This is a genomic window from Marinobacter sp. KM021 (assembly GCF_050707965.1).
GTDB classification, from domain to species: domain Bacteria; phylum Pseudomonadota; class Gammaproteobacteria; order Pseudomonadales; family Oleiphilaceae; genus Marinobacter; species Marinobacter shengliensis.
On the sequence record NZ_CP136129.1, the window covers coordinates 3,036,894 to 3,093,228 of the forward strand.

A 56,335-nucleotide genomic window follows, 5' to 3' on the forward strand; every position below is an offset into this window, starting at 1 on the left:
CGGCAGCTCACTACGGGGGCGCCAGTCGATTTCCGCCGCACTGGGAGCCTGCTCCTGGGCGTTTGCTACTCCGGAAACAGGCAAAAGCGCCATTGCCAACAGGAGCCTGGCGAACCGGTGCTGGGGCCACGACAGGTAACGGTAACGGCTGGGCACGGTAGCGAAGTTCCTGTTCCGGGTGAATGGGGCTTGAAGAAAAACAGCTGCCTAGTTTACACGCGCCCCACGGGCTTGTTAACGGAAACACCGCTGCAAATCCGTTTTACGCTCTTTATACTGCTCTGCTAACGTTTGCACTCAGTCATTGAACTCAGGAAGCGCAGCATCATCATGGATATCCGCCTGCAACGGCTGACCGAATGGGTCAGGCACATACCCGGTTTTGAAACTGCCAGCCCCGAGCCGGTTTCCGGTGACGCCAGCTTCCGCCGGTACTTCCGGGTTTGGCAAAGCACCACTGGCAAAACCCCGGTGCCGTTTATCGTTATGGATGCCCCTCCCGAGCACGAAGACTGCCGGCCGTTTGTGGCCATCGCCCGACACTGGCGCCAGCAGGACATTATGGTCCCCGCCATTGCCGCTGAAGACCTGGCCCTGGGCTTCCTGCTGCTGGAAGACTTTGGCGACCAGCTGATGCTGCCGGCCCTGGCCCAGGCCAACGCCGAGACACTGTACCGGCAGGCACTGGATGAGCTGGTCAAGATCGGTCAGGTGTCCTCGCCGGGCGATTACCCGCTGCCACCTTACGATGAAGCGCTGCTGGACAGGGAGATGGCGCTGTTCCCCGACTGGCTGCTGGAGCAACACCTGCAACTGACACTGAGCAACCAGGAACGGGCACTGCTGGACACCACCTTTGCGCTCCTGAAGGAGAGCGCCCTGGCGCAACCCGAGGTCACGGTGCACCGGGACTACCATTCCCGGAACCTGCTGGTACTGGCTGGCAGCAAGCGCCCAGGGGTGATTGATTTCCAGGACGCGGTGCGCGGACCGGTCACCTACGATGTCGTTTCCCTGCTGAAAGACTGCTACGTGCGCTGGCCCGAACACCAGATCGCCGACTGGCTCGAATATTTCCGCACAGCCGGCCTCGCGGCCGGCCTGCATCGCGCAGACCCGGATACCTTTCGGCAATGGTTTGAGCTGATGGGCATGCAACGGCACCTGAAGGCCGCCGGTATCTTTGCCCGCCTGGCAATCCGGGATGGTAAAACCGGATACCTGGACGACATCCCCCGCACCGTTTCTTACCTGCGAGATGCCAGCGCCCGGCAACCGGCGCTCCGACACTTCCATGAATGGCTGTGCGACCGCGTACTGCCCGCCATTGAACAGCGCATTGGCCCCGTTCCCAGGCAGGAGAGCAGCCAGCTGTGAAAGCCATGATCCTGGCCGCCGGCAAGGGCGAACGCATGCGCCCGCTGACCCTGACCACCCCGAAACCACTCCTGGTCGCCGGCGGCAAGCCGCTGATCGTTCATCACCTGGAACACCTGCGTGACGCGGGCTTCCGCGACGTCGTCATCAACCACGCCTGGCTGGGTGAGCAGATAGAGCAGCAATTGGGCAATGGCAAGCAGTTTGGCCTGAGCATTCGCTACTCGGCCGAGGGCGAGCCACTGGAAACCGCCGGCGGCATCGTCCGGGCGCTGCCGTTGCTTACCGACCGGGGAGACGACTGGTTTCTGGTGATCAATGGCGACATCTGGAGCGATGTCTCGTTATCGGACCTGCAGCCTCCGGAACAGGATAACTGCCTTGCCGTTCTGGTGATGACGGATAACCCCGAGCACCACCCGGAGGGGGATTTTCACCTTGAAGCCGATGGCGCCCTGATCACAAGCGGCGGCAGCAAACTCACATTCACCGGTATCAGCCTGCTGCATCGAAAGCTGTTCGATGGCCTGGATGACACATCCGGCAAGCTGGGCCCGGTGCTTCGCAAGGCCATGGCAAGCCATCAGGTTCGGGGCCTCTATCATGGTGGCCGCTGGGTGGATGTTGGTACCCCGGCCAGACTGGCCAAGCTGGACAGGCAACTCGCCGACGGCAGGCACCAGGCATGAGCAAACCCAGCACGCCACCGTTACCCGCGAGACTGGAGTCGGTGTTCTCCGACCTGCTCAAAGAGCTGTCCAGTTGCGGGCACCAGGCCAGCACCCTGATGGAGAGAGCAAGGCTGCCGCGCTGGTGCCGCAAACCCCTGTTCTTTTTCCTCGGCTACATTGCCAAGGCCGACGGCCGGGTGATGGAAGCAGACATCCGTTACGCCGAGGCCCTGATGAAAGCCCTTGGCCTTTCCAACCGCCAACGCAAGAAGGCGATTGATCAGTTCCAGCGGGGCAAGGCCGCCAGCCAGCTACCCCTGAGGCAGGGCCTGCTGTTCCGTTTGCTGGCAGCGATATGGCCCGGACCAGCCCTGAAGACGGCCATCTGCCTGTGCCACGGTGCCCAGGTACTGGGCCAGCCCGGCAAAGCCCGGCGCTACCGCTGCGAAGATGCCATCGACCACATCGGCCTGCCCGTGGCGGTCAGCGACGACATCTTTGAAAGCTACGCCAGCAAAGTCTGGATCCGTAACGCCGGCCCTGCAGCCAAACCGGATACCTATGAACAGGCCTGCCAGATCCTCGGTGTGACCCGACGGGACGACCTGGAATCCATCAAACGGACCTACAGAAAGAAGGTGTCCGAATGTCATCCAGACAAACTCGCCCAGCAGAAACTGACACCATCAGAACTGGCCATGGCCAAGGATCGACTGCTTCGCTACCAGCAGGCCTGGGAACTGATCAAGCAGCGCCACCGGCCGCTTTAATCAGATGTTGCGCCGCCGATGCTGTCCCGGTCATCGATTCATCCAGGCCTGAATCCGGCTGGCCACCCGCTCCGCATCGGCCCGTTGTGGTGGGTTTGACAATGCCATGGGTTGGCGCCGATAACCACTGACCTGCTCCCGCGCCAGGGCAGCCGCCCGCGCAACCGCCGGATGCCGGCCGGCGTCATCCATGGCGTGCAGGTCGAGAACCCGCCACGGCCTGTCTGCCGACAACATAGCGGGCAATTCCGGCAACCTTTCACCGGAGAAACGTGGCGCCAGCCAGATCACCCCGGACAACGCCCCCTGGCCCAGTGCCCAGGCCGTCACATAATCGGCCGACCAGCCAATACCCGACACCGCCGGGCGCTCGTATCCGCGCCGCTGCAGCTCGCCAGCGGCGGCATCCAGCAGCTCGCGGATAGAGTTGCGGTAGTCTGACATCACCTCCTCCAGGGCTTCTTCCTCAGCCACGTCAATCATCACCGAGGATTGCAGCTGGTCATCCTCTGGCGGAGCTGGCTCCTGAGGTTCTGGCACCAGCCGTTGTTGTCGGCGCCGAACCACACTTTCCGGAGGCGGCCGAAGCCCCAGCGTCATCACTGCCACGCCACGCTCCGCCAGGGTATCAAGAAGCCCGCCTGCCAGACCTTCAGCCGCGGTCTGCCCTTCGTTTGCCAGCACAATCAGCGCGCCACGTGCCGGTGTTTTCAGCTCTGGCTGGAACAGCGCCAGTGCCCGGCTATCGTCATCCAGATCCAGCCACACCGCCCGCTCAGGAAACATCCGGGCCAACGACCACTCGCCCAGGCCGGTCACCGCCGTCGCCCTGCTTTCCATAGCCTGTTGTGTGCCCTGACCCGGTTCCGGCTCGCTCTCCTGGGCCGATACCGTCAATGCCAGCCCGGCCAACAGCAACCAGAGAACCCCAATACCTGCTCGACCTGTGATCAAAACCGCTTACCTCGCGCTGCGAAAATGCCTGGCAAACTGATAGACTAGCAGGGTTCCTGTGCCGCCGATAACTCACCTGATCAAGAGAGCCTTTGATGAACCCTTACCTGATTGCCCCATCCATTCTCTCCGCTGATTTCGCCCGCCTGGGCGAGGAAGTCGACAACGTACTGGCCGCTGGTGCCGACGTGGTTCACTTTGATGTGATGGACAATCACTATGTCCCCAACCTGACCATCGGCCCCATGGTGTGCGAGGCCCTGCGCAAGCACGGTGTGACTGCACCCATCGATGTGCACCTGATGGTCTCCCCGGTGGATGACCTGATCCGCATGTTCATTGACGCCGGTGCCAGCTACATTACTTTCCATCCGGAAGCCAGCAACCACGTAGACCGCTCCCTGCAACTGATCCGCGACGGCGGCTGCAAGGCCGGGCTGGTGTTCAACCCCGCCACGTCCCTGAGCCACATGGATTACGTGATGGACAAGCTCGACATGGTGTTGCTGATGTCGGTAAACCCGGGCTTCGGTGGCCAGAAGTTCATCCCCGGCACCCTCGACAAGCTCAAGGAAGCCCGCAAGAAGATTGATGCCAGCAACTACAACATTCGCCTGGAAATCGACGGCGGCGTGAAAACCGACAATATCCGGGAAATCGCCGAAGCCGGCGCCGACACCTTCGTGGCCGGCTCTGCCATATTCAACACCCCGGATTACAAGGCCACCATCGACGCCATGCGCGAGGAACTGGAGCAGGCCCGCAAGGTGATTGGCGGATGAGCCTGAAAGGTCTGTTCAACGCCCGCTGGCCGGGCGTGGCCCTGTTTGATCTGGACGGCACCCTGGTGGACAGCGCCCCCGACCTGGCCGCTGCGGTAGACCAGATGCTGGAACACCTCGGCAGGAGCCCGGCCGGGCTTGAGAAAGTACGCAACTGGGTTGGCAATGGCGCCCCGGTACTGGTGCGCCGTGCCCTTGCCGGGAAAACCGACTGGGAACCCGCCGCGCCCAAAGATGACGCACTGTTCAAAGACGCGCTGGCGATCTTCTACCACGCCTACGGACAACTGAACGGCCGCCATGCGGTGGTGTTTGACGGCGTCAACGAATGCCTTGAGCACCTGAAAGGCCTGGGCTGCCGGATGGCCGTGGTGACCAACAAGCCGGACCAGTTCGTTCAGCCACTGCTGGAGAAAACCGACCTGGACCGGTGGTTTGAGCTGTCGGTTGGCGGCGACACCCTGCCAGTGAAGAAACCAGACCCAGCGCCGCTGCTGCACGCCATGGAACAACTGGGCGGCACCCGTGGTACCACGGTGATGGTCGGTGACTCCAAAGCCGACGTAAAAGCTGCCCTGGCGGCGGGCATCCCATGCGTAGCCGTGAGGTATGGCTACAATTTTGGCGGGCCGGTAGACAGCCTCGGCGCAGACGCTGTTGTTGATTCGCTGGCCCAGCTTTTGTAATCTCGCAAGGACGTTTTACTTTGAACACATCCATTCGGGAGATTCCTGCCGTGCAGGGACTGAATCTGACTGCAGCGCGAGGCATCCTGACAACCCGCGCAACACGATGGTGGCGATGGCGCACCGGCTGAGCAAGCCACAGGGCCCATGGCGCATGCCTGCTTGCCCGCACCACCGGTCACAGCGGTGTAACACCGTTCTGACAAAACGCAGATCAGATTTCAGGAAACCGAACCATGACACCCGAGCAATTCCACGAGCTCGCTGAAGCCGGCTACAACCGTATCCCCGTATACCGCGAAGTACTGGCGGACCTGGACACGCCCCTCAGCACCTATCTGAAACTGGCCAGTGGGCCCTACTCCTACCTGTTCGAGTCGGTACAGGGCGGAGAGAAATGGGGCCGTTATTCCATTATTGGCCTGCCGAGCCGGGAAGTGCTGAAAGTTTTTGACCACCGCATTGAGGTCAGCCGCAACGGCGAGGTGGTTGAACAGGCCGAAGTGGACGACCCCCTGGTTTTCGTGGACGACTACCAGCAACGGTTCAACGCCCCGGACCTGCCGGAACTGCCCCGTTTCAATGGTGGCCTGGTGGGTTACTTCGGTTATGACACCGTGCGCTACATCGAGAAACGCCTGCGCCACAGCTGCCCGCCCGACAAAATCGGCACCCCGGACATCCTGCTGATGGTGTCCGATGAAATCGTGGTGTTCGACAACCTGCGAGGCAAGCTGCACCTGATCGTGCACGCCGACCCATCACTTAACGGTGCCTACCAAACGGCACAGGCCCGCATCGACGAATTGGAAAACCGGCTACACCGCCAGACTGCCAACGCCCCGCGCACCCCGGAACATCTGCGCGGCAAGGTGGTGGACGAAAGCGATTTCATCTCCGGCTTCAGCCAGGACAAATTCGAAGCGGCGGTGGACAAGATCAAGGGCTACGTACTGGACGGCGACGTGATGCAGACCGTTATCTCCCAGCGCATGTCGATCCCGTTCGAGGCACCGCCGCTAAACCTGTACCGTTCGCTGCGCGTGCTCAACCCATCGCCGTACATGTACTTCCTGGATCTGGAAAACTTCCACATTGTCGGCTCGTCTCCGGAAATCCTGGCCCGGGTGGAAGACGAGGAAGTCACCGTTCGTCCTATTGCCGGCACCCGCAAACGCGGCGCCACCGATGCCGAAGACAAGGCCCTCGAAAAAGAACTGCTGGCCGACCCGAAAGAGATCGCCGAGCACCTGATGCTGATCGATCTGGGCCGCAACGACGCCGGCAGGGTATCGGAAACCGGCACCGTGAAGCTGACCGACAAGATGATCGTGGAGCGCTATTCCCACGTCATGCACATTGTTTCCAATGTCACCGGCCGCCTGAAACAGGGCACCAGTTGCCTGGACGTGCTGCGCGCCACCCTGCCAGCGGGCACCCTGAGTGGCGCCCCGAAAATCCGCGCCATGGAAATCATCGACGAACTGGAACCGGTGAAGCGTGGCGTCTACGGCGGCGCCGTGGGCTACCTGTCGTTCAACGGCAACATGGACACCGCCATCGCTATCCGCACTGCGGTGATCAAGGACAACACCCTGCACATCCAGGCCGGCGCCGGCGTGGTGGCAGACTCCATTCCCCGCCTCGAATGGAAAGAAACCATGAACAAGGGCCGCGCGATTTTCCGTGCCGTGGCCATGACCTACAACGACTACGACCATTGAGGCGGAGGAACAGATTATGTTGCTGATGATCGATAACTACGATTCCTTCACCTACAACGTGGTGCAGTACCTGGCGGAGCTGGGTGCCGATGTGCAGGTATACCGGAACGACGAAATCACCATTGAGCAGATTGAAGTCCTGAAACCGGAGCGACTGGTGATTTCCCCGGGCCCCTGTACACCGAACGAGGCGGGCATCTCCATGGACGCCATTCGCCACTTCGCCGGCAAACTGCCAATCCTGGGCATCTGCCTCGGCCACCAGGCCATTGGCCAGGTGTACGGCGGCGACATCATCCGCGCGGGCAAGGTGATGCATGGCAAGGTGTCGGCGGTGTACCACAATGACGTGGGCGTGTTCCGGGGCCTGAACAACCCCCTGCAGGCCACCCGTTACCACAGCCTGGTGATCGACAAGAACACCCTGCCGGATTGCCTGGAAGTCACCGCCTGGACCCGCAACGACGATGGTTCCGTTGAAGAAATCATGGGCGTGCGCCATAAGACCCTGCCCATTGAAGGCGTGCAGTTCCACCCAGAGTCGATCATGACCGAACAGGGCCACGAACTGCTGCGCAACTTCCTGAGAACATAACAAGAGGCCCACCCCATGGACATGAAACAAGCCCTGAACCGCATTGCCTCCAATCTGGACCTGTCCCGGGAAGAGATGAAAGATGTGATGCGCATCGTGATGAACGGCGAGGCCACAGACGCCCAGATCGGCGCCTTTCTGATGGGCCTGCGCCTGAAAAGCGAAACCATCGATGAAATCACCGGCGCCACCGAAGTGATGCGCGAGCTGGCCACCAAGGTCGCCGTCAACGCCAGCCCGCTGGTGGATATCGTCGGCACCGGCGGCGACGGCGCTAACCTGTTCAACGTGTCCTCTGCCGCGTCGTTTGTAGTGGCCGCCGCTGGCGGGTATGTGGCCAAGCACGGCAACCGGGGCGTGTCATCGAAGAGTGGCAGCGCCGACCTGATTGAAAAAGCCGGCATCAACCTGAACATGAAACCGGAGGAAGTGGCCCGCTGCGTAGAGCAGATCGGCGTCGGCTTCATGTTTGCCCCGGCCCACCACGGCGCCATGAAACACGCCATTGGCCCACGCCGGGAACTGGGTTGCCGGACTATCTTCAATATTCTTGGCCCGATGACCAACCCGGCGGGCGTGACTCGTCAGCTGATTGGCGTATTCTCTCGGGAACTGTGCCGGCCCATGGCGGAAGTGCTGCAGCGCCTGGGTGCAGAGCACATTATGGTGGTGCATTCCAAAGATGGCCTGGATGAAATCAGCCTGGCGTCGTCCACCCATGTGGCGGAGCTGAAAAGCGGCGAAATCACCGAGTACGATCTGACCCCGGAAGACCTTGGCATCAAGAGCCAGTCGTTGGTGGGTCTGTCTGTGGATGGTGCCGATGCATCTCTGAAACTCATTCGCGCCGCTTTCGGCCGCAGCCACGACGAAACCACCGAAAAAGCCCGAGACATGATCGCCCTGAATGCCGGCGCAGCCATTTATGTCGCCGGCTTGGCCAGGACCGCCAAAGAGGGCGTCGACATGGCACTGGACGCGATGGGTTCCGGCCTGGCTGCCGGCAAGATGTCGGAGCTGGCGGATTTTTCACAGTGCTTTTGATCACGCGCCTTTAACTTTGCTGCTGGGCGACCGGCTGCGGGGAGGCTTTCCAAAACACGCCCACAAGTACGTCCCTGTAGGGCTTCGCTGTAGCCATCCCTGGCTACAGAGAGTTTTGGAAAGCCTCCCCGCAGCCGGCCTCGCATACCATATACGGGCCTGCTATGACTGACAGACATTTGGACAAAACTCCTACTATTCTTCGGAAAATCGTTGACCGGAAATGGGAGGAAATAGACGAACGAAAACCGAAGGTTTCGATTAGCGATCTGAAAGCCATGGCCGGTGATCAGGCGCCCGCCCGAGGTTTCGCCAATGCCCTTCGGAAACGGATCGACGCACAACGGCCTGCCGTGATCGCTGAAATCAAGAAGGCATCTCCCAGCAAAGGCATCCTGCGCGACCCTTTTGAACCGGAACGCATTGCCGAAAGCTACGAAAAAGGCGGCGCAGCCTGCTTGTCCGTGCTTACTGACAAAGATTTCTTCCAGGGCCACGAGGACTACCTTAAAGCCGCCCGCGCGGCTTGCAGCTTGCCAGTGATCCGCAAGGACTTCATGGTGGACCCGTATCAGGTCTACGAGAGCCGCGCCATTGGTGCTGACTGCATCCTGCTGATCGCCGCCTGCCTGACCAAAGCGCAGATGCAGGAACTCGAAGGCATTGCCCACGAGATTGGGCTGGATGTTCTGGTGGAAGTGCACGACGGCAAGGAGCTGGACGATGCCCTGACCCTGAGCACGCCGCTGGTAGGCATCAATAACCGCAACCTGCACAACTTCGAGGTGTCGCTGAACACCACGTTTGACCTGCACCAGCGCATTGGCCACGACCGGCTGACCATCACCGAGAGCGGCATCATGACCCGCGCCGACGTGGACGCCATGACCAGCCGGGGCATCTACGGGTTCCTGGTGGGCGAGTCGTTCATGCGCGCGCCAGATCCAGGTGAGAAACTGCAGGAGCTGTTTGGCTGATTCACTGAGGTAACGGGCAAGCGAACGATGGACGCAGATACCGGTAAGGAATCCGACAACCCTATACTGACTGGCCCCTTCTGGCCGGTGTTTTTCCGCTATGCCCTGCCCTCGGTGGCGGGGCTGTTGGCGCTGACCACCGCCAACATTGTTGATGGCATTTTTATTGGCAACTTTGCCGGGGCCGAGGCGCTGGCGGCGCTGAACCTGCTGATTCCCTGGTTTACCTTTCTGTTTGGCATGGCACTGGCCCTCGCCATTGGTGGTACGGTTCGGGCTGGCCGGTATCTGGGCGAAGGCAGAACGGAAGCCGCGTCTGCGATCTTCAGCAAGTGCCTGATGGCCACGCTGGCCCTCGCCATAACCGGGGCCCTGGCGGGGTTGTTGTTCCACGATGCGATCTATCGAGTGCTGGGGGCCTCCCCGGACATCTACCCGCTGATGTCCGAGTATTTTCTGGTGATCATCTGGGTGCTGGTGGCTCAGCTTGTCACCATGGTGTTGTATTACTTCGTGCGGGTGGACGGTTTCCCCGGGCTGGCAACCACGGCCCTGGTAACGGGGGCCGCCGCCAATATCCTGCTCGACGCCCTGTTGGTGGGCTATCTGGATTACGGTTTGCGTGGCGCCGCCATCGCAACTGGCCTGGCCCAGGTGCTGCAGTTCGGCGTTCTGGCCCGTTATTTTCTCAAGCCGGAGCGCAAGCTGCGCTTCGGGCTTTATCAAAAACACTGGCGGGAAGTGCCCCAGGCATTTGCCAATGGCGTTTCGGAGTGGATCAACGAGCTCTCGGTGGGGCTGGTCATGCTGCTGATCAACTGGCTGCTGATGACCACTCAGGGTGTGGCCGGGGTAGCCGCCTTCACCGTCGTGAACTATCTGATTTTCCTGAGCCTGATGGTGTTCTACGGCATTTCAGATGCCATGCATGTGCTGATCAGCCACAACCTGGGGGCCGGCAACGCCGAGCGTATCCGGCGCTTTATGGGCTGTGGGGCAACCGTCATCCTGAGCCTGGCACTGGCGCTGGTGGCCACGGTCTGGCTGTTCGGAAACCAGGTCGTCCGGCTGTTTCTCGACACCGCCGCAGACCCCGCCACCGCCGAACTGGCCGACCGGTTCCTGACCATCCTCTGGCCGTTATTCCTGGTCAACGGTATTAACGTACTGTTGTCGGTTTACCTGACCGCCATGCACAAACCCATCCCCTCCGCCCTGGTGGCCTTTTCCCGAAGCCTGATTCTTCCTGCGCTGTTACTGATAGGCATTGCCCAGTTCGCGCCACAGTGGCCGCTACTGGTGGCACTGCCCCTTGCCGAATGGCTCACGTTCGGGCTGGCCGTGGCGCTGTTTTTGCGTTTCCGTCCTCAGAGGGTGATCAACGCACCAAACCAAATGTAAAAAATGTAAAAATATTTCACCTGCACTCGATTCTCATTTAGATTTACTCCAAATTCTGGAATCGGAGTGTCGACATGGGACCGTCTGCCCGGGCGATTGCCGAACAGGCAAGTTTTCAGGCCTTCCTGCATGGCTATCTTCAGGAAATTGATCCCGGCCACTGGCTGGCCGCCAGCCAACGCCTTCATGACCCCGGCAGCTGTTTCTCCGGCTCATGGGTGTGCGAACTGCCCCTGAACACCCAGCGGGCCCGGCTTGCTGTCGATATCCTTTACCGTTCCCCCGTCGGCCGGCACCGCTATGGCAAGGTGCGCCAGTGGCTAAACGGTCGTCATTGCTGGTCAGACATCGAACCGTTCCAGGCCATGTGTCTTCTGGTACGCGAGCTCTATGCACTTTCCGGCGGTATGGTTCCGGAACTTCGTAAACTCCGGGAACTGGAGTTCCTGCACCGACTAACAGACAGCTACGGGGTGATGACCCGTTACCTGGAACAGCGCCGCCACGACCCCCGGCTTTTGACCAACCGATTCATCGATTCAGAACAGTCGTTGTTGTTTGGCCACGCCACTCACCCCACCCCCAAAAGCCGCCAGGGCATGTCGGAATGGCAGCAAACGGCTTATGCGCCCGAGCTAAGCGGGCGATTCCGGCTTCATTATTTTCTGGTCCATCAAGACTACGTGGAGCAAGACTCGGACGGTCCATTGCCCGCCAGCACCATGGCGGAAACCCTGTTGAACAGTGGCCATGCCTCCCTGAACCTGCCAGACAATCATACTCTGGTTCCGGCACACCCACTTCAAGCGCAGTGGTTACTTGCACAGCCGTCGGTGCTGGTCGCCATCGAGCAGGGGCTGATTCATCCGCTCGGCGCTCTGGGGCCGGAGTTCTCTGCCACGTCTTCCGTGCGCACGGTTTACAGTGAACAGGCAGAATGGATGTTGAAGTTTTCCATTCCGGTGAAAGTGACCAACTCGCTCCGGGTCAACAAGGCTCACGAGCTGAAAGCGGGTGTGGTGATGTCCAGACTGATCCGGCAGACCGGGTTCGCGGAGTCTGAACCCGGCTTCCGCATCCTGCAGGACCCGGCCTATCTGACGGTTTCCCTACCCGGGCAGGCCGAGAGCGGCTTTGAAGTCATTTTCCGGAACAATCCCTTCACTGCAGGCCAGGACCAGGGTGTGATCAGCATGGCCGCGTTGACCCAGGATCCAATGCCCGGCCGTAATTCCCGGTTAATGGATCTGATCGAGGGCCTGGCTTTGAACGAGAGTCGAAGCATGGCCGCGGTCACTCTGGACTGGTTCCAGCACTATCTTGCCTGCGCCATTGGCCCGGCGCTCCGGCTTTATGACGACCACGGTATTGCCCTGGAGGCACACCAGCAGAACAGCCTGCTGGATATTGGTGGTGGCTATCCTCGCTGCTATTACTACCGGGACAATCAGGGTTACTACCTTTCGGAAACGTTTCGCAAACAACTGACAGAGCAGTGCCCGGACCTGTCGGAAACCCCGGAACTGTTCTACCGGGATGCCATGATCCGGGACCGCTTCTGCTACTACCTGATCGTCAACCAGGTGTTCTCCGTGATCGCCCGGTTCGGCCTGGACGGCCTGATTCCGGAATCGGTGTTGATCCGGCAGTTTCGGCAGTTTCTCCGCTCCGAACACACCCGGCTCCATGGCCCGGCCCGGGCACTGGTCAATCTCCTGCTCGAGGACAGTCGCCTGCCGTACAAGGGCAACCTGCTGACTCGAGTACACGATGTTGATGAGCTGAATGCCGAGCTGGAAATGGCGGTGTACACCAGTATTGCCAATCCTCTTCGCGGTCTGGCGCACGCAGCGCCGCAGCCAAGTTTTCCTGTTCAGGCTGTTGGGGCAGATCATGGCGCTGCGTGAGCAAACACCGTCACCGATGACAGGGCTAAGCCCGGTCATCTCCCTGACCGAGTCGCCAACACAGCGCGTGCTCCGGCAACTGCTGGAAGCCCTGCTGTTTGAGCGTTTGATCCCCTACCGCCCATGCAATGACAACCGCTCCGGCTGGCAATGGCTGTCGTTCCGGATCGGCAGCCTGCCCGGGCGCTGCCGCGCTCGGGTTCGTGGCTTTGGCCGGTTGCGGCTGGATATGAGCACCCTGACCCTGGGGCAGGAACAACCATCAACCTCAACGTCGCTGGCCAGGCTGGTCGGCCAGTTGCCGGCCGCGAGCACGCAGCAGCAAGCGCTGTTAAAAGAACTTGTCGCCACCATCGGAAACACCGAAAGACTCGACGCCCTGTATCGGGCCCGTGGCCCGCGGGAACGGCGGGCCCTGCACGGCGAAGCGCTGGACTGTGCATTGCACGAGGGTCACCCCTACCACCCCTGTTACAAGAGCCGACTGGGATTCCAGGGCGATGACCTGGTGCGCTATAGCCCGGAAACCAGCATCGGGTTCCGTCTCCATTGGGTGGCGGTTCCCCGACGCTATCTGGATTCGCAGTTGCTGGCTCCGGACCTTGCGTTCTGGCAGTCGGAACTCGGTCGGGAACAGGCCTATCTGCTGCGGGCCGCATTCCACCGGGCGGGCGTTGACTGGCAACACTGCGGTGCCTTGCCAACCCACCCCTGGCAATGGCAGCAACTCTGCCAGGGGCCCCAGGCCTCCCGGCTTTCCGCACTGGGCATCAGAAGCCTGGGGCCCCTGGGAGACCGTTACCGGCCGGGGCAGTCACTGCGGTCCCTGTTCAACGTCAGCCGGCCGGCGAACGCCTGCATCAAACTGCCACTGGGCATCCATAACACCTCGTCCCGCAGGCACCTGGAACCCCACTCGGTGCCTTCAGCGCCGGCCATCAGCCGCTGGCTTGAAGCGATTTTGGCCGCTGACTCGCAATTCGACGCTGCCTACCCTCTCCGCCTGCTGCCCGAATATGCCAGCCTGGGCGTTAACACTGGGCGTGACCGGGGCACAGGCAGTGCAGGGCTTGAAGGAGAACTGGCCGCCATCTGGCGTGCCAGCATCAGCTCCCTGCTTAATGACGGTGAGCAGGCCATCCCCCTGAACGCCCTGTTCCAGTGGCAACCTGACGGCATGCCGTTCATCCACCCGTGGGTAGAGCACTACGGCCTGGGCCCCTGGCTGGAAGCCACGCTCAAAGCCGTCATCCTGCCGGTCTGGCATATGCTGGCGGCCCACGGTGTCGGCCTCGAGGCCCATGCCCAGAACAGTCTGCTGGTGGTGCGCGACGGCTGGCCCAGGGCGCTGATGCTTCGGGATTTCCACGACAGCGTCGAGTACGCCCGTGACTACCTGCCCCCGGCCACTCCTGAACCAGACTTTGGCCCGCGACAGGCGCTCTACGATCAGGCACCAGACGACCAGTACTACCGTATGAGCGGCCCGGAAGCCCTGCGGGAACTGGTCATGGATACCCTGTTTATCTTCAATCTGAGTGAGCTGGCGCTGCTGCTGGATGAGGCCTACGGATTTAACGAAACCCGCTTCTGGGACCGGGTCAGGACGATCCTGACCGATTACGCACGGCAACACCCGTATCTGACCTCCCGCTTGCACAGGCTGGCCTGGGACCAGTCAACACTTCAGACCGAATCCCTGCTGCGCCGCAAGCTGCAGCCAGACAACCAAAGCCATTGCCTCCGGGTAATCAACCCCCTGGCTTCGGGACCGGATTCCACATCGATGCCCCCTACCGATCACCATCACGAGAGGTTACCGTGACTGCACCTTTGTTTTACGTCGACAACACCCCCTACAGCCAGGCCGACTGTGATCATATTGTCCGGGGCCTGGCGGAGCGGCCCGAGTTCCAGTCGCCGGTCGGTTGCCGATTTGCGGTCTGCCTGCAAGACACCGCCCACTGGCTGGCCCTGTGTCTCTGGCTGAAGCCCCTTGGCGCCAGCGTACTGCCCATTCACCCCGGCACACCCTACCCTGCTGCCAAAGCCCTGGCCGAGGACACCGGCTGCAGCTACCTGCTGTTCGGCGAGCAACTGCAGGAGGTAACGCCGGAAACTCTTGGCGGGGTGACACGGACGGCTTCGGCCGAGGGTGGTGAGCTGATTCAGCTCAGCTCCGGCACCACGGGTAAGGCCAAGACCATCACCCGGCCCTGGCGCGACATAGACCGGGAACTGGCCGCCTATGTCGCCCATTTTACTGAGGCCCGGGCCTTAACGCCGGTGGTCGCCTGTCCGGTCACCCACTCCTACGGTCTGATCTGTGGTGTGCTGGCTGCCCGGGAGCGGGGCATCGCACCCCATGTGGTCACCAATCTGAACCCACGATTCATTATTGCCCGACTGCGTGCGGTGCCTGAGCACCTGCTCTATGCCTCACCCACCCTGATTAGCCTGCTGATGCGGATGCTGCCGGAACAGGAAATGCTGCATGCTGTCATGCTCTCCGGGGCTCCTTTGCCCGCGCCGGTGCTGACTCAGCTTAGGGACCGCTGTCTGCGGCTGCGCCAGCAGTATGGATGCTCCGAAGCCGGCTGCGTGGCTGTGAGCGCGGACGTGACTGAGCCGGGCCTGCTGGGCCACCCGCTGCCTCACCTGTCGGTGCAGGCCGGTGCCTCCGCCGGGCAACCGGATGAAATCCTGATCACGGTAAAAGCCACCGGACAGCGCATCCACAGTAAGGATCTGGGCTATTTCGACCACCGGGGCCAGCTGCACTTCCTGGCCCGCACCGATGACACCATTAATGTCGCCGGCATTAACGTCTACCCGGGCGCGGTGGAAGACGTGTTCCTTGGCTACCCAGGAATTCGCGAGGCGGTGGCTTTCAAGCAACCCGATGCCTTTGCCGGTGAGCGGGTTTGCCTGCGTTTCGTGGCGGATTCAGACATCGACACCGACCAGCTTCGACAATGGAGCCGCGACCGACTGTCACCTCACCAGGTGCCGTCACTGATCGAACAGGTGGAAAGCATCAGCCGGCTCCCGAACGGCAAGGTCAGCCGCCGGCTGTTAAGCGAATCCCTCGCTGACAAGGGTCAGCGGGAGGTCCTGGCATGAGCAAAACCAACCTGACCCGAAGCGCCATTGAAACGGTGATTCGAAACCATCTACCTGACGCCCGGCTATCGGTGTTTTCGGCCAAGGCCCGCCTCAACGCCGACCTGGCGATTGATTCCATCATGCTGCTGCAACTGATTGTGCACCTGGAACTTGAGCACGGCCTGCATGTTCCGGAGGAAGCGCTGCTGACCCATCAGCTCGAGACCGTTGAGGATCTGGAAGCGCTATTGGTCGCCACCGGCAATCCGGAGGTTTCCCTGTGATCAAAGTGCATTGTTTTGTCAGCTGTGTCTGCGAGATCATCAAACGCACACCGGGTGTGGACCACCGCCCCTTCTACTTTGGCGTCTGGGATGCGGACTTCTCGGTCAGTGAGGAGCAGGTTCTGTCTTACCACTCGCCCCATACCCGCCACGACCAGTTCCGGGAGTGGTACCGGCTGCTGTATGGCGTCACCATTGAGCCCTGGTACAACCACCAGCAATCGAAAGAGGCCAACATCGACCGGCTGATTGAACTGGTGGAAACGCGCCCTGCCGATCGTCAGGTCATGGTCATGCTGGACCTTTACCGGTTGCCGGAACGGGAGAACAAGTTTCACCAGAACCCGTTTCCCCACTACGTGATGCTGGAAGCCACGGACGACCCGGAGCAGTGGTTCATGTCGGACCCGGATTTTCGCTGGGAGGGTGTGCTGCCCAAAGCCCGGATTCTGGAATCGGTCCGATCCCCGGCCGCTGCCGGTGGTTTCTGTTTCGACGGTCTGGAAATCCGGCATACGCCCGCGGAAACGGTTGCCGCCTACTTTGCCCAGTGCATGAAAGCGGATACCAATCCGTTTACCGATGCCCTGCGGCAGATTCTGCGCGCCCATACCGGGCCCGATGCCAGACAACCACTGGCGAACCTGCCCCGGGCATTTCGGGAGATTCCGGTGATGGCGATTCGCAAGTACGCCTACGAGCACGCCTTTGCCTGGCTTCTGGAGGATCAGGGCCGCACCGCCGAGGGCGATCCGTGGTTCGAGGCCCTGTGCGAGGACATTGACCGGCTGGTGAAAACCTACACCCAAATCCAGTACCGGGCGCTGAAATTGGTGATGTCAGGCAACCCTGCCCTGCTGGCCGGGGTCGAGCAGCTGCTGGACGAGCAGGATCGGCGGGAGTTCGCCATCAAGGACAGCCTGCAGGGGCTGTTCCAGGAATGGCAGCAGCAACACCCCGACCTCACCGGCGCCACCGCCGACACCCGGATGTCCGACCTGGAGGTATTGCCATGATCCGCTTCCACCTGTGTACCATCTCATTCCGCCACCAGTTGGTGTCGTTACCGGAACTGGCCACCTGGGCCGGGGCCACCGGCTTCGACGGCATTGAACTCTGGGGCGTGCATGCCCGGCACCTGTTACAGCAACCCGGGCTGGATGGCCGCTGGCTGAAAAGCCAGGGACTGGGCATTCCCATGGTCAGCGACTATCTGCCACTGGAGGGTGGTGAACAGGAGGCCATCCGCTACACCCGCGACCTCTGCCAACTGGCCCGGCACTGGCAGGCACCCAAAGTGCGAACGTTTGCCGGCCATCAGGGCAGCGCCGAGCTTGACCGGGGGCAGCGCAAGGCACTGACCCGACGCCTGCAGACGCTCACCCGTTGCGTCGCGGACGAAGGCCTGACCCTGGTGGTGGAAACACACCCCGGCACCCTGGCCGATACGGTTGACTCTACCCTGGAAATGTTGGCAGACATTGACCATCCGGCGCTGGGCATCAACTTCGATGTCCTGCATGTCTGGGAGGCCGGTGCGGACCCACAGCTTGCCCTGCAAAAGATGGCGCCCTGGGTCAGGCATTTTCACTTCAAGAATATCCACCAGCGGGATCAGCTTGGCGTGTTTGCCCCGGCCAATGTGTACTCACCGGCAGGCTCAAGGCAAGGCATGGTGCCGGTGATGGAGGGCGCCTGTGATTACCGACCACTGCTGGACACGCTTGCAAACTGGCAACAGTCGCTGGCCAACCCGGCCCCTCTGGACATCTCCCTGGAATGGTTCGGCCCGGACAGCTACCGGGTGCTATCCAGCGACCTTCGCCAGCTGAGGCTGCGGGTTCCGGAAACCGGCGATCAACCTCAGTCGCTGGCGGCCTGCCAGTGAACCTTATCCACCTCATCGCCGGCAAAGCGGATGAGGTGGGAAGCTACCACCTGGCCCAGCTCCTCCAGCTCCGTCTCGGTGGGTGACTGGCACCGCATAAGCAACTTACCGTCTGCTGCTTCGAGCCGGCATTCACCGATGGAGAAAGTCAGCCTGCCATCGGTCCCGGTCCACTCAGCCTCAATCTTGTGGCGAAAGTGTTTGCACAGGCGATTGATCAGGCGACCGGGATCGGTGGTGGCCACTTGGGCGTTCATGGTTGGCATGGCAGATTCCTCGACATCAGTGGGTCAATTAACACTGGCGGATAGCGGACGATCCGCCAGCACGATGGGGTGTCCACGAGAGCACTGTTCGATTCTGGCTTCGATACCATAGGTTTGGGCCAGCAGCTCCGGCGTCAGTACCTGTGCCGGTGAGCCCAGCACGGCCTGGCCGCCGGGAGACAACACCAGAACCTGGTCGCAATAGCGCAGGGCCAGATTGAGATCGTGGCTGGCCACCAGGGCAATCGAGCCGGTCCGGCTGGTGGTGTCACGCACCGCATTGAGTACGTTGAGCTGCCAGTGCAGGTCCAGGGCGCTGGTAGGCTCATCCAGCAGCATCAATGGTGTCTGGCGTACCAGTACCTGAGCCAGCCCTACCATCTGGCGCTGACCACCAGACATTTCCGACAGTCGCCGAAGCGCCACTTGCCGGATACCCAGGGTGTCGAAAATCTCTTCGATCGCTAGCTCGGTCTCTTCCCGGGACCAGTCGCCGCGGGCAGAGCGGCAGGCGCTGAACACAGTTTCGTAGGCCACCAGGGGAATGGCCTGGGGCAGTGGTTGGGGCAGGTAGCCGACACGACGAATGCGCTGGTGGGCAGTAATCGCCGCCAGATTCTCCCCGGCAAAGGTCATGGTGCCGGCAATCGGCAGCAGGCCGGCGATGGATTTCAGCAGCGTGGACTTACCCACAGCATTAGGGCCGACCACGGCCACCAGTGAGCCTGCGGGTATCTCCGGCAGGGTAAGGCCGGTGAAGACGGATCGATTCCGGTAGCCGGCGCTCACGGATTGCAGCTTCAGGGTCACAACGCGGCCCTCCTGCTGCGGCCAATGATCAGGGTGATGAACAGCGGGATACCCACCAGTGCGGTCACAATACCCACAGGCAATACCACTCCCGGCACCAGCAGCTTGCTGGCGATGGATGACAACGACAGCAGGACGGCCCCGGCCAGGGCGCTGCCCGGCAGCAGGAAACGGTGATCTTCCCCCAGCATCAAGCGGGCAATGTGGGGTGCCACCAGGCCGATAAAACCGATTTCCCCAACGAAACACATGGCCGCCGCCGTCAACAGGCTCACCCGCATCAGCACCACCAGGCGCATGCGCTCCACCCGGATGCCCAGACTGCGGGCCTGCTCTTCACCACTGCGCAGCAGGGTCATGGCCCAGGCATTACGAAGGGAAAACGGCAGGCACACCGCCAGCACCAGGGCCACGATAGCCACTTTGTCCATACTGGCCCTGGCCAGGCTGCCCATGGTCCAGAACACAATCTGCTGGACCGACTCGGCGTCGGCCATAAACTGGATCAGGCCCACCACCGCGTTGATACCGAATAACAGGGCAATACCGAACAGCACCACCGCATGCACCGAAGCGCCCAGGCTGCGTGACAGCACCAGAATCAGTAGCGAGGCGGCCGCAGCGAACACAAAGGCCGACAGAGGCAACAGCACATGGGCCGCCAGCCCCAATACCGAGATATTGAAGGCGATCACCAGCGACGCCCCCAGGGTGGCAGCCGCGCCGACGCCCAGGGTAAACGGGCTGGCCAAGGGGTTGTTCAGTACTGTCTGCATCTCGGCCCCGGCCAGGCCCAGGCAGGCGCCCACCACCACCGCCATCAACGCGTAGGGCACCCGGATGTCCTGAATGATCACCCGGGTGCCGGCATCAAGGCTTTCAGGATTCAACAGCCCGCGAATCACGTCCAGCAAACCCAGCATGGCCGGCCCCGAGGCGATGTCTACCAGCAATGCAGCCACCGCCGCAGTCACCAGACCAGCCAGACACAGTACCCGCCGGAACACAAAACGGCGGTACTGGCTCGCCAGCCCGCCATCCGCCGGTGTGTCTGCCCGGTTGGCGGCAGCGCCTGCACTCGGCGACGTCATAGCGTTTCCTCGCCAAGCGTGATCCAGTAACGACCATCCAGGGGCACCGGTTGAAACTCCCGATAAAAGGTTTCCAGGGTTTGCTCCGGGTCCAGTTCAGACAGCTCCTCCGGGTGCAGCCAGCGAGCCAGCGCCTGAACCGCAACTACGTTCATCGGCGTGTTATAGAAGTGATGCCAGATCGCCATGGCCCGCAGCTCCCGGATTGGCTCCAGGGCCCGAAGCCCGGGCCGATCCGTCGCTCGCCGGAACGACTCGCGGGCCATCGGCCCATCAACACCTGCCCCCAGCATCACATAGGGCTGATCGGCATCGGACACCTGGTACTTGCGCGAACCAATGGCCGTGGCCAGGTAGCGATCGGGAGGGTCACTGAGCAGGTACTCCAGATTCATCACACCGGAAACCCCGGGCACCCGGTCTGCCGCCACATTGCGCCCGCCCGCTGCGTCAATGAAGCGCCCCATCATTCCCCGGACCATGGTTTCGCAGCAGCTGTCATGCAGGCCTAACCGGCTGTGGAGAAACACCCTGGGCCGGTTGTCCGGAGGGATGTCAGATACCACCTCACTGACCCGTGCAAGCTCCTCCCGGTAGAAACGGTTGAACCTCTGCGCCTCCTGCTCTCGGCCAAGCACATCTCCCAGCAGGGCCATACTTCGGGGTGTATTGACCAGGGGCTGCTGCCGGAAATCGACAAACACGACCGCCACGCCAGCCCGCTCAAGGCGCTCAATCAACGCCCTGTTGTGGGCTCCGGGACCATGGCCCTCCAGGCTGAAGATGGCCAGGTCGGCCCCGATGGCCAGCACCGATTCCAGACTGAAACTGTCGGCAGATGCATGCCCCACCATGGGCACCTCCGCCAATGCGGGAAAGCGTTCCAGATACTGGGCATAACCACCGGGGTCGGTCTGTTCGAAATCCGGCAATATGCCGGCCAGGCGATCAATCGTTGCATCGCCGTCCAGAATGGCCAGCGCCGGTATATAGCGGCTCTCACCCAGTATTACCCGGTCCACGGTCTCAGGAATGGTCACCTGCCGGTCGGCCAGGTCCGTGACGGTTCTCGCCGCCTGGACCACGCCTGCCTGGATCAGAAGAACGCCGCCCAGCAGGGCGGCGACAAACTGTGACAATGCCATCAGCGACCTCAGAACCGCATGGCCAGGCCAAGGCGAATGTCACGACCGGGTTCAGGCATACCAACAATGCCTTCGTAGTCCTCGATATGCTGGTAATCGGCGTTACTGGCATGATCCAGGTACTGCTTGTCACCCACATTCTTGACCGTGAGGGTCAGTCTCAGATCTTCACTGCCGGTAGGCAGCCAGTGAACAAACACGTCGTGTACGCCGTAGCCGGGCTTGTCGATGGTACCCACAGAGGTTTCCAGGCCATCAATACCCTTGACGAACCGGCCCTGCCAGCCAAACTCCAGGTTGCGGTCCCAGCGGTAGGCCAAATCAGCAATCCAGGTGTCGCCCATGGTGTTGCCAAGCAGGTTATGCTCGTAAACGGTCAACGGCTGGCCATCCACTTCGGCATCGTTGCTGTGGAAACTGAGCCCGGCGGACAGCGCCTGCCACTGGTAACCGGTTGAAATCAGGTAGCCATCGGACTCCAGGTCACCGATGTTCTTATAGATGGACTCCCGGAAAGGCAGCAGCGGGTCGGCAATCGCATCCTTGATCTCGGAACGGTACACCTCCGCAGACAGGCGGAAGCGGTCATAGCGGTAGTCGAAACCAACTTCGGTATTGCGGGCCTTTTCCCCCTTCAGGTCGGGATCGTTTTCCGAGCCTTCCAGTTTGAAGGAGTCCTGGGTGGTGGGCCCACGAAATGCCTCGGCATAGCCGGCCTTCAGGGTCAAACCGTCGACCACCTCCCAGGCCAGGTTGGCGTTCGGACTGACCTCATCCTCACTGAAGCGCTGGTCATTGTTGTCCTTGAGCCGGTAGTCATCATAGCGGGCACCGGCACTGAACAGCAGACGGCTAGTGAGCCATACATCACCCTGGAGGTAGATACCCAGCACTTCACCGGTCTGCTGTTCGGCCTTCTTGTCGTCCTCGTAGCCGGCATTGACCTTGTCTTCCCGATAGTCCACGCCGTAGGTGAGGCTGTGCTCGCCGAAACGGCTGGTATTGCGTAGGTCGCCGCCGGTGTTCTTGCTGAAACCGAAGTAGCGACCCCAGCGGTCCTCAACGTTCTGCTCGATGTCGGATTCGGTGTGGTAAACGGTTGCTTCCAGATCCACCAGGGCATTGCCGGAGGGTGCATATCCGTAATTCAGTGTGGTGGTATCCCGGCGGCCATCAAGGTCGTACAGGCGATTGAAACCACTAACGATCCACTGTGGGCGCTGCGGCCGTTCGCCCTTGTCGGTGCGGACTTCGTGACTGAGTTTCAGGGTCTGATCAGCCGGCAACTGGCCTACCAGTTTGGCAAAGCCGAGCTGTTGGCGGGCATCGCTGCCGGCAACACGCTCACCATTCCCATCCTTGAAGGGCTCGTGATCACTCTGGCTGACAGACACCAGGGTGCTCCAGTTATCGCTCAGCCGGCCAAAGGCTGTTCCGCTTGCCTTGTAGCCGTCGGTGTTGGAGAAAGAACCCAGCTTGACCAGGGCGCCAGCGTTTTCTCCCGGTCGCAACAGGTCTTCCGGATCCCGGGTCACGAAACGGATTGAACCACCCAGGGCACCCGCACCATCCGTGGCCCGACCGGCACCGGCGTTGACCTCAACCTGCTTGAGCAGCTCAGGCTCCACCGACAGACGACCGGAATGATGAAACAGCGCCCCGGCCTGGGTGGCGCCATCCACCGACACGTTCAGCAGGGGATCCTCAAAGCCCCGCACATAGACTTTCTGGGCAATGCTGTTCGAACCACCCACATTGACATCCGGGCGCCCGGCAAACACATCGTTCAGATCATCCGCCTGGTAACGATCCAGGTTCTGCCGGTCAATGACGATGTCGCTGGCAGCTTCCCGCTCAGCGGTCACCTGTATCGCCTCCAGGGACACCGGGTCTGCATGGGCCAGGGGGGATGCGGCCAGGGCAAGCCACAAGGCGTTGCGACGAAAACCACCCACTCGAGATTCAGTTCCTAGATTTGCCATGGGTACTGCGCTCCAATACTGAAAATGATTCCTATTTGGGGCGCATTCTCGATTAGAAAATCGAGGAAGTGAACGACTTTTACATTTGTTACAAACGTGACGCAGGAAACCACAGATCCATTTGAAGCCCCCGGCCGGGCCGATTCCGGGCCTGAATCCAGCCACCAATGGCCTCAACCTGACGACGAGCCAGGGATAGCCCCAGTCCATGCCCGCCAGGCCCGGACTGACCCGTGCGGGAGGCCCGAAAGAATGGCTTGAAGATCAGCTCAAGCTGCTCGGCCGGCACGCCCGGCCCCTGGTCGCTGACCGACAGCCGGTATCCGTTGTCCTGGGGCTCCAGCACGATCCGGATACAGCCCTCCGCCGGGGTGTAGTGACAGGCATTGCGCACGACATTCTCAACCGCCTGGGCTATGGCCCGGTGACTGCTCCCCGCCAGCATGGCCTGATCAGGCAATTCGGTCACAATCCCGCGGCTGGGGTTCTCGTAGCGGGCATCCTCAACGATGGTGTCCACAAGGTCGGTCAGGTTCAGGTCTTCGTTGCCCAGGTCCGGCTGTTCGTTCTCGAGCCAGGCCAGGGTCAGGGTATCTTCCACCAACGCCCGCATCAGATCACACTCCCGCCGGATACGCGGCAGGAAATGATGAGTATCAATGCCTTCCTCAACGCAACTGACGGCCATATCGATCCGGGTCAACGGGGTTCGCAACTCGTGAGAGAGGTCAGCAATCAGACGGCGCTGGGACAGGATCAGATCGCCAATACGCTCCGCCATACGGTCAAAGGTATCTGCCAGGGCGGTGAGTTCATCGTTACGATTGCCCAGCAGGGCACGCACCCGGGTTCCCAGATTACCTTCACTGAACTGACGGGTAGCCAGTTCCAATTGCCGGATGGGATTCATCACATGCCGGTAAATGACCAGTGACAGCACCAACAGCACCACTAACGGCAAGGCCACTTTCAGGAACAGCTTCATCTCCGGCAGGTAGGTGCCCGGGCGCATCCGTTGCGGCAGGGTAATCAGAAAATGGGTATGGCCATCGGCAAAGGTCATGTCCATGATCGGGTTGTCCGCGAAGTAGAGATGGATTTTCCACTCTACGTTCCGGCCAAGACGAAAGCCTTCCATAAACTGCCCGGACAACTCACTTCCAGCCAGGGGCTGCACCGACGACCGCACCACCGCCGCCCAGGTATCCTCCTGCACCTGAAGGTTCTCCAGCCAGTCTGCCAGCGCCCGTTCATCGCCGGATAGGTATAGCCGCTCGGCCGTTCGCCCCCATTGCTTCAGAGTGTCCTGATGGTGCTTGGCGATAAAACTCATCTGCTGTTCGGTGGTGGCCCCCAGAAAGGAGATCACCCAGACCAGCACTAGCGTACCCAGGGCCAGGGTGCCGCAAAGGCGCCACCAGAGTTTGCGGCTCACAGAAAACAGTACCCCCGGCCATGGACAGTCTGCAGGCGGTCCGCCGCCATGCCGGCCTCAACCAGCTTGCGGCGCACCCGGCTCAAATGCATATCCAGACTCCGGTCGTAACGGCTGAACTCCTTTTCCAGCACCACCTGGTACAGATAGGGTTTGCTGAGAGTCTCCGACTGGTGCAGAACCAGCATCCAAAGCAGTCGAAACTGGATGGGCGTCAGGCAAATTGCCTCGCCGTTGCAAACCACCGAAAGACTTGCGCGATTGAGCGTCAGATTACCAACCACCAGTTCCGTGGGGTCGGCACGCTGGTCGCCTGCCTTGAGGGTGCGCCGGAGCAGTGCTTCGATCCTGAGCAGCAATTCGGTAAAGCTGAACGGCTTGGGCAGATAATCGTCCGCACCCTGCTGGTAACCCAGGATACGCTCCTCCTCCGCGCCACAGGCGGTCAACATCATGACCGGCGTCTGGCGGGTCTTTCGCAGGCGCTCCAGGACATCAAACCCGTTCATCCTGGGCAACAACACATCCAGCAGGATCAGGTCCAGCCGCAGGCTGAGCGCGTCAAGCAGGGCCTGGTCGCCCTCAAAGCACTGTTGAACCTGATACCCCTTGCTGGTCAGCAGCCCTGATAGCTGATCGCTCAGGGTCTGGTCGTCTTCAACAATCAGGATTCTTGGGCGGGACTGGGTACCAGAGGACATTACCGGGCAACCTTAACTTATCAATTCACCTTATCATATGCAGTTGATTATCATTTATCAATCACACGACTACCAACGTTGAGACTTATTCCCGAGAACCCGAAATAACCAGGAATTCTAATAACCAAAGCGAATATCATATACCGCCATATTATTGGCCTACCCGAGGTCTGGCCCAGTAAATTAGCTGTTCTATCATCCAGTTAATCCGGGCAGACCACTCCATGAAAACAAGATTCGCTCTGACCTTTGCGTTGCTGCTGCCGGCCTTGCCGGCGCTGGCTGACGACCAGGCAAACGCCGCGCAAACCGCGCTGCTCGCCGCTTCCTGCGCCAACTGCCACGGTACCGATGGCAAGCTGGCCGGCGTTATCCCGGCCATCGCCAACCGGCCCGCCACGGCGCTTGAAAACCAGCTGATGGAGTTCAAGCACAGCGACTCCACCCGGGCCACCGTCATGCCGCGGATTGCCAAAGGCTATTCCGATGACGAGCTGAAAGCCCTGGCCCAGTATTTCTCGCGCATCGGCTCCGCCCAGCAGCGCTGATTATCACCACGACAGAAGAATCGAGACCATGACCAAATCAAACATCAAGAATCAGGGCCTGAACTCGTCCCGTCGTGATCTGCTCAAGTTGATGGGCGCGGCCTCTGCCTTGCCTCTGCTGGGCGCCTGCAGCAGCCTTGGCGGGCCCGCCAACAAAGATCTGTCTGCACGGGTCGTGGTGGTGGGCGGCGGCTTTGGCGGCGCCACCGCCGCCAAGTACCTGAAGCGAAACGCACCGGATCTGGACGTTACCCTGGTTGAACCCAACAAGGTGTTCTACACCTGCCCGTTCTCGAATCTGGTACTGGCGGGCATGCGCACCATGGACAGCATCAGCCACAACTACAACGAGCTGCGTGAGCTGGGTGTCCGGGTAGTACACACCACCGCCCAGGATGTTGACCCGGTTTCCCGCACGGTCAGCCTCGGCGATGGCAGCAGTATCCGTTATGAGAAACTGCTGTTATCACCGGGCATTGATATCCGCTGGAACGCCATCGAAGGCTATGACCAGGCTGCTGCAGAACAGGCGCCCCATGCCTGGAAGGCTGGCGACCAGACCCGATTGCTGCGTCGCCAGATCGAAGCCATGGATGATGGTGGAGTGTTCGTACTGACCGCCCCCGCCAACCCGTTCCGGTGTCCGCCAGGGCCCTATGAGCGCGCCAGCCTGGTAGCCCATTACCTGAGCCAGCACAAACCCCGCTCAAAGGTGCTGATCCTGGATGCCAAGGACAACTTCTCCAAGCAGGGCCTGTTCATGCAGGGTTGGAAAGACGTGCACGGCGACCGCATTGAGTGGGTCGGGCTGTCTGGCGACGGCAAGGTGGTTCGTGTTGATGCCGGCAAGCGGGAAGTGGAAACCGAATTCGGCACCATTCACAAGGCCTCGGTGCTGAACGTGGTGCCACCCCAGAAGGCCGGCTTTATTGCTGACCGGGCGGGCGTAACCAACGAATCCGGCTGGGTGCCGGTGGACCCGGTTACCTTCGAATCCACCCAGGTAAAAGATATCTACGTGGTGGGCGACGCCACCATTGCCGCCCCGATGCCGAAGTCCGGCTTTGCCGCCAACGCCCAGGGCAAGGTGGCCGCCGCGGCCATTATTGCCGCCCTGGAAGGTCAGCGGCCGCTGGAGCCGTCCTGGGCAAACACCTGTTACAGCCTGATCAACCCGGAATACGGCATTTCCGTGGCTGCGGTGTACCGGATTCAGGAAGGCCTGATTCACGAGTCGTCCGGCGGTGTCAGCCCCAGCGATGCCAATGCCACCTTCCGCAAACTGGAAGCCGATTACGCGTCGGGCTGGTACAGCGCCATCACCCAGGACACCTGGGGCACGCGCCGCTAGGCCGGGACGATGGGCAACCTGTTTGCAAACCACCTGAGCGCCGTGCTCTGGGCCGGCGCCCTGCTCGGCGTGGTATACGGCATGATCGCCCAGTGGAGCCGGTTCTGCCTGTTGCGGGGCCTGTTTAATCGCTGGCAGCAGAACGACAGCCGCCGGCTAAGGGCCTTCGCCCTGGCCATGGCGGTCGCGCTGGTCAGCAGCCAGTGGCTGGCCTGGCAGGCAGGCATCAACCTCACCCGCACACCTTACCACCCGACCAGTTTACCAGTGGTCGCCCTGCTTGTTGGCGGCCTGCTGTTTGGCTATGGCATGGCCCTGGCCAACGCCTGTGGCGCCCGCTCGCTGGTGTTGCTGGGCACTGGCAATCTGCGCTCGTTACTGGTGCTGCTGGTTCTTGGCATTGCTGCCTATATGACCATGTCCGGCGTGCTGGCTGAATTCCGGTTATGGATGGAAGATCTGTACCGCCCTACCCTTCCTGCCACCGATCTAACCCTTGTGACGGCGCCCCTGGGGCTCGACACAGAGACCGGTCGCCTGGTTCTGGCGGGCCTGCTTTCTCTGGCGCTGACTGCCTGGGCGCTGTCTTCCCGGGCATTCCGAACCTCGCCCCGGGACTGGCTGGGTGGGCTGCTGATCGGGCTTCTGGTTGCCGCCGGCTGGTGGATCACCGGGGTGCTGGGCGCAGACGACTTTGACCCGGTTCGGCTGGCGTCTCTCACCTTTGTCGCACCGGTTGGCGACAGCCTGCAGTACCTGATGCTCTCCACCGGCACATCACTGCGCTTCGGGGTTACCGTGGTGGCGGGCATTGTGGCGGGCAGCTTTCTGGTGGCGCTGCTCACCCGGGAGTTCGTCTGGCAAAGCTTCACCAGCCCGGGCCACAACGGCCGTGCCATTATTGGTGGTTTCCTGATGGGCGTGGGCGGCATTATGTCGATAGGCTGCACACTGGGCCAGGGCCTCAGTGGATTTTCCACCCTGGCAATTTCCAGTTTTCTGGCCCTTGCCGGTATAGTAGCAGGCTCACGCTTGGCGCTGCGCTTCAGTGTCGGCAGTTCTGCCAGCCACTGAGCCCACGGCCAATGGTTCTGTTTGATTCGAGGTCGTCATGATATTCCGCTCCCTGCTCGCCGCTCTTGCCCTGATGTTCGTTATGAGTACCGCCACCGCGGATCAGCGATGGCAAAGGGTAGAAGCCGTGACCCAGGCACTCGACAATCGGGTCCCGGAACTGGAGGGCCTGACGCTGGAACTTCCGCTGGTCGCAGAAGACGGCAGCAGCGTTGCGCTATCCCTGTCGTTTACCGGCCGCCTTGAAGAGGGCGAACACATCGAAAAGGTCCGCCTGTTTGCCCCCGGCAATCCCCGCCCCGAGGTGGCCGACATTACCCTGAGCGCGCTGGCTTCACCCGCCAACATTGCCACCCGAATTCGCCTGAGCGAAACCCAGCAAGTGGTGGCGCTGGCCATCACCAACCAGGATCGCGCCTTTCTCACAACCCGGGATGTAAGAGTGACGGTCAGTGGCTGCCTGGTGGGCGGCGGTGATGCGTCTGCCATTGCCATGGCCAATCCACGCCTGGCGCTGGCCGGCAGTGTTCGCAAGAGCCGGCCGGTGACGGTCAGGTCGCTGATCAATCATCCAATGGAAACCGGACTGCGGCCGGATGGCCAGGCCGATGACAGCATTGAACAGCAGCTGGTTGAATCGCTGACCGCCACCCTGAACGACGAGCCGGTACTGACCGCCCGCTTTTTCACGGGCACCTCCGCCAACCCCTACCTCCAGTTCCAGCTGACGCCGGAAGAAGAAGGCGAACTGAAGCTGGTCTGGCAGGATCAGGAGGGTGAGCAGATGGAAGCAAGCCAGGCTATCAGGTTCTGAACCGCACCCGCAGATGGCGTCATTCGGCCAGCGCCTCCTTTAGCAGTGACTGAAGGTGGTCTGGCAGTTTGCCGGCCAAATTCAGGGCCGCCTCGTGACCCCGGGGTGTCATCTTGCCCCAGGTTCTGCGCACGATGCGCAGCCACTTCTCTTTGTCGTAGTCCGGCTTTTCCTCAAAGAACTGCGCAAAATAGCGTTCCAGAAACACCATGCACGCCACGTCTTCCAGCAATTGGGTGTCTTCATCCTCCCGCAGCTTGCGCTTGGTCAGAATCAGCTCCACCCGTTCGCATTCCTCCGGCGGGTAGCCACATTCGGCCATGATCTCCGCGGCCCGCCGGCCATGCATGCGGCCACAGGCCTGGCGCCACTGGTAGTAATTTTGCCGGCCCTCCCCGTAATCACTTCGGGGCATGGTCCAGCGCTCGATATGCTGGGCCCGGCAGGCAATCTGCATACGCTCGGAAGGCGCGGGTTCCAGCGCGAACAGCCAACGCGTCATGTGCAGGCTGTAGGCATATTCCCTGGGCAGTGTTTCTCCCTCTAACAACTCCCGATTCGGATCGGCCAGGTTAGCTTGATCAATGGCGCTCAGGGTGCAATCCAGTTTCTGGCTCATGATTACCTTTACAGTTGGTTCATACCTGGGCGGAGGGCCGGGCCTTGATCCGGTCATACCAGGCTTGCAGGTTGGCCTGTTCCGGCTTGATGCGGATATTCACCACCCGGGCAAAGGCGATGGTGGTGAAGGCATTGATGTCTGCGGCGGTAAAGCGGTCGCAGCAGATGTACTCTTTGCCGTCCAGATGCTTGTCCAGGAAGTGCATGAATTTCTCAACACCCTTCCCGCATTCCTCGCCCCACTCTTTGATCGGGTTCATCCGGTCCTTGAAGTATCCGGTGGTGTGCTGGAAGCACATACCGGTGGGCATGAAGAAATAGAATTCCAGCCAGCGCAGCCATTGCTCCACCAGCGCTTTTTCGACCGGGGTTTGCCCCAGCAGTTTTGGCGTGTCCGGATAGGCTTCTTCAAAGTAACGGCAAATGGCCATGGTTTCCGCAATACAGGTGCCATCGTCCAATTCCATGACCGGCACTTTCTTCATCGGGTTGCGGGCTACGTATTCCGGTGTCAGGTTCTCGCCTTTTTCGATATCCACCTGTACAAACTCGGCCTTGTCCAGAAGGCCCTTCTCCGCCATGAATATGCGCACGCGACGAGGATTGGGGGCAGACTTGGTCTCAAAGATTTTCATATTGTTATTGGCTCCGTTGATCTGACATCAAGGCCTTGAGAGTGAACGGAAAAAACGGTTGCGTCAAGCAACTGCTACTGGCCCGGCAACCATTCCCGAATCTGCCGGATAACCCAGGCTGGCTCGTCCAGGGGCAGGTCGTGACCCGCATCCGGATGCAGTTTCAGGGTCCAGCACCAGCGCTTTTCCAGCTCCGCACTGCACTGCCAGTGCACAATCCGGTCCCCTTTGCTGGCCAACAGCAAGGCATCAGCCATCGGTGCCCTGGTTTGAGGCTTATAGCGGGCTGCTGCTGCCAACTGCCGTATCGCATTGTGGAACGACACCGGGCGCTGACGCTGAATGCTGTACCAGGCTTTGCAGAGAGACAACGGCACCTCGCGGTTGGAGGTCAGCTCAAGGATATCCCGCTCCCGGTGGAACAGCTCCCGCCTGGCCAGCAATCGAAGTACCCGGGGCCAGATGCCCGGCCGCATCCTGCGCCAGGGCGGGCTGAAGCCTGAACTGGTGTTGATCAGAACCAGATGCTGCAGTTCACCGGGCTCAGCATGCTGCGCCCAATCCAGCGCCACCATTCCGCCCATGGACAACGCCACGATGGAGAACGGGCGCGGGATATGACCAACCTGCTCAAGCACCTTCTGACGGATACCGGCAATGGTGCCGGGGCTGTCGTCCCGATAGTGAATACCGGTACCGGGCAGATCCACCAGATGCACCTGATCATTCGGCATTGCCGTCCGCAATTGCTCGACAAAGGGGCCCCAGTGAGCGTGTTCACGCGTCAAACCCCTGAGCAGTATCCAGTGCATATCATCGGGTATCCCTGTACCAGTGCATGATGGCCGCTTCTCTCAGCATGGACTGCTGCTCACCGGTGGGCAACCAGTTCAGGTGACTGGCCGCCGCACTGATCAGAAAGTCCATCCAGGTCAGATGGCTGCGCAGTACGCGCTGATGCCGGTGTGGCACCAGCGGGTTGAAAAATCCATCCAGCCGGAACAGTTGCCGTGGGCGTTTGCGTATCCAGCGCCAAGACCCCATTTCCAGGGTCAGGGGTAGAAACACACCACTGTTTTCCCGGTTTACCTGTTTGTAGAAATAGTCCCACAGATCGCCATGGGTCAGGTAGTGGGCAGACTGGGGCTCAAACCGGTAGTTGTGATTGGGGTAGGCCTGCTCCCAGATCAGTTTAAGCGCCATAACCGAATCAATACGTCGCATCGGGCGGCGGCGATAGGCATAAGGAAACCAGATCTGGTCCTGCCAGCCAAAACCGGAATGGCAATCCAGTGCCAGACTGAACGGTCGGTTTGGCAACAGGTCCTGAATCACCGCTTCCAGCGCCTGATTTTCCACTTCCATCCCCTGCTCTGGCCGGCCCCGATACCAGGGTAGTCGAGACGACCATTGCTGGCCGCCCAGTAAAAAGGCACTGCCATCCTGCGCGGTAATGGGCGCGTTGCGCATCAGATCCACTCCGCTGGGATTGCTGCGCTGGTTCAGATACATGCCACCGGGGTTCATGATCGGTAACAGGGTAATGTGGACTTTCTCAAGCAGGGCGTTGAGATGCTGGTCCCAACCCAGGCGAGCCAACAGGGAATCCAGCCAGGCCATCACCACCTGGCTGCCAATACGTTCCAGCCCATGCACCCCGCCCACAATCAATACCACCGGCACATCCGTCGCGGGCGTGCCAAGATCCACCCGATAGATCGGCAACCCCATGGGGCCAACAACCACTCGGCCAGCGACCTGCGTGCTGACGAAATCCGGTGCTTCAGCCAACTGTCGCTCCAGTTGTACCAGCTCCGGCAGGAAGGTTCTGAGCAGTCGTTTTTGATGGCGATCCCGGCTGGCCTGCTCAGCCGGAATGACGCTGTGGGGAGTCAGTGCCCGTAGTTCGGTCATGGTGCAATCTCTGGTCGCTGAGCCCCGGAGTTTACCTGCGGAATGCTGCAATAGATTGACAGCGTTACAGCCCCAAATATGCAATACAAACTATTCAGGAAGCGATATGATTAAAGTATCTGCCCCGATACTGATGGCGGTTTAACTTTCCATGTTCAGAACCCTGTTGCTCTCTGCGTTTTTCCTGCTCTCGGCCTGTTCTGACCAGGCGCCAACGGATTCACCAGAAACCGACGCTCCGAACCAGGCCGACCTTTCCAGTGCCGCTCCCGAGCAGGCGACAGCCGCCGGTGCCGCCATTCGGCGCGTGATACTCGCCGCGGACCCATGGTGCCCCCACAATTGCCTGGCGGGCGCGCTGCAGGAGGGCTACATGGTGGATATTGCCAGGGAGATCTTCGCGGAGGCGGGCTACGAATTCGATTACCAGAATTTCGGCTGGGCACGCTCGCTGCAGCTGGCGCGGGAGCAACTGATTGACGGAGTGGTTGGCGCGCTGAAAGGCGATGCACCGGACTTCATCTTCCCCGAGACCAGCCTTGGCGAAGCCCGAATCACCCTGTACACCCACCCGCAAAGCCAATGGGTGTACGATGGCATTGACACCCTTCAGGGCAAGACCTTGCTGGTGATTAACGGATATTCCTACTCCCCGGAACTTGATCGCTATATCAGCGAATACTCGGATGATCCCGAGCGGATCTGGATTCTGTCTGGCCCGGCACCGCTGGCCCGAGCGCTCCAGCTTCTGGAACGCGAACGCACCGACGTGTTTGTTGAAGACAGCGCCGTGATGTCCTGGTTCCTGGCTCAAAACACGTCCATTGCCGCCCCCAGAAACGCGGGGCTGGCCTACGAGGCCCCCCTGTTTATTGCCTTCCCGCCGGAAAACCCTGACGCAGCCGAACTGGCAAACCTGTTGGACAGCGGCCTCGCCCGGCTGACGGCCAATGGCAGGCTCGCCGCCATCCTGTCGGCTTACAGGCTCTCTGACCCGGACTTATAGGCGGTAATCGTGTCACCGGACGCGGTCCGCAACAGCAGCTCGCCATGGCGGCCAATTCGGCCATCGACCACCTCTGACATCAGGTCAAGAAACCGCTGTTCCTGGTTCATCAATGCCGGCGCGCAGGCCATCAGTGTGGTGGCCGGCGGCGTAAAGCTCAGGCCTTCTCCGGTCAATTCAAAACCACCGGAATAGCGGTTACAAGAGGCCCGGCCCGCAACCCGGCCCTCGTCAAGAAACTCGATCGTGATCCGGGACCGGTCGATGATTCCGCTGCCGGCAAGATCCTCAACAACCCATTCCGCACCGCGGAACAAGCGCTCCCGGTCACCACCGCAGCCCATAAAAGTTTCACCGTCCAGGGTCAACCGAACCTGCGCCGGATACTGGGCCCCAGCCATGTCGTCCTCGCACAGCTGGTGGGCTATACGGAATTCCATTGCCTGACCGTCGAACCGTGCCTCGTAGGTTCGCCCGTGCCGGTTGGCCAATGTTTCATTCAGCACAATCTGCTCGCTGAGCTGCTGATCGTAAGGACGGCTCAGGGTCATCTGGTTCTGCTCAATCTGCACCGACCAGAAGGGCTCGGTACCGATGGCACGAAACGAACTTTCGATGGCCCCCGGTTCCAGGCACTCGGGGTAGACCTGCCCGCGCAATGTCAGTGTGCCCCGCTCACCCTTGCCCCAGAAACTGGTATCCGGGTCGCCCGGCGCCTTGTAGAGCGCACCGGAGGCAGCCACTGTCGGCTTCAGAAGTACCCGCTTGTTCAGGTACTCCAGCCCCACCAGATCACTGCCTTCGGAGCTGGTCATCCGGACATCCAGCTGACCGCAGCGATATTGGCCAAAATCGGACAAGCCCTCGGTTTGTGGATGGGAGGCACAGGCTGCCAGGGTGAGGCCCGTCAGCGCCACGACGGACAACGGCAATACTCGTCGCAAAAACATGAACACATCCTCTGTTGTTCCACACTACAGGTCGCTAGTTTAGAGATTCCCGGCCCGATTAACCATCATTGCGGACACGAGAACCTTGGACCCTGGAAAACAACCGTCGACGTGTCTCAGACAACCAGCGGAGCGGATTACTCCCGACCGCTGGACTGTGGTACCGCAGTCATTTTTGTTCCATCGGCCGTTTCAAGCACCAATCGGCCGTCAGCCTCGAACTGATAATGCTGTACATCCCCCAGCAGCTTCAGAAACCGGTTTTCCTGCTGCATCAGAGGTTCAGGGCACGCCATGCGGGTGGCCGCCATGCGAGAGAGTTCAAGCTGGGTGCCATTGGCATCCCAGCCCCCCTGGTAGCGGTTGCAGGAGGCACTTCCGGAAACCCGCCCTTCGTCAGTAAAGGCGATGGTGACATCACTGCCTTCTGCCACCGGGTCGCCGTCAATTTCCTCGACCTGCCACTGACTCCCTGCCAGGTTCATAGTTTTTCCCGTCGCCCGTTCCTGGGACAGGGAACACCCCCATAACGACCCGGTGACCAACAACATAGCGAGGATATTCTTTGCAAGAATCATATAACCCCCTGAAATTTATGGAACAACCCTCACAGTCTACGCCTCGCCTGGTGGGAAATCGCTGACAGAAGCGTTAATCTTGCGTCATCAAAACACCGGGAGCACACCCATGACTGTCAAGCTCTACCAGTTCTGTATTTCCCACTATTCGGAGAAAGCCCGCTGGGCACTGGACTACAAAGGCGTCAACTACAAGCCGATCAACCTGCTCCCGGGCCAACACGCGCGAACCATCACACAAATGACCAGGGCGGATTCCTCGGTGCCGGTGCTGGACCATGACGGCCAGATCATTCAGGGCTCAGCGCAGATCGTGGATTATCTGGACCAGATGTTCCCCGACAACCCTCTGACACCGGAAGACCCAGTACTTCGTGAACAGGCCCTGGAATGGGAAAGAAAGCTGGATGAACAAGTTGGGCCAGCGATTCGCACCTGGGTCTATCACTACTTTCTGCAACGGCCCAAAGTGGTGGTTCCTTTGCTCGCCGCCGGCACCCCGTTCTATAACCGGATTCTGCTCAGCCTGGCCTTCAGCCGGGTGGATGAGATCATGCGCAAGTGGATGAAGATCAACCAGAAAACGGCAGATGCGGCGCAACAGACCCTGGAGCAGCTGGTCACGGAACTGACCGACATCTACCGCCAGCGGCCCTACCTGGTGGGCGACCGGTTCAGCCGGGCAGATCTGGCCGCTGCAGCCCTGCTGGCGCCGCTATTCCAACCGCCCCAGTATCCGGTGCCCTGGCCAAAGCCCGCCCGTATTCCCAAACCGGTACAACGCTGGCTGGAAGAGTGGCGCCCCAAACTCGAGCCGATCGAAGCCCTGTACCAGAAGCATCGCTGACGGTGTTCGTGTGTCGGAAACCGCCACTTGCGCTGACGTAATAGGACAACGTGTTTGGCGGTAATTGTGCCAAGATAGACCCTGAACAAGAACAACACCGGGTTCCTTAATGGCACTGATAGACATGATGAAGGCGGTGCTGGAAAACAGCGGCCTGCTGGCACTCTGGCAAACCGTAGCCCCTTGGCTGGCACTGGATGAGCGCCAGCTTATTTTTGTGGTAGCCACACCGATTTTCGTCGGCGTTACCCTGTGGGAATACCTGAAAATCCGCCACGACCCGGCGCTGATGGATACCCGCGAGGCGGTCCGGAATTTCGCCCTGGGCGCTGGCTACCAGACCACAGAGCTGCTGTTCGCAGGCATCATCGCTTTTCCGGTTTATGCCCTGTGTTATCACTTCCGACTGTTCGACCTCGAGCTCAACGGGCTCACTGCCTTTCTGACCTTCCTGGGTGTCGACTTCTGTTTTTACTGGATGCACCGGGCCAGTCACCGGATGCGCTGGTTCTGGGCCGCCCACGTAGTGCACCACTCGTCAGAGCGGATGAACTTCTCAACCGCGATGCGCCAGAACGCCACCAATATTTTCAACGGCATGTGGATGTTCTATCTGCCGCTGGCACTGGTCGGTTTCAATCCTGTCTGGATTGGCGTGGCCTATGCGTTTTCCCTGGTCTACCAGTTTTTTATCCATACCACGCTGGTAAAGAGGCTGCCCGGCTGGTTCGAAGCTGTATTTAATACCCCAAGCCATCACCGGGTGCATCACGGCCGCAATCCCGGTTATATCGATCGTAACTATGGCGGCACGCTGATCATCTGGGATCGACTGTTTGGCACCTTCGTGGACGAAGATGCCAAGGACCCGCCCGAGTACGGCATCACCCGCCCGGTGGCCTCAAATAACCTGATTGTGCTCTGGACCCACGAATACGTGGACCTGTTCCGCGACATGCAGCAGCCAGGCGGACTATTGTCTCGACTCAAACACCTGTGGAAACCGCCGGAGTGGCAACGCCCGGCCGCAAAGGAACCCGGCCAGGACCATGCGCAAACAGACCCTGCTACTGACAACCCCTGACAACCATCAGATCAACGCGACCCTGTTTGAACCAGAGCCGTCACCCAACTGCTGCCTGATCATCAGTCACGGCATGGCCGAACATGGCGACCGCTATGCGGCCCTGGCCTCCTGGCTAGCCGACCAGGGCGTGGCGGTCATCAGCTATCACCATCGCGGCCATGGCCCGGGCAGTGGTCACCCTGGACACTACGCAGACTCGGACGGCTGGCAGAAAGTGGTGGACGACCTGAACCAGGTGGTCCACTGCGCCCGGGAACAGATGCCGGGCATTCCGGTCGCCCTGCTAGGGCACAGCATGGGCTCGTTCATCGCCCAAAGCTACGCCCAACAATACGGCCAGAACCTGGATACGCTGATTCTCAGCGCGACCAACCGAATCCACACAGCTGAACTTCGGCTCTCGCTGCTACTGGTGCGCCTGATACGTGCGCTGCGTGGGAAGCGGCACGCCAGCAAGACCATTGCCCGAATGACTTTTGGCAAATTTAACCGGATGTTCAAACCCAACCGCACGCCCTGTGACTGGCTCAGTCGGGACCCGCATCAGGTGGATCTGTACCTGGCCGACCCCTGGTGCGGATTCGAATGCACCACCGGGCTATGGCAAGACTTTATCCAGGGTATGCTGTCGATCAATCCCGCCCAGTGGCGCCCGGACCTGCCCGTTCACCTGTTCGCCGGCACCGATGACCCGGTGGGCGAAATGGGCAAAGGCATACGCCGCCACTTTCAGGCCATTCGGGAGGCCGGCGTGCAACAAGTCACCCTCCGGCTGTTTGAGGGCGGGCGTCACGAAACGCTGAACGAAACCAATGCTGACGTGGTCTGGCAGCACCTGCTGCAATGCTTGCCCGGCCGTGAGCAAAGCCTCCGCCGAAACCAGGCCCTGGCAGGCTGACATCACCGGCATGGTTTCTGGCCTGTTTGGCCGCAGAGCCTGCCACCGGATACCGCTAACCTGATCAGACTTCAACGCCACCACAAGGTAATGATCAGCGTGAGTATCGAACAAGAACATTGGGTGACCAGCGGTGACCTGCTCCTGTACGCCAGAGTCGAAGGTAATCCCCAGGCCACGCCATTGGTATTGGTACACGGCTACCCGGACAACCACAGTGTCTGGGACAGGGTGACCGAGCAACTGAAAAAGGAATATCTGGTCGTCCGCTACGACGTTCGGGGCGCTGGCCGCTCTGACAAGCCTGCCAGGACCAGCGCGTATCGAATGAAGTGGCTCGCGCAGGACCTCAAAGCCGTCGCCAACGCGGTGATACCCGGTCGCAGCTTCCACCTGGTGGCCCACGACTGGGGCTCTATCCAGAGCTGGGAAACGGTGACCACCGGAGCCCTGGATGGGCGCATTCGATCCTACACCGCCATTTCGGGACCTTGCCTGGATCACGTGGGCTACTGGCTGCGGGACCAGATCATGGCACCCCGCTCCGGGGGCACCACCAAAGTCCTGAAGCAGCTGGCCAGCTCCTGGTACGTGTTCATGTTCCAGTTACCGGTGCTGCCAGAAACCCTGTGGAAAGCCGGCCTCGACCGCTTGTGGCCCGGGTATCTTCGCAAACACGAACAGATTGCCGATGCCCAGTTCAGCGAATACCAGAAAGCCGACGGCCACTATGGCGTCAAACTTTACCGGGCCAACTTTATCCGCAAGCTGCTGCGACCAGAACCGCGACTGGCAGGCTGCCCGGTGCAGGTGATCATCCCCACCCGGGACGCCTATGTGGGCCGCCAACTCACCGAGAACCTGGCCCGCTGGACCGGCAAGCTGACCCTGCAGGAACTGGACACCACGCACTGGGCGCCCATCACCGAACCGGCGGCCGTATCACGGTCGGTGCGGGAGTTTGTCGAAGCCCATCGCTGATATGGGCGACCACCACAACGCAAAAGGCCGCTGAAATTCAGCGGCCTTTTGGGCAGTTGCCAGGTGGGAATCATTCAGCGGGTGCCGTACACCACCATGGTTTTGCCCTTGACCCGAACCAGGCCCTGGTCTTCCAGCGTTTTCAGGACGCGGCCCACCATCTCCCTGGAACAACCAACAATACGGCCAATCTCCTGGCGAGTGATCTTGATCTGCATGCCATCGGGATGGGTCATGGCGTCGGGCTCCTTGCACAGGTCCAGCAGGGTGCGCGCCACCCGGCCTGTCACATCCAGGAACGCCAGGTCGCCAACCTTGCGGGTAGTCTGGCGCAGGCGAGAAGCCATCTGCTCGCCGATGAAATACAGCACCCTCGGGTCCTGCTGGGCGATCTCACGGAACTTGGTGTAACTGATCTCCGCCACCTCACACTCGGTCTTGGCCTTGACCCAGGCACTGCGGGAATCCATGTTGTCGAACAGGCCCATTTCGCCGAAAAAGTCTCCGGCGTTCAGGTAGGCCATAATCATCTCGCGGCCATCATCGTCTTCAATGATGACGGTGACGGAACCTTTGACGATGTAAAACAGGGAGTCGCTTTTGTCACCGGCATAAATAATGGTGCTTTTGGCGGGGTAACGCCGACGGTGGCATTGGGAAAGGAAATAATCCAGGTGTTTGGTTTTCTGCTCAACCGGCTTGACGATGGTAGCCATAGTGCGGGACATGCCTCCTCAGAGTCTGGCGATTCCTGATGTTTTTCTGCCCCGCATTTCCTTGCGGGTTTCGCGATTTTTATTGTTTGCAGCGCAACTTATAACAAGAAGGTCATCTTTCGGCAACTCGAAAGCGGATACAAGATGTATCTGGGATCAATGCCTCTTTGGTCGCAAGGGGTAGCTGTCGCCACTATCAGACTGTGCTAGCATCCTCCATCAGGCTCCGGAGCAACCTTGATCACATCCGGCCATGAACCATCACCCATGGGAGAACCCGATGAAAGCAACCGTCGACTGGACCGGCAACGCCAGTTTCAGGGCTACCAGTGGCAGCGGCCACAGCGTGCAGCTGGACGGCCCACCCGATCACGGCGGCGAAAACCTCGGGCCACGCCCCATGGAAATGCTGCTGATGGGCGTGGGCGGCTGCTCGGCCTTTGATGTGATGAGCATCCTGAAAAAGAGTCGGCAAGACGTCACCGCCTGCCATGCCGAACTTGAAGCAGAGCGGGCCGATGCCGTGCCGGCTGTCTTTACCAAAATACACCTGCATTTTGTGGTTACCGGCCACAACCTCAAAGAGAAGCAGGTCGAGCGGGCGGTCAGCCTGTCTGCTGAAAAATACTGCTCAGCGTCCATCATACTCGGAAAAGCCGGTGTCGAGATCACCCACAGCCACGAAATCCGCGCCGCAGAGTAAGCGATTTCCGTAGCCAGCGCACCCCATGCCGCCGTTGGGGCCACTGTAACCAAAAATGTCATTGTAGATACTATTCATTGACACACACGGTATGCATAATACGCAACTTTCTCCGCAGGTCTGCGCAAAAGGTGAGCAATTATTATGGAAACCAAACTCCAGCTGCACGGTTTCAACAACCTGACCAAATCCCTGAGCTTCAACATCTACGATATCTGTTACGCGCAGACCGAAGAGCAACGTGAAGCCTACATTGACTATATCGACGAGATGTACAACGCCGAGCGTTTGACCCAGATCCTGTCTGACGTGGTCAAGATCATCGGCGCCAACATCCTCAATATTGCACGCCAGGACTACGAGCCCCACGGTGCCTCTGTGACCATGCTGATTGCCGAGCATGAACTCACCGACAGCGAAGCCAACAACGAAGAATCTCCGGGCCCGCTGCCCGACACCATCGTAGCGCACCTGGACAAGAGCCATGTGACCGTTCACACCTACCCGGAAAGCCACCCTCATGATGGCGTCAGCACCTTCCGCGCCGATATCGACGTGTCCACCTGTGGCCTGATCTCGCCCCTGAAAGTGCTCAACTACCTGATCCACAGCTTTGACTCCGATGTGGTCACCGTGGACTACCGGGTACGTGGCTTCACCCGTGATGTCGATGGCACCAAGCACTATATCGACCACGACATCAACTCGATCCAGAACTACCTGACCGAGGACACCCAGAACGCCTATCAGATGATCGACGTGAACGTGTATCAGGAAAACCTGTTCCACACCAAGATGATGCTGAAAGAGTTTAACCTGGATAACTATGTGTTCGGTGTGAATGCCGGCGAACTGGACCCGGCCGAAGCCCAGTCCATCGAAGACCGACTGCGCCGCGAAATGCTGGAAATCTTCTATTCCCGCAACGTGGAATAAGCTCGTTCAGCGGTGGCATCGTGCCACCGCTGAACTTCTTCAGTTTTTTTGATCTGCCCCGCCAGAATTCTGCGTTTTCATCCTTCGTCTCTCCCCGGTTTAATAGAACCATCATCAACGAGAGGAGGACGACATGACGCTTCGCTCCCTGAAACAAATCATTCCCGCCCTGGGCACCTCTGATGGCGCCGGCGTAAAAATCAAACGCTCACTGGGTCAAAGCCAGGCCATTCGCATGGACCCTTTCCTGATGCTGGATGAGTTTGGCTCCGACCAGCCCCAGGACTATATCGCCGGCTTCCCTGCACACCCGCACCGGGGCTTCGAGACGGTCACCTACATGATTACGGTACACGTAATGAGTTGACACACTACTGTACACGCATTAGCCTGTGCACATAAATACTGTATGGATAGGGCTCTTCACTTATCCGTGTGGGTTGGGTGCCATAGGCAGCCCGCCATAATGGAACAAGATTGCCCGTTTGAATCTCTCCTTGCTCCGGAATCCCCGGGACCGGACCTTTAAAGCTCGAACCTGTCCGTTGATTGCCTCCGCTAGACCATTGGAAGCCCGGAAACGCATGGCATTGAGGATGCCAAACAGCTTGGTTTCGATTTGATTGGCCGTTGAGGTCAAGGCTCGAACCTCCGTGAGTCGAGCCATATGAATCCATTCCTGCCAGGCCGCGCGAGCGCCTTTGACGCGATAGCCCTGCCAGATGTCCCGTGCCTTCTCCTTGAGGTACCACACCAGGCCGGTGTCTTTGAGAGCATCCGACAAGGCCCGGATTTGCTGAATCTGCTGCCCCTCAAGGCTCTTGCGATGGCGTAACCAGGTGTATCGGCTTCGGTGGATCTCCTGACGCATCGAGTGATCCGCCCGCGCCATGTCAGCCTTGCGAGTGGCATCCAGCGTCCGGGTCAGCATCTGTGCAACATGGAAGTGATCGAAGGCGATCTTCCGATGGGCTTTGTCGATATGGGCAAACGTCGCTTTCTGATACGCCGGGCTCATATCCATGGATATCGAAATGATCGATTGCTTGCGCGGCTTCTCCAGGCTGTCGTAAAAGCGACCGAGGCTGTCTGAGGACCTGCCGTCTTCCACCGCCAGAACCTGACCCTGGGCATTGGAAACGATCGTCACGTAATCGTGCCCCTTACGAAATGCGGTCTCGTCGACAGCCAGCCGTGTTGTATCGCGGTCGGGCGCATTGGCCAAGCCCCGACGTACAGCCCGTTCCATGATGTTGTCGATAGCAGTCCAACTCAGGCGCAGCTGTTTGCTGACCGCAGAGATCGAGGCTGCCCTGAGCCAGCTAATAACAAAGGCTTCAAATAGCAGCGTGTACCGGCTGTTCTGCTCAGCCCAAGGTACGCTGACCGTCAGGCAGCCATGTTCCGGACATTGCACACGGGGGACTTGGGCAACCACCTGGGTTCGGAACTGACAGGTGTCGAGGTGACGCCAACGACGTTCCCGGGAGTCGTAACCCGGGCAGGCACGGCCACACCGGGGGCAGACAAGCGCTGTGCCTTTATCTATGTTGACCTGGACTACGACTTCGCTCTGACTTTTATCAAGCTCAACGTCTGAGACAAACCAAGGTGCTGAGAGCCCAAGAATCTGTTCGTAGAGGGTGCATTGATCCAATGTCGGCCACCATCCATCGGGTTAATCGGATGGGCTAACATTGACCAAAAACGGCAGGGAAATAAAGGGTTACCCACTAAAAGAAGTGAAGACCCACGCATATACAGTTATCTCGACCAGGGAGGGTCGCCGTGGCGAAATCACCGTTTCTAGAGTCTGTTCGCACAGAGATCAGGACCAGGCAGTACAGCTATCGAACCGAGAAGTCCTATCTCTACTGGGTCCGGCAGTTCATTCTTTTCAATGACAAGAAGCACCCGGAGGTGATGAGTAATCCCGAAATTGAACGTTTTTTAAATCACCTTGCAGTCAATCGAGGCCTGAGCCCAGGCACACAAAATCAGGCGCTGTGCGCGATCAGTTTTGTTTACAAGCATGTGCTGAAACGGGAGATCGAAAACCTTCAGTACAAGATGACAAAAACTCCACGCCGAATGCCAACCGTTCTCAATCCCGACGAAGTCGCATTTTTAGCCCTGTTGAATAGAATAGGAAATGAGCGCGAATATACGCGAACTTCGGATTCCATACTCTCAAAAATGTCCATTTTAAGCTCCCACCGATACTGTTTGTTGTTGATTAATAGGGAAACACACATCCCTCTCTCAGCCGTTGGCGCACGACGGCCCCCTCATCTGACAAATAGAATCTAGGCGTTTGTTCATGTCCACAACGTTTCGCAAACACCAATTGTCGAGTTATTAGTCGATTAGTGGCGATCTCCGCGACATCGAGACAAAGCAAAGTCTTTTTATGTATGGCTTTCAAGCTCAATCCGCCTTCATCTCCAATGACAACCACCAATTGGGCCTCTGGAGGCGTCAGGCCGACCTTTTCTGCACAACCCCGTATTCGATTCTGGAAACGCTGATCTATATACCGAATGAAAAACTGTTCAATTTTTTCATACCGGCTGTTCGAAGAGTCACCCTTGCCCTGCTCTCTCGACATAAATTCATAAAAGAGTTTTAGGCTCCCAGCATTTAAAATCTTCATGTTTAAACCCTCAAATTTTCCACTTCGTCCTTATATTGAGAGCTATTCAGGCCTACGACAAACGATATAATTTCCGGGTTTCCATAATTAAAATTTATGTCAGTGTGCAAGCGCTAAGAAGCGTGGATTCAACCAATAACCGCAGCACCGCTCATTCATAGTGCCCCGGAATATTCACCCCAGAACACCTCTGCCGGTGTTCGGTAGCCCAGCCGTTTTCTGGGCCGGTTATTCAACTGCTCAACCACGCGATTGACTTGTGTTTGAGACAGCTTGGCGAAGCTCGTCCCTTTAGGATAATACTGGCGCAGCAAGCCATTTGTGTTCTCGTTCGTGCCGCGCTGGCCAGAGCAGTACGGGTCACAGAAATAGGCCACCAAGCCCAACGCTTCGGCCAGTTGCTCGTGCCCCGCAAACTCACTGCCGTTATCCAGTGTCAGCGTTTTTGCGGCACCGCGGACAGGCTTCAATAGCCTGATCACGGTTTGCGTTGTCTGGTTGGCCGTGAACCGCTTTAGGCGGCCTGCGAGCAAGTAACCGCTGCGACGCTCCACCAGTGTCACCAATCCGGATTGTTTGTGGCCCTGGAGGATCGTGTCACCTTCCCAGTGGCCAAGCACGGCACGACTTTCAACCTCTTTGGGGCGGCACTCAATCCCGACCCGATTTGGAATTTTACCGAGACCGGCTTCCTTCGCTCTGCGTTTTCGACCACGGTTGTTCCGGTGACGACAGTAAGTCCAGAGCTTGCCGCCTTCGAGGCGATCACGATGGATTAAGTCGTAGATCCATTGGTGACTGACCCGCACCGGTGCGTTCATGCGGCTCATAAAGCCTGAAATTTGCTCTGGGCTCCAGTGTTGCTTGACCCTCTCAGTCACCCAGGTCGTCAGCCAATGCACCCGTTTGTGGCGCTTGAAGGCGGTTCGACGCCGTGTGTTCGCCTGATACTGCGCTCTCTCCGGTTCATAGCCGTGAACGCTGTTCCGCCGCAACTCACGGCTGATGGTACTGCTGTGGCAGCCAAGCATAGCCGCGATCTGTCGTTGGCTTTTGCCGGCCACACGCAGGGCCGATATCTGGTATCGTTGTGTCTGGGTCAGTTGTCGGTACTTCATCACTGCTTCACTTTGGTCGGTAAAGTCCGTGAGGGTACCGGCAACGGCCCTCCCGTCTCCACCTGGTTACGCCAAAGTGCTGCAGTTATTATCTGAATTCACGAAGTAACCCCCCTGTACTGCGCAAACACGATCAGACCAATTCCCAGCAAAACCATGCCAATTCCAGATAGATGGAGGCCAGTTAAGCCTTCTCTGAAGAAGTGAAATCCGATCAACGTAACAATCACGATGGATCCTCCATAGACAATCGGAGAAACAAAGCCCAGAGTCCCGCCGCCGGCAAATAAAAACGTCATGCTTATAGTAAACAGTGCGATACCAATGCCTCCAGCGATTCCCCAGCTCACACCGACAACATTATTCGAGCCCTCTAGACGCATTCCGCCAATTAAAAAGAAGGTGAAGGGGATAAGCGCTCCAAATAGATTGATAAGCGTTCCAACTAGGTAACCGTTGGTAAATAAAGGGCCGCGATTGAGAGATATCAGCATCAAGGAATATGATAGGGTGGCTAATATTGTAAGGAACATAATAATTTCACCGGTAAATTCGCTATGTTGGTTCTGCAAAAAAGTTAATACTTGAGAGCAGTGCTTGATAATCAAGACCGTCCATAGCCAATGAGTCCCTATTAAAATTTTTGGTGTTCTGGGAAAACCTTAGGTTGCCAGTGTCAAAGTATCGAATTGCTCCGTTTCTCGCCCTACTTGGTAACACTAACCCCCTAGCAGCTCGACTCGGTGAGAAAGGCACATCGAGAACCCCATGATGAAACGCATCAATGATCGCTTGGTACGGATCATTTTGGTCAAACGCTGAGTCAATGAGTTCTCTTGATTCCTGCACGATCTGCTTCTGCTCCAGAGACACTGCGTCCGAAAGTACCTCTACAATGCCGGACGGAGAACTCGTCATTGCGCGCACAAAGTTGATCGCATCTGCGTTAGATTTCGCGGTGGGGATGCCTTGCGATTCTTGTACGGTCTTCACCACGACTTTTCGTGCCAAACCAGCCTTCGCAACGATCGCGCCATGGGCAACCAACGCCATAGACTCGTGAATGCCGGATGGGAAAGGACCCATGTACTGATGTAGAACGGGAAATACATCAACATCGGCCGGCACGTAGTGTTCAGACAATTCGCGAATCGCCCTCAATGCAGCAATGTCCTGGGCCAAGCAGCCCCCTTGTGGGTAGGCAATCTGCACACATTTCACACCCTCCTTTATTCCGCACATGGCTTCCAGAAAGGACAGAGATAAGGCGAGAGAGGGCGGCACCAATACTGCTGTCAGCGTTCCAAAGCTCTCACGGGAGACAATCACACCTTCTTGCGCCAAGTCTCCACACAGCTCGTCAATTCGGCGCCAAGATTCGAGGGACGCCTCGAGAGGAACATCCTTGCAGTAAGGCAGGTTATACGTGATACCCCCTCCTTCGAAAGAGGTAATTCCACTGGATATCGCAGCTTCGAAGAGCCGATTGGCAATGGGCGATCCATGCCGTATGTCGAGCGGTGCTCGAGTGCTCTCGTTCAAGTTTCTACCACGCATAATCCCCTGAGACACAAGCGGATAACCATTGAGCTGTTCTGGAGCGCTTGCCAGAAGATTGCTGGCCTGATCAAACTTTTGGAGCCTAGTGTAAGAGTCGATCGTAAGCGTTGAAATGTCCGGAGCAGCACTCTCTTCGATGGTCGTGAGGAGATTTCTCATTTCTTGATGGCCACCAACACCCGAGCGAGGTTGAACCGCAACCCTGCCTTCCGATTCACATCGGGTGAGAACGCTGTGCACTGATTCCTTATCAAGTGACTTGATATATTGAACAGCATCATCGAGATCGAAACGAAATTGTCCTTTCATTAGGCTAAACCGATATCCGTCCGAATTTTCATCCCTTTAAAACCAATCTCACGCACGCCGGAATAGGTGGTTTGAACCGCCGTCGAAAGTGCTTCAGCGGATCCCACAACATGGGCAACTCGCCCGCCCGCTGTGATCAGCTTCCCCTTTGCGTCGCGGTCGACATTGGCAAAGAAGAGCTCAGATCCAGTTTCTTCGAGGTTGCGAATACCGTAGATTTCATTACCCGCTTTGAACTTACCATATGGCCAACCCAGATTATCTGTGTCGTCGGAGGGAATTGCGCCTTGTCCGAGAGAGACTGAGACTCGAAAGCGCGAGTCAAACTGCCAATCAATTTCCTCTGCTCGGCCCGCCAAGCCCAGTTCAAAGCATTCAGTCAGATTTGCGTTAATCGCGGGGAACATAACCTCCGCTTCGGAGTCGCCAAATCGGCTATTGATCTCGAGAACGTGGATACCGGTGTTTGTCAGCATGGCCCCAATGAAGAAGAAGCCAGTGAACAGAATTTCGTCCCGGATCATTTGCGAAACAATCGGGCTCACAACAGATGTTCTTATCTGCTCTTGCAAAGCAGTGGAATCCAAGGGGTGCGGGAAGACACTACCCATTCCGGCGCAGTTGATCCCTTTGTCCTGATCGTCCGAACGTTTATAGTCCATTGCAGGTGGAAGCACATTGAATCCACCCTGGTCATCTACGAACACCATTATCGAGAGTTCGCGACCAACGATCCATTCCTCGAGCAGCAACTGAGCACCAGCATCTCCAAAGGCTTGCTCCGAGATAAGCTTGCGGATAGCAGCTTTTGCGTCGTCCGGAGAGCTGGCCATGAAGACCCCGTCACCATCAATGCAAAGGCCATCCGCTTTCACCACGCATCCGTTAGGAAAGTTTTCAAGCGCCGCGAACGCTTCCTGCTCAGAGGAACATTTGATATACCGAGGTGTATTAACGCCTGCGTGGTTCAAGAATTGCTTGCTAAAGCTTTTACTGGTTTCCAGCTTGCCAGCCTTGGCTGTGGCACCAATGGTATTCCAACCTTCCTTCAATAATTGATCTGTGACACCGGCTCTAATTGCCTCAATGTTGCTGACAATGATGAGATTGGGTTGGTATTGACGAGCAAGGGCTGAAATTCCCTCAATATCGGTCATATCTATTTCGGGAACCGATGTGATGCCCGTTTGTTCGATGGCCCTGCATCCCGGAACGTACAGCACGCTGGCACTACGATCTGTTTTAAGAATCTGTTGGCACAATGCGTGGCCTCGTCCCGAGGAGTCGATAACCATTACCGTGTGGCTCATATCAAAATCCTTTTTCACCCTGATCAGTTACAATCTGGTCGGCGTATTTACGGCTGCTCTGTTGTCAATTCGTAGGAGCCATCTTTGTCGTGTACTTCGTTGCCTGACAGAGCAGGGTTAAACACACACAGAGCGACCATCTCCTCATGAACCTCAATCTGATGGCGATCATGTTGATCCAGCGCATAAAGCGTCCCTGGTTTGATCGCCTTTTCAACTCCGGAATCTAGGCATCGAATCGTTCCAGAGCCCTTGATACAAAAGCATGCTTCAAGATGATTCTTGTACCAAAGGTTAAGCGTCTGGCCCGGTGCCATCGTCGAAAAGTGAAAAGAAAAGCCAAACTGGTCTTTCGCCAACAACATTCGAATGCTTTCCCATCCTGGACCGTCAATCTTTCGGTCGGTCAATCTGAATTCGTCTACAGTCTTTACAATCATATTTGATCCTGCGGTACCGTGAATTTGGTGGGCCAGCCAAGGCTAGCCGACGGTCTTGATTCGACCATTGATTGACGATGTGACAGAACGGTCTGTACAGATGATTCCCTCCTTGGCCTCTTGCACCCGATCGACGTACCAATTGTGTAGGTCCCACACATACCTGTCCTGCTCTGAAAGAGGACCGCTCGAACTAAAAGCTGATGACATCCCGAGTTGCTGCTGCTCCATAATCCAGTTGTCTTCCTCAACCACTTGATCCCAGCGTTGGAAGTAGGTTTTTACAACTTCCTCGAAGTCGTCCCGCTGCACCGTTTCCTTCGGGAACATATAACCCACGCGAAGAATAGTGGTCTGGTGGTCGACCGGAGTTTTGTTCAGCCACCAAGCACAGTCTTGCGTCAGAATCACGTAGAGTGCAGGAAAGAACTGCAGATATAAGGTGCCATTCTTCGCTCGACCAGGGAGGTTCGGAATGTGATCGAACCCATTGCCGTAGTCTTTTGGGAGTAGAGCCGAAGAGTTGTTTGAGGGCATGAACAGTGTTCTGTAGTAGCGCTTACTCGACGATAGCTCGTATTCCTGTGCTCCAATCGTGCTGCTGTGAACGGGACCATGCCCAGGATCGGTATCGATATCGTTGTACAGTTTCCAGTTGACGCGAACCTCGTCTTTTCTCTCACGCACACAATGCATCTCCTCGAGAGGATAATTGTGGAAATCCTCTGATAAATCAGAAAGCATCTCATCGATCGATGGAGTATCTTGTGAAAAGGTAACAAAAATAAGTCCTTGCCAAGATTCACACCGGAGCTCTTTAAGCCCAAGTTCCCTTTTTTGGTGCTCCGGCATGTCTGGGAAATCCGTCGCCCTTTTCAAGCTACCGTCTAAGCGATAGGTCCATGCGTGAAACGGGCATCGGATAACACGACACGAGCCAGAGTCGGACAACACTTTGGAGCAACGGTGCCTGCAGACATTTAAGAATGCGTGCAGCCTTTTATCATGATCTCTTATTATGATAATCGACTCGCCATACAACTCAGTGACGAAATAGTCACCAATCCCAGGAACATTTTGTTGCAAACCTACAAAGTTCCAGTGTTTATAAAGAATGTGCTCTTTTTCAAAATCAAACCATTTGGGACTAGTAAATACTTCTGGAGACAGCGATGTCGCAGAGGCAAACGGCTTTCTGACAGATTCAATTACATCATCGAAATTCATACATACTCCTTCCTGCGCTAGATAAAGATATTGCTTTTTTCAGAACGCGCTTTTTCTGTCCATTCAGGGACCTCAGCGTTCGCAGATGGGTAGAGAGATTCATGACGTAAACTAGCGTGCTGGACCGCCGCCTCATGGCTTGCGAAGCTGGACCTTATAACCGATAACCCGATATGCTCAGACACTAAATAGGCGTTGTCTGTTATGCTATATGCATCTTTAAATAATAGTTCCAATTTGCCAAGCGATGAACGGTCGCCTCCAACAAAAGCAATTTCTCTTTTTTTCTTATTATCAATGATAAGAGGACTTTGGTTTTTTAATTCCAGCCATTCGAACGCGTTATCAAAATCGCTCTTCGACTCAGTGGAAATGATAGTCACCGCCTTAGACCGTGAATTCAGATAATAACTGCAGCACTTTGGCGTAACCAGGTGGAGACGGAGGGCCGTTGCCGGTACCCTCACGGACTTTACCGACCAAAGTGAAGCAGTGATGAAGTACCGACAACTGACCCAGACACAACGATACCAGATATCGGCCCTGCGTGTGGCCGGCAAAAGCCAACGACAGATCGCGGCTATGCTTGGCTGCCACAGCAGTACCATCAGCCGTGAGTTGCGGCGGAACAGCGTTCACGGCTATGAACCGGAGAGAGCGCAGTATCAGGCGAACACACGGCGTCGAACCGCCTTCAAGCGCCACAAACGGGTGCATTGGCTGACGACCTGGGTGACTGAGAGGGTCAAGCAACACTGGAGCCCAGAGCAAATTTCAGGCTTTATGAGCCGCATGAACGCACCGGTGCGGGTCAGTCACCAATGGATCTACGACTTAATCCATCGTGATCGCCTCGAAGGCGGCAAGCTCTGGACTTACTGTCGTCACCGGAACAACCGTGGTCGAAAACGCAGAGCGAAGGAAGCCGGTCTCGGTAAAATTCCAAATCGGGTCGGGATTGAGTGCCGCCCCAAAGAGGTTGAAAGTCGTGCCGTGCTTGGCCACTGGGAAGGTGACACGATCCTCCAGGGCCACAAACAATCCGGATTGGTGACACTGGTGGAGCGTCGCAGCGGTTACTTGCTCGCAGGCCGCCTAAAGCGGTTCACGGCCAACCAGACAACGCAAACCGTGATCAGGCTATTGAAGCCTGTCCGCGGTGCCGCAAAAACGCTGACACTGGATAACGGCAGTGAGTTTGCGGGGCACGAGCAACTGGCCGAAGCGTTGGGCTTGGTGGCCTATTTCTGTGACCCGTACTGCTCTGGCCAGCGCGGCACGAACGAGAACACAAATGGCTTGCTGCGCCAGTATTATCCTAAAGGGACGAGCTTCGCCAAGCTGTCTCAAACACAAGTCAATCGCGTGGTTGAGCAGTTGAATAACCGGCCCAGAAAACGGCTGGGCTACCGAACACCGGCAGAGGTGTTCTGGGGTGAATATTCCGGGGCACTATGAATGAGCGGTGCTGCGGTTATTGGTTGAATCCACGACACCACAACAATCGAAGCCGGGGACTCCTTTCCGATCGTTGTATAAATATTGATCTCTCCATTCTCAAAACGACCGCATCGGATTTCTATTCCAAATTTCTCCGCATGAGATACGGCTTTTCCGTACAGTACCTTTGCGCCAGATTCGGCAACACCTGCCATTGTGCGGAAGCCAATACTTTTGATTGTTCTGGCTTGTGGCAATAAATATGGATCCGCACTCATGACGCCAGGAACATCTGAGACGATGGTGCAGTGTGTTGCGCCCACAGCGGAAGCCAAAAGTAAGGCGGTGTAGTCAGAACTGTTGCGGCCCAGCATGGTGATGGACTGCTCCTCGCTTACCCCCTGACCTCCGGCGACGACAATGACATCGTTGTATGCAAGCTTCCTACTGATATTCGTGAGGTCGAATTCAGTGCAAGCGGCGGACCCGAATTCTGAGTTTGTCTTGAGGCCAAGATTCAGCGCATTGAGTGAGCAGCATCTGATGCCAAGCCGTGAGGTGGCTGCTTCAAGAAAGTGCGCGCTAATGATTTCTCCTGTAGCCAAGGTGCCGTCGTGCACTCTTTTCGGCGCGTTAGGATCGATACTGTCTATGGCCTGTTCGGCGACAATTAGGATGACCGGTTAGCGACAATTATCTTGGCCGGTTGGGTGTAACAATTGGCCCCTTGTTTTCCATGGTGGAGCAATGGGTGCCAGGCCAACACATAACCAACCGACAAGAGGAGCTGTTCATGCAGCACCGACAAAATGGCGCAAGCCAGGAAGTGGCTGCCGCCAAGGCGGGCATTTCCGTTCGATCCGGACGACGCATCGAGACGTCAACACAAAAACCCCGCGTTAACACCGAGCGGCAGTGGCGCACCCGAGAAGATCCACTGGAAGCCGTTTGGGAGACAGAGTTGCTCCCCTTGCTAGAAGCCAAGCCGGATTTGACCGGAACAACCCTGCTTGATTACTTGCAAGAGCAGTATCCTGAGCACTACGACCAGACCATTTTGCGCACACTGCAACGCCGGGTGAAGCAATGGCGAGCACTGCATGGGCCGGAGCGAGAGGTCATTTTTCGCCAACAGGCCGTTGTCGCACAGCAGGGATTCTCTGATTTTACCCACCCCGATAACCCGATTACGATTCAGTCCAAGGCCTTTCCACACCTGCTCTATCAATTTCGACTGGCCTACAGTGGCTGGCGCTCGGTCACCGTGGTTCAGGGCGGTGAGAGTTATGCGGCTCTGGCGACGGGATTGCAGCGAGCCCTACAGCAAGCGGGTGGCAGCCCTGTTGAGCACCGCACGGATAGCCTGAGTGCGGCACGCAATAACCGGCAGAACGTGTGGACTGACGCTTACAGCGAGCTGTGCCAGCATTACCGCATGACGCCCACCCGGAATAATCTGGGGCAGTCCCATGAGAACGGTGTCGTGGAGTGTGCCAATGGCTCGCTCAAGAAACGCCTGGCACAACAGCTGTTACTGCGCGGCCACAATGACTTCGAGAGTGTCGAACAGTATCAGGCGTTTATCGATTGTGCTGTCGACAAACTCAATCGGCGCAACCGAGCACGTGTGGTTGAAGAGCAGGCCGCCTTGCAGCCACTGCCGGAGTTTACAGCCGCCGAGTATCAGACCCTCCATCTCAAGGTGACGCGCAGCTCAACGATCGAAGTCCGCCGCGTTGTCTACACGGTGCCATCGCGCCTGATTGGCGAATCGATACAAGTCAGGCTGCATCACGACAAGCTGGTGCTGTTCGTTGGTCAGCAGCCTGCATTGACCCTGGTGCGTGTTTACCCCAAGCCTGGCGAGAACCGTGCCCGCAGCGTCAATTACCGGCACGTGATCTGCTCGCTGGCCTCCAAGCCACAGGCTTTCCGTTACTCTCAGCTGCGTGATGACCTGCTGCCGGACGACAACTACCGCGAACTCTGGCAACTCGCGGATGAGCATCTTGAACCCCGTGAAGCCTGCAAGTGGATCGTGACAACACTGCGGCTGGCCTTCGAATACGATGACGAGCAATCACTGGGGGAAGACCTGTTGATAGAAGCCCGGGCCGGCCGGTTCGCGTCAATTACCGAGATCCAGTCACGCTACCTTGGCGGTAATCCCGACCTCGAATTCTCGGCTTCAAGTCAACACACCCTGGTCAGTTATGACGACTTGCTGTCTTCGATCCGCAGCCAGGAGGCGTCGATATGACCGACTCCGTCGCCTTACTGCTTAAAGAACTCCGCCTGCCGGCCTTCCACCGTCACTATCAATCGCTCTGGGAAACAGCCGTTGAAAAGAACTGGTCACACCCGGATTACCTGGCCGCCCTGTGTGAGTACGAACTCTCAGACCGCTACCAGCGTCGTACCCAGAAATGGCTACGGGAGGCAAAGCTTGCGGCCAACAAAACCTTCTCGGCGTTGGATCAGAGCGGCTTTAGCCGCCCCTGCAACGCGGCACTGGCCAAGCTGCAACAAGACAGTGACTGGGCACACCATGCCGACAATGTGCTGTTGATCGGCCCCAGTGGCACCGGCAAAACCCACATCGCCAATGCCCTGGGCCATCAACTCACCGAACAGGGGGTGCGCTGCAAGCTGTTCCCGGCCATCGCCCTGGTTCAGCACTTGCAGCAGGCTAAGCGCGATCTTGATCTGATGACCGCCATGACACGACTGGACAAGTACCGGGTCATCATCATTGACGATATTGGCTACGTGAAAAAAACGGATGCAGAAACCCAGGTTCTGTTCGAGTTCATCGCCCACCGCTATGAGAGTGGCAGCCTGATCGTCACCGCCAACCAGCCATTCAGCGAATGGGATCAAATCTTCCCGGATAACATGATGACCGTAGCCGCCGTAGACCGCCTGATACACCACGCGACAATTATCGAATTAGAGGGGGAAAGCTACCGACGACAGCAACAGCTTAAGCAAGCTTCAAAGAGCAAAAAGTAAGACCACCCAACCGGCCATCATAGTTGTCGCGGACCGGACAAGATAGTTGACGCCAGACAATGGCCTCCTTTAACCTTCCGGTTGTTCCAGACATTGCGCTCACAACAACAATGTATTTTGAACCCGGATACGAACGAACACATTCCGAAAGGAAGAGAGCTATTTTCGAGTAATCGTGGAAATTGAGAAACGAGCTGCCCCCAAATTTGATAATTGATGTCGCGTCCATAGACATAGTCTCTTATCCGTAAGTAATTGGTTTGCGTTATCCCGTTTTTGCTAGGCCATATTGTCCTTGCTGTATATAGCTGAGGACATCCTCAATATCATTGATGAGCGCATCGACCCCTCTGTTTAGAAGGGTTTGGCCTACGCGCTGAGCCTTTCCGGGACTCAGACCTAGTTTGCCTCCTACGATCACAGGGCAATTCACTGCGAATTTCTGTTTCATCCACAACAGATCGCTGAGATCCTGCAACGCATGTCCGTTAAGGGTGCCAATAAGAATGGCTACGGATTCCGGGTGATTTTCGTAAGCCTGGCCGAATTCGGATAGAGGCGTACAGGCACCCAGGTTGACGACTTCGTACCCAGAAGCCTCGAGGCGTGCCTCGATAAGCTTATTCGCGACCACGTGAGCGTCACTTTCTGCTACACCGAGAATGACCGTTTTGCTACAAGTTTTTTTGATGCCTGAATTCGATCCTGTTCCCGAGGAATCAATGAAGGCGTTGGACTGAAGTAGCTCGCTATTTTCCTGAAATTTCACGGGTGTTCCTCCATGCGCTACATTGAGACCTGAGAATACGAAGCGGTTGATGGTCGTTCAATCAACTTTTTTTGACAGTTTGCATAACTAGGAGTAATGCGTAATGCCTCGAAAACTTCCGAATCTAAACGCGGTAAAAGCCTTTGACGCCGCGGCTCGCCACCAGAGTTTCACCGAGGCAGCGGCTGAACTTTGCGTAACGCAGGCAGCGATTAGTAGACAGATACGACTGTTGGAGGAGCAGCTGAACACCCGTCTCTTCTCCCGAGGCCACCGAAAGGTTGAGTTAACAATTGCTGGGCGGCGTTACGCAAAAATGGTTGAGCAAGCGTTGCTCTCTATAGCCTTGGATACCGGAACCGTTCAAAGGTCTGCCTCCCCACAGGTTGTCATTGACGTAGACTCGGATTTGGCAGAGCTGTGGCTAAGGCCGCTCATGCAAAGTAGTGATTTGGATGATCTAGGTGTGTCACTGGACATCAGAGTCCATCCCGAGCCACAAAAGATGTTTGCGTCGGACGCGGACCTAGCAATCACTTGGGGGCAGGTCTACGTTCCCGGCTTCCAAACAGAGACATTTCTTCAGTACACGGCATTTCCGGTCTGCAGTCCCTCTCTCATCGAATCGTCGGAATCCATAAAAGACATTGGAGATTGTCTCGATCATCGATTGATCCACGACCGGGGCATTCATTGGTGGGATAATGCGTTGGTGTCCCACGGGTACAGTCTGGCTCAGTGCAAGAAAAGCATTACGTACCATCGCACCTACCTTTGCATGTATGCCGCTGCGGACGGACTTGGTGTGGCAATTGGAGATGACGTCAGTAGCGCCCACTTGATCAAGGAAGGAAAGCTCATTCGCCCATGTGGCCCTGACATACCCGGCAGAATGAGATACAACTTGTTGGTTCCGGAAGTGAGGCCGCTCCCAGATGGAGTCTATGCAACTATCGATTGGCTAAAAAAACTAGCTAAATCTCACCAAGACTGGTTTGCATCATGGCACCGAGAGAGATAAAACGAGCCTTTCGTCAGTGTGGCATTACTTTCCGGTATCCCCCGGTCCCATGCAGGATGCTTTTTTTGTGCGAGTTTAAGTGATAAGTCGGTTTGAATGGGTGATTTCGAAGTAGATACTGGATAACTCGATTGAGCAAAATCACATAAAATTATCCCCGACTGTATAAGCCGTGCGTCGAAAACCGTAAAAGAAAACGGGGGGCTTTATAACGGCGGATAG

General features: G+C 58.2%; 59 protein-coding genes and 1 pseudogene (1 of these 60 running past the window's edge). 33 read left to right on the forward strand and 27 right to left on the reverse strand.

Going from position 1 to position 56,335, the window contains the following annotated elements; genetic code table 11:
* Nucleotides 1-93, reverse strand: partial view of an LPS-assembly protein LptD gene (locus RVM24_RS14305; protein ID WP_431475410.1) — the 5' end (the start) only. The gene continues 2,229 nt to the left of window position 1, outside the view; 93 of the gene's 2,322 nt are visible here — the first part of the coding sequence; it begins with the start codon at nt 91-93; its stop codon lies off the left edge, out of view.
* Between the two features lie 237 nt (nt 94-330).
* On the opposite strand from RVM24_RS14305, the gene RVM24_RS14310 reads away from it, so the two are divergent.
* Genes RVM24_RS14310 through RVM24_RS14320 form a run of 3 tightly spaced genes read left to right on the forward strand, consistent with a single transcriptional unit; the run spans nt 331 to nt 2,818 of the window.
* Nucleotides 331-1,377, forward strand: coding sequence for an aminoglycoside phosphotransferase family protein (locus RVM24_RS14310; protein ID WP_061330774.1), 1,047 nt, complete (start codon nt 331-333; stop codon nt 1,375-1,377).
* The gene (gene murU, locus RVM24_RS14315) at nt 1,374-2,066 is read left to right on the forward strand and encodes an N-acetylmuramate alpha-1-phosphate uridylyltransferase MurU (protein WP_061330775.1); all 693 of its coding nucleotides are present in this window, start codon (nt 1,374-1,376) and stop codon (nt 2,064-2,066) included. The genes RVM24_RS14310 and murU overlap by 4 nt, the downstream gene beginning before the upstream one ends.
* Entirely contained in the window at nt 2,063-2,818 is a 756-nt protein-coding gene (locus RVM24_RS14320) for a DnaJ domain-containing protein (RefSeq protein WP_061330776.1), read from the forward strand. The genes murU and RVM24_RS14320 overlap by 4 nt, the downstream gene beginning before the upstream one ends.
* A gap of 30 nt (nt 2,819-2,848) precedes the next feature.
* Here RVM24_RS14320 and RVM24_RS14325 read toward each other — a convergent pair whose 3' ends face one another.
* Complete coding sequence (locus RVM24_RS14325) at nt 2,849-3,772, reverse strand: DUF3530 family protein (RefSeq protein ID WP_082780482.1); 924 nt, start codon at nt 3,770-3,772, stop codon at nt 2,849-2,851.
* A 95-nt stretch (nt 3,773-3,867) separates the two neighbouring features.
* Here RVM24_RS14325 and rpe point away from each other — a divergent pair, with 95 nt between their 5' ends.
* The 13 genes from rpe to RVM24_RS14390 all read left to right on the forward strand — a co-directional run bounded on the left by rpe (nt 3,868) and on the right by RVM24_RS14390 (nt 18,165).
* The gene (gene rpe / locus RVM24_RS14330) at nt 3,868-4,554 is read left to right on the forward strand and encodes a ribulose-phosphate 3-epimerase (protein WP_061330778.1); all 687 of its coding nucleotides are present in this window, start codon (nt 3,868-3,870) and stop codon (nt 4,552-4,554) included.
* On the forward strand, nt 4,551-5,240 hold the full coding sequence (locus RVM24_RS14335; protein WP_431474269.1) for a phosphoglycolate phosphatase: 690 nt from the start codon (nt 4,551-4,553) through the stop codon (nt 5,238-5,240). The genes rpe and RVM24_RS14335 overlap by 4 nt, the downstream gene beginning before the upstream one ends.
* A gap of 236 nt (nt 5,241-5,476) precedes the next feature.
* On the forward strand, nt 5,477-6,964 hold the full coding sequence (trpE, locus tag RVM24_RS14340; RefSeq protein WP_061330780.1) for an anthranilate synthase component I: 1,488 nt from the start codon (nt 5,477-5,479) through the stop codon (nt 6,962-6,964).
* A gap of 16 nt (nt 6,965-6,980) precedes the next feature.
* Nucleotides 6,981-7,559 carry an aminodeoxychorismate/anthranilate synthase component II gene (locus RVM24_RS14345; protein WP_061330781.1) on the forward strand — a complete coding sequence of 193 codons (579 nt, stop codon included), beginning with the start codon at nt 6,981-6,983 and terminating at the stop codon, nt 7,557-7,559.
* Nucleotides 7,560-7,574: 15 nt separating this feature from the next.
* Complete coding sequence (gene trpD, locus RVM24_RS14350; RefSeq protein ID WP_061330782.1) at nt 7,575-8,603, forward strand: anthranilate phosphoribosyltransferase; 1,029 nt, start codon at nt 7,575-7,577, stop codon at nt 8,601-8,603.
* Between the two features lie 164 nt (nt 8,604-8,767).
* A complete protein-coding gene (trpC, locus tag RVM24_RS14355) occupies nt 8,768-9,580 on the forward strand; it encodes an indole-3-glycerol phosphate synthase TrpC (protein ID WP_061330783.1) in 813 nt (270 codons plus the stop codon).
* 27 nt (nt 9,581-9,607) lie between these two features.
* Nucleotides 9,608-10,981, forward strand: coding sequence for an MATE family efflux transporter (locus RVM24_RS14360; RefSeq protein WP_061330784.1), 1,374 nt, complete (start codon nt 9,608-9,610; stop codon nt 10,979-10,981).
* Nucleotides 10,982-11,055: 74 nt separating this feature from the next.
* Nucleotides 11,056-12,888 carry an IucA/IucC family protein gene (locus tag RVM24_RS14365; protein ID WP_061330785.1) on the forward strand — a complete coding sequence of 611 codons (1,833 nt, stop codon included), beginning with the start codon at nt 11,056-11,058 and terminating at the stop codon, nt 12,886-12,888.
* Complete coding sequence (locus RVM24_RS14370; RefSeq protein WP_374874965.1) at nt 12,800-14,713, forward strand: IucA/IucC family protein; 1,914 nt, start codon at nt 12,800-12,802, stop codon at nt 14,711-14,713. The genes RVM24_RS14365 and RVM24_RS14370 overlap by 89 nt, the downstream gene beginning before the upstream one ends.
* Nucleotides 14,710-16,011: an AMP-binding protein gene (locus RVM24_RS14375; RefSeq protein ID WP_061330787.1), complete on the forward strand. Its 1,302-nt coding sequence runs from the start codon at nt 14,710-14,712 to the stop codon at nt 16,009-16,011. The genes RVM24_RS14370 and RVM24_RS14375 overlap by 4 nt, the downstream gene beginning before the upstream one ends.
* Nucleotides 16,008-16,277, forward strand: a complete 270-nt coding sequence (locus RVM24_RS14380) for a phosphopantetheine-binding protein (RefSeq protein WP_061330788.1) — start codon at nt 16,008-16,010, stop codon at nt 16,275-16,277. Before RVM24_RS14375 ends, RVM24_RS14380 begins: the two co-directional genes overlap by 4 nt.
* Complete coding sequence (locus RVM24_RS14385) at nt 16,274-17,293, forward strand: DUF6005 family protein (protein ID WP_061330789.1); 1,020 nt, start codon at nt 16,274-16,276, stop codon at nt 17,291-17,293. The genes RVM24_RS14380 and RVM24_RS14385 overlap by 4 nt, the downstream gene beginning before the upstream one ends.
* The gene (locus tag RVM24_RS14390; RefSeq protein ID WP_061330790.1) at nt 17,290-18,165 is read left to right on the forward strand and encodes a sugar phosphate isomerase/epimerase family protein; all 876 of its coding nucleotides are present in this window, start codon (nt 17,290-17,292) and stop codon (nt 18,163-18,165) included. The genes RVM24_RS14385 and RVM24_RS14390 overlap by 4 nt, the downstream gene beginning before the upstream one ends.
* On the opposite strand, the gene RVM24_RS14395 is transcribed toward RVM24_RS14390, so the two are convergent.
* From RVM24_RS14395 to RVM24_RS14425, 7 genes are all read right to left on the reverse strand, one after another.
* Nucleotides 18,141-18,431, reverse strand: a complete 291-nt coding sequence (locus RVM24_RS14395; RefSeq protein WP_061330791.1) for a DUF2218 domain-containing protein — start codon at nt 18,429-18,431, stop codon at nt 18,141-18,143. The two genes, RVM24_RS14390 and RVM24_RS14395, sit on opposite strands and share 25 nt — an antisense overlap.
* Nucleotides 18,432-18,455: 24 nt before the next feature.
* Complete coding sequence (locus tag RVM24_RS14400) at nt 18,456-19,241, reverse strand: ABC transporter ATP-binding protein (protein WP_061330792.1); 786 nt, start codon at nt 19,239-19,241, stop codon at nt 18,456-18,458.
* A complete protein-coding gene (locus RVM24_RS14405; protein WP_374787430.1) occupies nt 19,238-20,332 on the reverse strand; it encodes a FecCD family ABC transporter permease in 1,095 nt (364 codons plus the stop codon). The genes RVM24_RS14400 and RVM24_RS14405 overlap by 4 nt, the downstream gene beginning before the upstream one ends.
* Nucleotides 20,329-21,477, reverse strand: a complete 1,149-nt coding sequence (locus tag RVM24_RS14410) for an ABC transporter substrate-binding protein (RefSeq protein WP_431474270.1) — start codon at nt 21,475-21,477, stop codon at nt 20,329-20,331. Before RVM24_RS14410 ends, RVM24_RS14405 begins: the two co-directional genes overlap by 4 nt.
* An 8-nt stretch (nt 21,478-21,485) precedes the next feature.
* Nucleotides 21,486-23,459 (reverse strand): TonB-dependent receptor domain-containing protein, encoded by a 1,974-nt coding sequence (locus RVM24_RS14415; protein ID WP_374787432.1) that lies wholly within the window; start codon nt 23,457-23,459, stop codon nt 21,486-21,488.
* 88 nt (nt 23,460-23,547) lie between these two features.
* Nucleotides 23,548-24,894 (reverse strand): histidine kinase sensor domain-containing protein, encoded by a 1,347-nt coding sequence (locus tag RVM24_RS14420; RefSeq protein ID WP_374787433.1) that lies wholly within the window; start codon nt 24,892-24,894, stop codon nt 23,548-23,550.
* The gene (locus tag RVM24_RS14425; protein ID WP_106693949.1) at nt 24,891-25,595 is read right to left on the reverse strand and encodes a response regulator transcription factor; all 705 of its coding nucleotides are present in this window, start codon (nt 25,593-25,595) and stop codon (nt 24,891-24,893) included. Before RVM24_RS14425 ends, RVM24_RS14420 begins: the two co-directional genes overlap by 4 nt.
* 224 nt (nt 25,596-25,819) lie before the next feature.
* On the opposite strand from RVM24_RS14425, the gene RVM24_RS14430 reads away from it, so the two are divergent.
* Genes RVM24_RS14430 through soxZ form a run of 4 tightly spaced genes read left to right on the forward strand, consistent with a single transcriptional unit; the run spans nt 25,820 to nt 29,382 of the window.
* Entirely contained in the window at nt 25,820-26,143 is a 324-nt protein-coding gene (locus RVM24_RS14430; RefSeq protein ID WP_058091478.1) for a c-type cytochrome, read from the forward strand.
* A 28-nt stretch (nt 26,144-26,171) separates the two neighbouring features.
* Nucleotides 26,172-27,494 carry an FCSD flavin-binding domain-containing protein gene (locus tag RVM24_RS14435; RefSeq protein WP_374787434.1) on the forward strand — a complete coding sequence of 441 codons (1,323 nt, stop codon included), beginning with the start codon at nt 26,172-26,174 and terminating at the stop codon, nt 27,492-27,494.
* 9 nt (nt 27,495-27,503) lie between these two features.
* Nucleotides 27,504-28,568 (forward strand): YeeE/YedE family protein, encoded by a 1,065-nt coding sequence (locus RVM24_RS14440; RefSeq protein ID WP_374787435.1) that lies wholly within the window; start codon nt 27,504-27,506, stop codon nt 28,566-28,568.
* Nucleotides 28,569-28,605: 37 nt separating this feature from the next.
* Nucleotides 28,606-29,382, forward strand: a complete 777-nt coding sequence (soxZ, locus tag RVM24_RS14445) for a thiosulfate oxidation carrier complex protein SoxZ (RefSeq protein WP_374787436.1) — start codon at nt 28,606-28,608, stop codon at nt 29,380-29,382.
* Between the two features lie 19 nt (nt 29,383-29,401).
* Here the strand turns inward: soxZ and RVM24_RS14450 are convergent, their stop codons facing one another.
* From RVM24_RS14450 to RVM24_RS14465, 4 genes are all read right to left on the reverse strand, one after another.
* Nucleotides 29,402-30,001, reverse strand: a complete 600-nt coding sequence (locus RVM24_RS14450) for a DUF4202 domain-containing protein (RefSeq protein ID WP_374787437.1) — start codon at nt 29,999-30,001, stop codon at nt 29,402-29,404.
* Nucleotides 30,002-30,020: 19 nt separating this feature from the next.
* Entirely contained in the window at nt 30,021-30,638 is a 618-nt protein-coding gene (locus RVM24_RS14455; RefSeq protein ID WP_138435894.1) for a glutathione S-transferase family protein, read from the reverse strand.
* A gap of 74 nt (nt 30,639-30,712) precedes the next feature.
* Nucleotides 30,713-31,450 (reverse strand): alpha/beta fold hydrolase, encoded by a 738-nt coding sequence (locus RVM24_RS14460; protein ID WP_286252144.1) that lies wholly within the window; start codon nt 31,448-31,450, stop codon nt 30,713-30,715.
* A gap of 1 nt (nt 31,451) precedes the next feature.
* Nucleotides 31,452-32,552, reverse strand: a complete 1,101-nt coding sequence (locus RVM24_RS14465; RefSeq protein ID WP_138435896.1) for a M14 family zinc carboxypeptidase — start codon at nt 32,550-32,552, stop codon at nt 31,452-31,454.
* Nucleotides 32,553-32,703: 151 nt separating this feature from the next.
* On the opposite strand from RVM24_RS14465, the gene RVM24_RS14470 reads away from it, so the two are divergent.
* The gene (locus RVM24_RS14470; RefSeq protein WP_374787438.1) at nt 32,704-33,558 is read left to right on the forward strand and encodes a substrate-binding periplasmic protein; all 855 of its coding nucleotides are present in this window, start codon (nt 32,704-32,706) and stop codon (nt 33,556-33,558) included.
* On the opposite strand, the gene RVM24_RS14475 is transcribed toward RVM24_RS14470, so the two are convergent.
* Together RVM24_RS14475 and RVM24_RS14480 are read right to left on the reverse strand one after the other, a co-directional pair.
* Nucleotides 33,531-34,508, reverse strand: coding sequence for an META domain-containing protein (locus tag RVM24_RS14475; protein ID WP_374787439.1), 978 nt, complete (start codon nt 34,506-34,508; stop codon nt 33,531-33,533). The two genes, RVM24_RS14470 and RVM24_RS14475, sit on opposite strands and share 28 nt — an antisense overlap.
* Before the next feature lie 137 nt (nt 34,509-34,645).
* Complete coding sequence (locus RVM24_RS14480) at nt 34,646-34,993, reverse strand: META domain-containing protein (protein ID WP_374787440.1); 348 nt, start codon at nt 34,991-34,993, stop codon at nt 34,646-34,648.
* 202 nt (nt 34,994-35,195) lie between these two features.
* On the opposite strand from RVM24_RS14480, the gene RVM24_RS14485 reads away from it, so the two are divergent.
* The 4 genes from RVM24_RS14485 to RVM24_RS14500 all read left to right on the forward strand — a co-directional run bounded on the left by RVM24_RS14485 (nt 35,196) and on the right by RVM24_RS14500 (nt 38,899).
* Nucleotides 35,196-35,933: a glutathione S-transferase family protein gene (locus tag RVM24_RS14485; RefSeq protein WP_374787441.1), complete on the forward strand. Its 738-nt coding sequence runs from the start codon at nt 35,196-35,198 to the stop codon at nt 35,931-35,933.
* Between the two features lie 109 nt (nt 35,934-36,042).
* Nucleotides 36,043-37,017, forward strand: coding sequence for a sterol desaturase family protein (locus RVM24_RS14490; RefSeq protein WP_286252152.1), 975 nt, complete (start codon nt 36,043-36,045; stop codon nt 37,015-37,017).
* Nucleotides 36,983-37,918 (forward strand): alpha/beta fold hydrolase, encoded by a 936-nt coding sequence (locus RVM24_RS14495; RefSeq protein WP_374787442.1) that lies wholly within the window; start codon nt 36,983-36,985, stop codon nt 37,916-37,918. The genes RVM24_RS14490 and RVM24_RS14495 overlap by 35 nt, the downstream gene beginning before the upstream one ends.
* Nucleotides 37,919-38,008: 90 nt before the next feature.
* On the forward strand, nt 38,009-38,899 hold the full coding sequence (locus tag RVM24_RS14500; protein WP_374787443.1) for an alpha/beta fold hydrolase: 891 nt from the start codon (nt 38,009-38,011) through the stop codon (nt 38,897-38,899).
* Nucleotides 38,900-38,973: 74 nt separating this feature from the next.
* Here RVM24_RS14500 and crp read toward each other — a convergent pair whose 3' ends face one another.
* On the reverse strand, nt 38,974-39,615 hold the full coding sequence (gene crp / locus RVM24_RS14505; protein WP_007153756.1) for a cAMP-activated global transcriptional regulator CRP: 642 nt from the start codon (nt 39,613-39,615) through the stop codon (nt 38,974-38,976).
* Between the two features lie 280 nt (nt 39,616-39,895).
* Here crp and RVM24_RS14510 point away from each other — a divergent pair, with 280 nt between their 5' ends.
* The 3 genes and pseudogenes from RVM24_RS14510 to RVM24_RS14520 form a co-directional block, all read left to right on the forward strand.
* A complete protein-coding gene (locus RVM24_RS14510) occupies nt 39,896-40,318 on the forward strand; it encodes an OsmC family protein (protein WP_374787444.1) in 423 nt (140 codons plus the stop codon).
* Between the two features lie 144 nt (nt 40,319-40,462).
* Nucleotides 40,463-41,254, forward strand: a complete 792-nt coding sequence (gene speD / locus RVM24_RS14515; RefSeq protein WP_061330812.1) for an adenosylmethionine decarboxylase — start codon at nt 40,463-40,465, stop codon at nt 41,252-41,254.
* 133 nt (nt 41,255-41,387) lie between these two features.
* Nucleotides 41,388-41,615: pseudogene (locus tag RVM24_RS14520) on the forward strand (pirin family protein); the annotation flags it as partial.
* Nucleotides 41,616-41,681: 66 nt separating this feature from the next.
* On the opposite strand, the gene RVM24_RS14525 reads toward RVM24_RS14520, so the two are convergent.
* Complete coding sequence (locus RVM24_RS14525; protein WP_036220386.1) at nt 41,682-42,911, reverse strand: ISL3 family transposase; 1,230 nt, start codon at nt 42,909-42,911, stop codon at nt 41,682-41,684.
* A gap of 131 nt (nt 42,912-43,042) precedes the next feature.
* Between RVM24_RS14525 and RVM24_RS14530 the strand changes: the two genes are divergently transcribed.
* Complete coding sequence (locus RVM24_RS14530; protein WP_227512649.1) at nt 43,043-43,564, forward strand: site-specific integrase; 522 nt, start codon at nt 43,043-43,045, stop codon at nt 43,562-43,564.
* Here the strand turns inward: RVM24_RS14530 and RVM24_RS14535 are convergent.
* The 8 genes from RVM24_RS14535 to RVM24_RS14570 all read right to left on the reverse strand — a co-directional run bounded on the left by RVM24_RS14535 (nt 43,491) and on the right by RVM24_RS14570 (nt 50,254).
* On the reverse strand, nt 43,491-43,907 hold the full coding sequence (locus tag RVM24_RS14535; protein ID WP_431475427.1) for a hypothetical protein: 417 nt from the start codon (nt 43,905-43,907) through the stop codon (nt 43,491-43,493). The two genes, RVM24_RS14530 and RVM24_RS14535, sit on opposite strands and share 74 nt — an antisense overlap.
* A gap of 155 nt (nt 43,908-44,062) precedes the next feature.
* Entirely contained in the window at nt 44,063-45,025 is a 963-nt protein-coding gene (locus tag RVM24_RS14540) for an IS30 family transposase (RefSeq protein ID WP_230716029.1), read from the reverse strand.
* Between the two features lie 98 nt (nt 45,026-45,123).
* On the reverse strand, nt 45,124-45,597 hold the full coding sequence (locus RVM24_RS14545; RefSeq protein ID WP_374815500.1) for a hypothetical protein: 474 nt from the start codon (nt 45,595-45,597) through the stop codon (nt 45,124-45,126).
* The gene (locus RVM24_RS14550; protein WP_023009406.1) at nt 45,581-46,894 is read right to left on the reverse strand and encodes a hypothetical protein; all 1,314 of its coding nucleotides are present in this window, start codon (nt 46,892-46,894) and stop codon (nt 45,581-45,583) included. The genes RVM24_RS14545 and RVM24_RS14550 overlap by 17 nt, the downstream gene beginning before the upstream one ends.
* Nucleotides 46,894-48,204 carry a phosphoribosylamine--glycine ligase gene (purD, locus tag RVM24_RS14555; protein ID WP_064227444.1) on the reverse strand — a complete coding sequence of 437 codons (1,311 nt, stop codon included), beginning with the start codon at nt 48,202-48,204 and terminating at the stop codon, nt 46,894-46,896. The genes RVM24_RS14550 and purD overlap by 1 nt, the downstream gene beginning before the upstream one ends.
* A gap of 47 nt (nt 48,205-48,251) precedes the next feature.
* Nucleotides 48,252-48,644, reverse strand: coding sequence for an ectoine synthase (locus tag RVM24_RS14560; protein WP_064227443.1), 393 nt, complete (start codon nt 48,642-48,644; stop codon nt 48,252-48,254).
* Between the two features lie 42 nt (nt 48,645-48,686).
* Complete coding sequence (locus tag RVM24_RS14565) at nt 48,687-49,871, reverse strand: aromatic ring-hydroxylating oxygenase subunit alpha (protein ID WP_064227442.1); 1,185 nt, start codon at nt 49,869-49,871, stop codon at nt 48,687-48,689.
* Between the two features lie 17 nt (nt 49,872-49,888).
* Nucleotides 49,889-50,254 carry a hypothetical protein gene (locus RVM24_RS14570; protein ID WP_431474271.1) on the reverse strand — a complete coding sequence of 122 codons (366 nt, stop codon included), beginning with the start codon at nt 50,252-50,254 and terminating at the stop codon, nt 49,889-49,891.
* A gap of 112 nt (nt 50,255-50,366) precedes the next feature.
* Here RVM24_RS14570 and RVM24_RS14575 point away from each other — a divergent pair, with 112 nt between their 5' ends.
* On the forward strand, nt 50,367-51,329 hold the full coding sequence (locus tag RVM24_RS14575) for an IS30 family transposase (RefSeq protein ID WP_230716029.1): 963 nt from the start codon (nt 50,367-50,369) through the stop codon (nt 51,327-51,329).
* Here RVM24_RS14575 and RVM24_RS14580 read toward each other — a convergent pair.
* The gene (locus RVM24_RS14580; protein WP_431474272.1) at nt 51,278-51,931 is read right to left on the reverse strand and encodes a hypothetical protein; all 654 of its coding nucleotides are present in this window, start codon (nt 51,929-51,931) and stop codon (nt 51,278-51,280) included. The genes RVM24_RS14575 and RVM24_RS14580 overlap by 52 nt on opposite strands.
* 173 nt (nt 51,932-52,104) lie before the next feature.
* Here RVM24_RS14580 and istA point away from each other — a divergent pair, with 173 nt between their 5' ends.
* Together istA and istB are read left to right on the forward strand one after the other, a co-directional pair.
* A complete protein-coding gene (istA, locus tag RVM24_RS14585; protein ID WP_374787886.1) occupies nt 52,105-53,571 on the forward strand; it encodes an IS21 family transposase in 1,467 nt (488 codons plus the stop codon).
* Nucleotides 53,568-54,323, forward strand: coding sequence for an IS21-like element helper ATPase IstB (gene istB / locus RVM24_RS14590; protein ID WP_374813366.1), 756 nt, complete (start codon nt 53,568-53,570; stop codon nt 54,321-54,323). The genes istA and istB overlap by 4 nt, the downstream gene beginning before the upstream one ends.
* 265 nt (nt 54,324-54,588) lie before the next feature.
* Here the strand turns inward: istB and RVM24_RS14595 are convergent, their stop codons facing one another.
* Entirely contained in the window at nt 54,589-55,092 is a 504-nt protein-coding gene (locus RVM24_RS14595) for a cobalamin-dependent protein (RefSeq protein WP_082905109.1), read from the reverse strand.
* A gap of 103 nt (nt 55,093-55,195) precedes the next feature.
* Between RVM24_RS14595 and RVM24_RS14600 the strand changes: the two genes are divergently transcribed.
* Nucleotides 55,196-56,113 carry a LysR family transcriptional regulator gene (locus RVM24_RS14600; RefSeq protein WP_064227440.1) on the forward strand — a complete coding sequence of 306 codons (918 nt, stop codon included), beginning with the start codon at nt 55,196-55,198 and terminating at the stop codon, nt 56,111-56,113.
* The last annotated feature ends 222 nt before the right edge of the window (nt 56,114-56,335 follow it).

Excerpts from the sequence above, each read along its gene's own strand:
- RVM24_RS14310 (WP_061330774.1), top strand. The coding sequence starts at position 331 with ATGGATATCCGCCTGCAACGGCTGACCGAATGGGTCAGGCACATACCC.
- RVM24_RS14320 (WP_061330776.1), top strand. The coding sequence starts at position 2,063 with ATGAGCAAACCCAGCACGCCACCGTTACCCGCGAGACTGGAGTCGGTG.
- rpe (WP_061330778.1), top strand. The coding sequence starts at position 3,868 with ATGAACCCTTACCTGATTGCCCCATCCATTCTCTCCGCTGATTTCGCC.
- RVM24_RS14335 (WP_431474269.1), top strand. The coding sequence starts at position 4,551 with ATGAGCCTGAAAGGTCTGTTCAACGCCCGCTGGCCGGGCGTGGCCCTG.
- trpE (WP_061330780.1), top strand. The coding sequence starts at position 5,477 with ATGACACCCGAGCAATTCCACGAGCTCGCTGAAGCCGGCTACAACCGT.
- RVM24_RS14345 (WP_061330781.1), top strand. The coding sequence starts at position 6,981 with ATGTTGCTGATGATCGATAACTACGATTCCTTCACCTACAACGTGGTG.
- trpD (WP_061330782.1), top strand. The coding sequence starts at position 7,575 with ATGGACATGAAACAAGCCCTGAACCGCATTGCCTCCAATCTGGACCTG.
- trpC (WP_061330783.1), top strand. The coding sequence starts at position 8,768 with ATGACTGACAGACATTTGGACAAAACTCCTACTATTCTTCGGAAAATC.
- RVM24_RS14360 (WP_061330784.1), top strand. The coding sequence starts at position 9,608 with ATGGACGCAGATACCGGTAAGGAATCCGACAACCCTATACTGACTGGC.
- RVM24_RS14365 (WP_061330785.1), top strand. The coding sequence starts at position 11,056 with ATGGGACCGTCTGCCCGGGCGATTGCCGAACAGGCAAGTTTTCAGGCC.
- RVM24_RS14380 (WP_061330788.1), top strand. The coding sequence starts at position 16,008 with ATGAGCAAAACCAACCTGACCCGAAGCGCCATTGAAACGGTGATTCGA.
- RVM24_RS14390 (WP_061330790.1), top strand. The coding sequence starts at position 17,290 with ATGATCCGCTTCCACCTGTGTACCATCTCATTCCGCCACCAGTTGGTG.
- RVM24_RS14395 (WP_061330791.1), bottom strand. The coding sequence starts at position 18,431 with ATGCCAACCATGAACGCCCAAGTGGCCACCACCGATCCCGGTCGCCTG.
- RVM24_RS14405 (WP_374787430.1), bottom strand. The coding sequence starts at position 20,332 with ATGACGTCGCCGAGTGCAGGCGCTGCCGCCAACCGGGCAGACACACCG.
- RVM24_RS14410 (WP_431474270.1), bottom strand. The coding sequence starts at position 21,477 with ATGGCATTGTCACAGTTTGTCGCCGCCCTGCTGGGCGGCGTTCTTCTG.
- RVM24_RS14415 (WP_374787432.1), bottom strand. The coding sequence starts at position 23,459 with ATGGCAAATCTAGGAACTGAATCTCGAGTGGGTGGTTTTCGTCGCAAC.
- RVM24_RS14425 (WP_106693949.1), bottom strand. The coding sequence starts at position 25,595 with ATGTCCTCTGGTACCCAGTCCCGCCCAAGAATCCTGATTGTTGAAGAC.
- RVM24_RS14430 (WP_058091478.1), top strand. The coding sequence starts at position 25,820 with ATGAAAACAAGATTCGCTCTGACCTTTGCGTTGCTGCTGCCGGCCTTG.
- RVM24_RS14435 (WP_374787434.1), top strand. The coding sequence starts at position 26,172 with ATGACCAAATCAAACATCAAGAATCAGGGCCTGAACTCGTCCCGTCGT.
- RVM24_RS14440 (WP_374787435.1), top strand. The coding sequence starts at position 27,504 with ATGGGCAACCTGTTTGCAAACCACCTGAGCGCCGTGCTCTGGGCCGGC.
- soxZ (WP_374787436.1), top strand. The coding sequence starts at position 28,606 with ATGATATTCCGCTCCCTGCTCGCCGCTCTTGCCCTGATGTTCGTTATG.
- RVM24_RS14450 (WP_374787437.1), bottom strand. The coding sequence starts at position 30,001 with ATGAGCCAGAAACTGGATTGCACCCTGAGCGCCATTGATCAAGCTAAC.
- RVM24_RS14455 (WP_138435894.1), bottom strand. The coding sequence starts at position 30,638 with ATGAAAATCTTTGAGACCAAGTCTGCCCCCAATCCTCGTCGCGTGCGC.
- RVM24_RS14460 (WP_286252144.1), bottom strand. The coding sequence starts at position 31,450 with ATGCACTGGATACTGCTCAGGGGTTTGACGCGTGAACACGCTCACTGG.
- RVM24_RS14465 (WP_138435896.1), bottom strand. The coding sequence starts at position 32,552 with ATGACCGAACTACGGGCACTGACTCCCCACAGCGTCATTCCGGCTGAG.
- RVM24_RS14470 (WP_374787438.1), top strand. The coding sequence starts at position 32,704 with ATGTTCAGAACCCTGTTGCTCTCTGCGTTTTTCCTGCTCTCGGCCTGT.
- RVM24_RS14475 (WP_374787439.1), bottom strand. The coding sequence starts at position 34,508 with ATGTTTTTGCGACGAGTATTGCCGTTGTCCGTCGTGGCGCTGACGGGC.
- RVM24_RS14480 (WP_374787440.1), bottom strand. The coding sequence starts at position 34,993 with ATGAACCTGGCAGGGAGTCAGTGGCAGGTCGAGGAAATTGACGGCGAC.
- RVM24_RS14485 (WP_374787441.1), top strand. The coding sequence starts at position 35,196 with ATGACTGTCAAGCTCTACCAGTTCTGTATTTCCCACTATTCGGAGAAA.
- RVM24_RS14490 (WP_286252152.1), top strand. The coding sequence starts at position 36,043 with ATGGCACTGATAGACATGATGAAGGCGGTGCTGGAAAACAGCGGCCTG.
- RVM24_RS14495 (WP_374787442.1), top strand. The coding sequence starts at position 36,983 with ATGCGCAAACAGACCCTGCTACTGACAACCCCTGACAACCATCAGATC.
- RVM24_RS14500 (WP_374787443.1), top strand. The coding sequence starts at position 38,009 with ATGATCAGCGTGAGTATCGAACAAGAACATTGGGTGACCAGCGGTGAC.
- crp (WP_007153756.1), bottom strand. The coding sequence starts at position 39,615 with ATGGCTACCATCGTCAAGCCGGTTGAGCAGAAAACCAAACACCTGGAT.
- RVM24_RS14510 (WP_374787444.1), top strand. The coding sequence starts at position 39,896 with ATGAAAGCAACCGTCGACTGGACCGGCAACGCCAGTTTCAGGGCTACC.
- speD (WP_061330812.1), top strand. The coding sequence starts at position 40,463 with ATGGAAACCAAACTCCAGCTGCACGGTTTCAACAACCTGACCAAATCC.
- RVM24_RS14535 (WP_431475427.1), bottom strand. The coding sequence starts at position 43,907 with ATGAAGATTTTAAATGCTGGGAGCCTAAAACTCTTTTATGAATTTATG.
- RVM24_RS14540 (WP_230716029.1), bottom strand. The coding sequence starts at position 45,025 with ATGAAGTACCGACAACTGACCCAGACACAACGATACCAGATATCGGCC.
- RVM24_RS14550 (WP_023009406.1), bottom strand. The coding sequence starts at position 46,894 with ATGAAAGGACAATTTCGTTTCGATCTCGATGATGCTGTTCAATATATC.
- purD (WP_064227444.1), bottom strand. The coding sequence starts at position 48,204 with ATGAGCCACACGGTAATGGTTATCGACTCCTCGGGACGAGGCCACGCA.
- RVM24_RS14560 (WP_064227443.1), bottom strand. The coding sequence starts at position 48,644 with ATGATTGTAAAGACTGTAGACGAATTCAGATTGACCGACCGAAAGATT.
- RVM24_RS14565 (WP_064227442.1), bottom strand. The coding sequence starts at position 49,871 with ATGAATTTCGATGATGTAATTGAATCTGTCAGAAAGCCGTTTGCCTCT.
- RVM24_RS14575 (WP_230716029.1), top strand. The coding sequence starts at position 50,367 with ATGAAGTACCGACAACTGACCCAGACACAACGATACCAGATATCGGCC.
- istA (WP_374787886.1), top strand. The coding sequence starts at position 52,105 with ATGCAGCACCGACAAAATGGCGCAAGCCAGGAAGTGGCTGCCGCCAAG.
- istB (WP_374813366.1), top strand. The coding sequence starts at position 53,568 with ATGACCGACTCCGTCGCCTTACTGCTTAAAGAACTCCGCCTGCCGGCC.
- RVM24_RS14600 (WP_064227440.1), top strand. The coding sequence starts at position 55,196 with ATGCCTCGAAAACTTCCGAATCTAAACGCGGTAAAAGCCTTTGACGCC.